The organism is Caballeronia sp. GAWG1-1 (genome assembly GCF_023631465.1).
GTDB lineage: Bacteria > Pseudomonadota > Gammaproteobacteria > Burkholderiales > Burkholderiaceae > Caballeronia.
In genome coordinates, this window is record NZ_JALQDB010000040.1 from 57,672 (window position 1) to 114,877 (window position 57,206).

The 57,206-nt window shown below is 61.9% G+C and carries 53 protein-coding genes (1 of these 53 only partly in view); 26 read left to right on the plus strand and 27 right to left on the minus strand.

Annotated features, from left to right (window positions below; translation table 11 throughout):
• The first annotated feature begins 215 nt into the window (after nt 1-215).
• From NCT03_RS28645 to NCT03_RS28655, 3 genes are all read left to right on the plus strand, one after another.
• Nucleotides 216-1,541, plus strand: coding sequence for an MFS transporter (locus NCT03_RS28645; RefSeq protein ID WP_502800436.1), 1,326 nt, complete (start codon nt 216-218; stop codon nt 1,539-1,541).
• A 46-nt stretch (nt 1,542-1,587) separates the two neighbouring features.
• On the plus strand, nt 1,588-2,484 hold the full coding sequence (locus NCT03_RS28650; protein ID WP_250494809.1) for an NAD(P)-dependent oxidoreductase: 897 nt from the start codon (nt 1,588-1,590) through the stop codon (nt 2,482-2,484).
• A gap of 294 nt (nt 2,485-2,778) precedes the next feature.
• Nucleotides 2,779-4,908 carry a TonB-dependent siderophore receptor gene (locus NCT03_RS28655; RefSeq protein WP_502800438.1) on the plus strand — a complete coding sequence of 710 codons (2,130 nt, stop codon included), beginning with the start codon at nt 2,779-2,781 and terminating at the stop codon, nt 4,906-4,908.
• 48 nt (nt 4,909-4,956) lie between these two features.
• On the opposite strand, the gene NCT03_RS28660 is transcribed toward NCT03_RS28655, so the two are convergent.
• Together NCT03_RS28660 and NCT03_RS28665 are read right to left on the minus strand one after the other, a co-directional pair.
• The gene (locus NCT03_RS28660) at nt 4,957-5,718 is read right to left on the minus strand and encodes an SDR family oxidoreductase (RefSeq protein WP_250494811.1); all 762 of its coding nucleotides are present in this window, start codon (nt 5,716-5,718) and stop codon (nt 4,957-4,959) included.
• A gap of 33 nt (nt 5,719-5,751) precedes the next feature.
• Nucleotides 5,752-6,546: an SDR family NAD(P)-dependent oxidoreductase gene (locus NCT03_RS28665; protein ID WP_250494812.1), complete on the minus strand. Its 795-nt coding sequence runs from the start codon at nt 6,544-6,546 to the stop codon at nt 5,752-5,754.
• A 133-nt stretch (nt 6,547-6,679) separates the two neighbouring features.
• Between NCT03_RS28665 and NCT03_RS28670 the strand changes: the two genes are divergently transcribed.
• Nucleotides 6,680-7,615: a GlxA family transcriptional regulator gene (locus tag NCT03_RS28670; RefSeq protein ID WP_250494813.1), complete on the plus strand. Its 936-nt coding sequence runs from the start codon at nt 6,680-6,682 to the stop codon at nt 7,613-7,615.
• A 19-nt stretch (nt 7,616-7,634) separates the two neighbouring features.
• On the opposite strand, the gene NCT03_RS28675 is transcribed toward NCT03_RS28670, so the two are convergent.
• Complete coding sequence (locus tag NCT03_RS28675) at nt 7,635-8,624, minus strand: molybdopterin-binding protein (protein WP_250494814.1); 990 nt, start codon at nt 8,622-8,624, stop codon at nt 7,635-7,637.
• Between the two features lie 285 nt (nt 8,625-8,909).
• On the opposite strand from NCT03_RS28675, the gene NCT03_RS28680 reads away from it, so the two are divergent.
• Complete coding sequence (locus NCT03_RS28680) at nt 8,910-10,331, plus strand: DHA2 family efflux MFS transporter permease subunit (RefSeq protein WP_250494815.1); 1,422 nt, start codon at nt 8,910-8,912, stop codon at nt 10,329-10,331.
• 227 nt (nt 10,332-10,558) lie between these two features.
• Here the strand turns inward: NCT03_RS28680 and NCT03_RS28685 are convergent, their stop codons facing one another.
• The 3 genes from NCT03_RS28685 to NCT03_RS28695 all read right to left on the minus strand — a co-directional run bounded on the left by NCT03_RS28685 (nt 10,559) and on the right by NCT03_RS28695 (nt 14,338).
• Nucleotides 10,559-12,370 (minus strand): glycoside hydrolase family 15 protein, encoded by a 1,812-nt coding sequence (locus tag NCT03_RS28685; protein ID WP_250494816.1) that lies wholly within the window; start codon nt 12,368-12,370, stop codon nt 10,559-10,561.
• Entirely contained in the window at nt 12,367-13,524 is a 1,158-nt protein-coding gene (locus NCT03_RS28690) for a Gfo/Idh/MocA family protein (protein ID WP_250494817.1), read from the minus strand. Before NCT03_RS28690 ends, NCT03_RS28685 begins: the two co-directional genes overlap by 4 nt.
• A gap of 127 nt (nt 13,525-13,651) precedes the next feature.
• Nucleotides 13,652-14,338: a TetR/AcrR family transcriptional regulator gene (locus NCT03_RS28695; RefSeq protein WP_250494818.1), complete on the minus strand. Its 687-nt coding sequence runs from the start codon at nt 14,336-14,338 to the stop codon at nt 13,652-13,654.
• A 143-nt stretch (nt 14,339-14,481) separates the two neighbouring features.
• Between NCT03_RS28695 and NCT03_RS28700 the strand changes: the two genes are divergently transcribed.
• The 11 genes from NCT03_RS28700 to NCT03_RS28750 all read left to right on the plus strand — a co-directional run bounded on the left by NCT03_RS28700 (nt 14,482) and on the right by NCT03_RS28750 (nt 24,377).
• Entirely contained in the window at nt 14,482-15,447 is a 966-nt protein-coding gene (locus NCT03_RS28700) for an NAD-dependent epimerase/dehydratase family protein (protein ID WP_250469575.1), read from the plus strand.
• 4 nt (nt 15,448-15,451) lie between these two features.
• Nucleotides 15,452-16,309, plus strand: coding sequence for a sugar phosphate isomerase/epimerase family protein (locus NCT03_RS28705; protein WP_250469576.1), 858 nt, complete (start codon nt 15,452-15,454; stop codon nt 16,307-16,309).
• 6 nt (nt 16,310-16,315) lie between these two features.
• The gene (locus tag NCT03_RS28710; protein ID WP_250494819.1) at nt 16,316-17,914 is read left to right on the plus strand and encodes a GMC family oxidoreductase; all 1,599 of its coding nucleotides are present in this window, start codon (nt 16,316-16,318) and stop codon (nt 17,912-17,914) included.
• Between the two features lie 264 nt (nt 17,915-18,178).
• On the plus strand, nt 18,179-18,502 hold the full coding sequence (locus tag NCT03_RS28715) for a hypothetical protein (protein ID WP_244831533.1): 324 nt from the start codon (nt 18,179-18,181) through the stop codon (nt 18,500-18,502).
• Nucleotides 18,503-18,720: 218 nt separating this feature from the next.
• Nucleotides 18,721-18,981, plus strand: coding sequence for a hypothetical protein (locus tag NCT03_RS28720; protein WP_244831535.1), 261 nt, complete (start codon nt 18,721-18,723; stop codon nt 18,979-18,981).
• Nucleotides 18,982-19,164: 183 nt separating this feature from the next.
• Complete coding sequence (locus NCT03_RS28725) at nt 19,165-20,184, plus strand: AAA family ATPase (protein ID WP_250494820.1); 1,020 nt, start codon at nt 19,165-19,167, stop codon at nt 20,182-20,184.
• Nucleotides 20,185-20,188: 4 nt separating this feature from the next.
• Nucleotides 20,189-21,052 (plus strand): DUF58 domain-containing protein, encoded by an 864-nt coding sequence (locus tag NCT03_RS28730; RefSeq protein ID WP_250494821.1) that lies wholly within the window; start codon nt 20,189-20,191, stop codon nt 21,050-21,052.
• Entirely contained in the window at nt 21,049-21,918 is an 870-nt protein-coding gene (locus NCT03_RS28735; protein WP_250494822.1) for a hypothetical protein, read from the plus strand. The genes NCT03_RS28730 and NCT03_RS28735 overlap by 4 nt, the downstream gene beginning before the upstream one ends.
• A gap of 4 nt (nt 21,919-21,922) precedes the next feature.
• Nucleotides 21,923-22,903 (plus strand): vWA domain-containing protein, encoded by a 981-nt coding sequence (locus tag NCT03_RS28740; protein ID WP_250494823.1) that lies wholly within the window; start codon nt 21,923-21,925, stop codon nt 22,901-22,903.
• Entirely contained in the window at nt 22,900-23,445 is a 546-nt protein-coding gene (locus NCT03_RS28745) for an MxaL protein (protein ID WP_250494824.1), read from the plus strand. The genes NCT03_RS28740 and NCT03_RS28745 overlap by 4 nt, the downstream gene beginning before the upstream one ends.
• On the plus strand, nt 23,442-24,377 hold the full coding sequence (locus NCT03_RS28750; protein WP_250494825.1) for a vWA domain-containing protein: 936 nt from the start codon (nt 23,442-23,444) through the stop codon (nt 24,375-24,377). The genes NCT03_RS28745 and NCT03_RS28750 overlap by 4 nt, the downstream gene beginning before the upstream one ends.
• Nucleotides 24,378-24,412: 35 nt before the next feature.
• Here NCT03_RS28750 and NCT03_RS28755 read toward each other — a convergent pair whose 3' ends face one another.
• From NCT03_RS28755 to NCT03_RS28770, 4 genes are all read right to left on the minus strand, one after another.
• On the minus strand, nt 24,413-25,612 hold the full coding sequence (locus NCT03_RS28755; RefSeq protein ID WP_250494826.1) for a mechanosensitive ion channel family protein: 1,200 nt from the start codon (nt 25,610-25,612) through the stop codon (nt 24,413-24,415).
• Between the two features lie 319 nt (nt 25,613-25,931).
• Nucleotides 25,932-26,660 (minus strand): TonB family protein, encoded by a 729-nt coding sequence (locus tag NCT03_RS28760; protein WP_250494827.1) that lies wholly within the window; start codon nt 26,658-26,660, stop codon nt 25,932-25,934.
• 180 nt (nt 26,661-26,840) lie between these two features.
• Nucleotides 26,841-29,234, minus strand: coding sequence for a two-partner secretion domain-containing protein (locus NCT03_RS28765; protein WP_250494828.1), 2,394 nt, complete (start codon nt 29,232-29,234; stop codon nt 26,841-26,843).
• A gap of 452 nt (nt 29,235-29,686) precedes the next feature.
• The gene (locus tag NCT03_RS28770) at nt 29,687-30,439 is read right to left on the minus strand and encodes an SDR family oxidoreductase (RefSeq protein ID WP_250494829.1); all 753 of its coding nucleotides are present in this window, start codon (nt 30,437-30,439) and stop codon (nt 29,687-29,689) included.
• Nucleotides 30,440-30,540: 101 nt separating this feature from the next.
• Between NCT03_RS28770 and NCT03_RS28775 the strand changes: the two genes are divergently transcribed.
• Entirely contained in the window at nt 30,541-31,452 is a 912-nt protein-coding gene (locus NCT03_RS28775) for an AraC family transcriptional regulator (RefSeq protein WP_250469587.1), read from the plus strand.
• Between the two features lie 842 nt (nt 31,453-32,294).
• On the plus strand, nt 32,295-32,582 hold the full coding sequence (locus NCT03_RS28780; RefSeq protein WP_250494830.1) for a response regulator: 288 nt from the start codon (nt 32,295-32,297) through the stop codon (nt 32,580-32,582).
• Nucleotides 32,583-32,670: 88 nt separating this feature from the next.
• Here NCT03_RS28780 and NCT03_RS28785 read toward each other — a convergent pair whose 3' ends face one another.
• Nucleotides 32,671-33,498 carry a class I SAM-dependent methyltransferase gene (locus tag NCT03_RS28785; protein WP_250494831.1) on the minus strand — a complete coding sequence of 276 codons (828 nt, stop codon included), beginning with the start codon at nt 33,496-33,498 and terminating at the stop codon, nt 32,671-32,673.
• Between the two features lie 549 nt (nt 33,499-34,047).
• On the opposite strand from NCT03_RS28785, the gene NCT03_RS28790 reads away from it, so the two are divergent.
• Nucleotides 34,048-34,512 (plus strand): cupin domain-containing protein, encoded by a 465-nt coding sequence (locus NCT03_RS28790; protein WP_244831561.1) that lies wholly within the window; start codon nt 34,048-34,050, stop codon nt 34,510-34,512.
• On the opposite strand, the gene uraD is transcribed toward NCT03_RS28790, so the two are convergent.
• Both uraD and NCT03_RS28800 read right to left on the minus strand, forming a co-directional pair.
• Nucleotides 34,492-35,019, minus strand: a complete 528-nt coding sequence (gene uraD / locus NCT03_RS28795) for a 2-oxo-4-hydroxy-4-carboxy-5-ureidoimidazoline decarboxylase (RefSeq protein WP_250494832.1) — start codon at nt 35,017-35,019, stop codon at nt 34,492-34,494. The genes NCT03_RS28790 and uraD overlap by 21 nt on opposite strands.
• 142 nt (nt 35,020-35,161) lie before the next feature.
• Nucleotides 35,162-36,106 (minus strand): LysR family transcriptional regulator, encoded by a 945-nt coding sequence (locus NCT03_RS28800; RefSeq protein ID WP_250494833.1) that lies wholly within the window; start codon nt 36,104-36,106, stop codon nt 35,162-35,164.
• A 360-nt stretch (nt 36,107-36,466) separates the two neighbouring features.
• Here NCT03_RS28800 and NCT03_RS28805 point away from each other — a divergent pair, with 360 nt between their 5' ends.
• The 4 genes from NCT03_RS28805 to NCT03_RS28820 all read left to right on the plus strand — a co-directional run bounded on the left by NCT03_RS28805 (nt 36,467) and on the right by NCT03_RS28820 (nt 40,027).
• A complete protein-coding gene (locus NCT03_RS28805; protein ID WP_250494884.1) occupies nt 36,467-37,846 on the plus strand; it encodes an MFS transporter in 1,380 nt (459 codons plus the stop codon).
• A 1-nt stretch (nt 37,847) separates the two neighbouring features.
• Nucleotides 37,848-38,372: a hydroxyisourate hydrolase gene (locus tag NCT03_RS28810; RefSeq protein WP_250494834.1), complete on the plus strand. Its 525-nt coding sequence runs from the start codon at nt 37,848-37,850 to the stop codon at nt 38,370-38,372.
• Between the two features lie 28 nt (nt 38,373-38,400).
• Nucleotides 38,401-38,739 carry a hydroxyisourate hydrolase gene (gene uraH, locus NCT03_RS28815; protein ID WP_250494835.1) on the plus strand — a complete coding sequence of 113 codons (339 nt, stop codon included), beginning with the start codon at nt 38,401-38,403 and terminating at the stop codon, nt 38,737-38,739.
• 112 nt (nt 38,740-38,851) lie between these two features.
• A complete protein-coding gene (locus NCT03_RS28820; protein ID WP_244831954.1) occupies nt 38,852-40,027 on the plus strand; it encodes a tyrosine-type recombinase/integrase in 1,176 nt (391 codons plus the stop codon).
• Between the two features lie 21 nt (nt 40,028-40,048).
• Here NCT03_RS28820 and NCT03_RS28825 read toward each other — a convergent pair whose 3' ends face one another.
• The 4 genes from NCT03_RS28825 to NCT03_RS28840 form a co-directional block, all read right to left on the minus strand.
• A complete protein-coding gene (locus NCT03_RS28825) occupies nt 40,049-40,777 on the minus strand; it encodes an SDR family oxidoreductase (protein ID WP_250494836.1) in 729 nt (242 codons plus the stop codon).
• 113 nt (nt 40,778-40,890) lie between these two features.
• Nucleotides 40,891-44,157, minus strand: a complete 3,267-nt coding sequence (locus NCT03_RS28830) for a bifunctional diguanylate cyclase/phosphodiesterase (RefSeq protein WP_250469592.1) — start codon at nt 44,155-44,157, stop codon at nt 40,891-40,893.
• Between the two features lie 13 nt (nt 44,158-44,170).
• Nucleotides 44,171-44,608: a type 2 periplasmic-binding domain-containing protein gene (locus NCT03_RS28835; protein WP_244831575.1), complete on the minus strand. Its 438-nt coding sequence runs from the start codon at nt 44,606-44,608 to the stop codon at nt 44,171-44,173.
• A gap of 10 nt (nt 44,609-44,618) precedes the next feature.
• A complete protein-coding gene (locus NCT03_RS28840) occupies nt 44,619-45,629 on the minus strand; it encodes a hypothetical protein (protein WP_244831576.1) in 1,011 nt (336 codons plus the stop codon).
• Nucleotides 45,630-46,019: 390 nt separating this feature from the next.
• Between NCT03_RS28840 and NCT03_RS28845 the strand changes: the two genes are divergently transcribed.
• Nucleotides 46,020-46,298 (plus strand): hypothetical protein, encoded by a 279-nt coding sequence (locus NCT03_RS28845; RefSeq protein ID WP_250494837.1) that lies wholly within the window; start codon nt 46,020-46,022, stop codon nt 46,296-46,298.
• A gap of 242 nt (nt 46,299-46,540) precedes the next feature.
• Here NCT03_RS28845 and NCT03_RS28850 read toward each other — a convergent pair whose 3' ends face one another.
• The 10 genes from NCT03_RS28850 to NCT03_RS28895 form a co-directional block, all read right to left on the minus strand.
• A complete protein-coding gene (locus NCT03_RS28850) occupies nt 46,541-46,882 on the minus strand; it encodes a hypothetical protein (protein WP_244831589.1) in 342 nt (113 codons plus the stop codon).
• A gap of 69 nt (nt 46,883-46,951) precedes the next feature.
• A complete protein-coding gene (locus tag NCT03_RS28855) occupies nt 46,952-47,830 on the minus strand; it encodes a substrate-binding periplasmic protein (RefSeq protein ID WP_250494838.1) in 879 nt (292 codons plus the stop codon).
• Nucleotides 47,823-48,578 (minus strand): ABC transporter permease, encoded by a 756-nt coding sequence (locus tag NCT03_RS28860; protein WP_250494885.1) that lies wholly within the window; start codon nt 48,576-48,578, stop codon nt 47,823-47,825. The genes NCT03_RS28855 and NCT03_RS28860 overlap by 8 nt, the downstream gene beginning before the upstream one ends.
• A gap of 109 nt (nt 48,579-48,687) precedes the next feature.
• Nucleotides 48,688-49,518 (minus strand): ABC transporter ATP-binding protein, encoded by an 831-nt coding sequence (locus NCT03_RS28865; RefSeq protein ID WP_250494839.1) that lies wholly within the window; start codon nt 49,516-49,518, stop codon nt 48,688-48,690.
• Complete coding sequence (locus NCT03_RS28870) at nt 49,515-50,597, minus strand: ABC transporter substrate-binding protein (RefSeq protein WP_370652284.1); 1,083 nt, start codon at nt 50,595-50,597, stop codon at nt 49,515-49,517. The genes NCT03_RS28865 and NCT03_RS28870 overlap by 4 nt, the downstream gene beginning before the upstream one ends.
• Nucleotides 50,598-50,731: 134 nt before the next feature.
• Nucleotides 50,732-50,992, minus strand: a complete 261-nt coding sequence (locus tag NCT03_RS28875; RefSeq protein ID WP_244831600.1) for a DUF3072 domain-containing protein — start codon at nt 50,990-50,992, stop codon at nt 50,732-50,734.
• A 57-nt stretch (nt 50,993-51,049) separates the two neighbouring features.
• A complete protein-coding gene (locus NCT03_RS28880) occupies nt 51,050-52,093 on the minus strand; it encodes a Gfo/Idh/MocA family protein (RefSeq protein WP_250494840.1) in 1,044 nt (347 codons plus the stop codon).
• Between the two features lie 20 nt (nt 52,094-52,113).
• Entirely contained in the window at nt 52,114-53,016 is a 903-nt protein-coding gene (locus NCT03_RS28885) for an alpha/beta fold hydrolase (protein ID WP_250494841.1), read from the minus strand.
• A gap of 3 nt (nt 53,017-53,019) precedes the next feature.
• Entirely contained in the window at nt 53,020-53,922 is a 903-nt protein-coding gene (locus tag NCT03_RS28890; protein WP_250494842.1) for a shikimate dehydrogenase family protein, read from the minus strand.
• On the minus strand, nt 53,919-55,349 hold the full coding sequence (locus NCT03_RS28895; protein ID WP_244831618.1) for an MFS transporter: 1,431 nt from the start codon (nt 55,347-55,349) through the stop codon (nt 53,919-53,921). Before NCT03_RS28895 ends, NCT03_RS28890 begins: the two co-directional genes overlap by 4 nt.
• A 215-nt stretch (nt 55,350-55,564) precedes the next feature.
• Between NCT03_RS28895 and NCT03_RS28900 the strand changes: the two genes are divergently transcribed.
• Nucleotides 55,565-56,164: a nuclear transport factor 2 family protein gene (locus NCT03_RS28900; RefSeq protein ID WP_250494843.1), complete on the plus strand. Its 600-nt coding sequence runs from the start codon at nt 55,565-55,567 to the stop codon at nt 56,162-56,164.
• Nucleotides 56,164-57,206, plus strand: partial view of a maleylacetate reductase gene (locus NCT03_RS28905; protein ID WP_250494844.1) — the 5' portion only. It continues 37 nt past the right edge of the window; the window shows 1,043 of its 1,080 coding nt (coding positions 1-1,043); its start codon is at nt 56,164-56,166; the stop codon falls past the right edge of the window. Before NCT03_RS28900 ends, NCT03_RS28905 begins: the two co-directional genes overlap by 1 nt.

Sequence of the window (57,206 nt, forward strand, 5' to 3'; positions counted from 1 at the left end):
TTCGCGCCCTACAGGATTACCCTGAGCGATGCACGCGCGTGGCCGCTCGCATCGGGCGTTCGAACAATTCGAAAGCCCGCTTCAAGGAATTCGCATATCGACGGCGCGCGGCACAGGCTAAATTTCTCATGTCCTGCTGCGTCCGCCGTTTGCCACGAATCCGGCGACACTGACAGGGCTTTAAAAAAATCAGTACATATATGACGGAGACAGACGTGGAAATCGATGCGACCAGCATGCCGGGCGGCGCTCTGCCGTCCGCACCCGCGCGCGACGCGGCCGCCGAGGACCGGATTTTCCGGCGCCTCGCGCTACAGATCCTGCCCATTCTGATGTTCGCGTACATCACCTCGTATATCGACCGGGTGAACGTGAGCTTCGCCAAGCTGCAGATGGCCCAGCAACTCGGCTTCTCCGATGCGGTCTTTGGTTTCGGCGCGGGCATCTTCTTTCTCGGCTATGTGGTCTTCGAAGTGCCGAGCAACATGATTTTGCAGCGCGTCGGCGCACGCCGCTGGATCACGCGGATCATTCTGTCGTGGGGCATCGTATCCGGGCTTACGGCGTTCGTCGCCACGCCGATGCAGTTCTATGCCATGCGCTGTTTGCTGGGCGTCGCCGAAGCGGGCTTCATTCCGGCGATCATCTTCTATATCAGCCAGTCGTTTCCGAGGCACTGGCGCGCTCGCATTCTCAGCATGTTCTACGCGGCGCTCGCGCTGGCGGGACTGATCGGCTCGCCGCTTACCGGCTTCATCATGGAATACTTCAACGGCCTGATGGGCTTGCCGGGCTGGAAGTGGATATTCATCATCGAGGCGCTGCCCGCGTTTCTCGCAGCGGTTTATACGTGGCGAGGTCTGGAAGACGATGTCACGCGAAGCAAACACTGGAGCGAACCCGAACGCGCTTTGTTGTCGCGCGTGCTCGCCGCTGACCGTGCGATCACCGCCGAAGCCAATCACAAGGGCCTTTTGTCGAGCTGGCTCGTGTGGGCGTTTTGCCTCATCTACTTTCTCGACGTGTTCGGCATCTACGGCTACACCTTCTGGGCGCCGACCATGATCAAGTCGATGGGCATCAAGAGCGACTTCGTGATCGGCCTGCTCGCGGCGCTGCCAAACGCGGTTGCGGTCGTCGTCATGGTGCTGTTCGGGCGCAGCGCCGACAAGCGCGGCGAACGGCGCTTGCATGTCGCGGCCTTGCTGTTGATGGGCGCGGCAGGATTGTCGCTCTCGGTGCTCTGGCATGACAACTTGTGGCTCGGCATGCTTGCGTTGTGCATGGCCAACGCGGGATTGCTGTCGTTGCCGCCGCTTTTCTGGAGCATGCCGACGGCGGTGCTGGGCACGAGCGCGGCTATCGGCATTGCATGGATCAGCGCCTTCGGCAATCTCGGCGGCTTCTTCGGTCCTTATGTGGTGGGGTATCTGAAACAGCTTTCCGGCGGCCTTACGCTGCCGATTTTCTCGATGGTCGGTTGCCTTCTGCTCGGCTTCGTACTGGCGGTGATGTTGCCCAAGAGGCTCGTCAACCGTTGATGCGGATGCAACCGGCTTTCCAAACGACAACTCGAAGAGATAGAGCATGAAGCAACGCATCGGCATGATCGGTATCGGTCTCATGGGACACGGTATTGCGCGCAACGTGATGAAGCACGGCTACCCGTTGAGCGTGGTCGAGCATCCCGGCAACCAGCCGCTCGACGAACTGCTGGCGGGGGGAGTCAAGACCTTCACCACGGGCGAGGCGCTCGCGCGCGAGTCCGAGATCGTCATTCTGTGCGTGACCGGATCGCCCGAAGTGGAAGCGGTTCTCAGTGCGCCCGATGGCGTGCTCGCGGGTTTGCAGCCAGGCACCATCGTGATCGATTGCTCGACGGCCGTGCCCGCATCCACGACGCGCGTGGCCGATCGCGTGACGCAGGCGGGCGGCCTCTTCATCGATGCGCCCATGACGCGCACCGCCAAGGAAGCGCACGAAGGACGTTTGAACTTGCTGGTGGGCGCGGACCCGGAATTGTTCGCGCGAGTGGAGCCGCTGCTGCGCACGTTCGCGGAGAACATCACGCTGGTCGGCGGCACTGGCGCGGGACACAGCATGAAGTTGCTGCACAACTTCGTGTCGCTCGGCACGATTGCGTTGATCTCCGAGGCGGCTGCCTGCGCGAAGCGTGCGGGCGTGGACCCGCAAACTTTCGTCGATGTGCTCGCGAAGGGCGGCGGAGGCGGCGCGGCGCTGGAGCGGCTGCGGCCATCGCTTATCGACGGCGATCCTTCGAGCATGCCTTTTCATATGTCGAACGCGCTGAAAGACCTCGGCTACTACGTGACGATGGCCGGCGACACCCATGCCGTCGATGCCATTGCCACCGCCGTGCAGTCGACTTACGCAGCGGCGGTCGAGCTTGGGGGAGCGCACAGGACGTTGCTGGAGTTGCCGGGGTTGTTGGGTGATGCGGCTGCGGATTCCGAGCGACGTTGACGGTATTGCTGGCCGCACATTGCGGCATGTAGCAGGCGGCGCGTGAAGCTCGTTTGATCGAACATTTCGCGCCGCCTCGAACGAATTAATCAGCGACGCCTACCCGCAAAAGGCCGCCAGCAGCCCTTCTCGGCGCCCCTAGATCAAACATCGAAGTTTACAAATTCCCAAACACCCGTCAGAATTGCGCCCGTTCTAATGCGAATAGTTCGCATTTACGGCCAATAACTCGACGACGGAAAATTAGGGATGAAATCAGCACCACGGGGCAGTACAACCATCGGCAAATGGGCGATGCGCCCGTCCACACTGGCGACGCTCCTGCTCTTCGCCACCAGTCAATCGGCCCTTGCGCAGCAAAGCGACACCGGCTCATCGACATCCGGCAACGCCACCGAAGCCACACTCCCCGCAGTCTCCGTCACCGCTTCATCCGACACCGATCAAGGCCAGCATCTGCGCCGCGACGTTAGCACCGGCGCGCTCGGCACCCGCACGCAACTCGACACGCCCTACTCGACCACTATCGTCACCGGCGAAGAACTCGCGGATCGTCAGGCGAAAAAGCTCGGCGATGTCTTCGCGCAGGACGCATCCGTGTCGGACAACAGCAATCCGTACAACGCGTGGGCGAGCTATATCACCGTGCGCGGCATGCAACTCGACTGGCAGAACGGTTACAGGATCGACGGCCAGCCGTTCAACGCCTACGGCATCACCATGCCCTACGAGCAACTCGAAAGCGTCGAACTGCTCAAGGGCTTGTCGGGCTTCATGTACGGCTTCGGCGCGCCCGGCGGCGTGGTCAACTATGTGACGAAGAAGCCGCCCGTCACGGATAAGCAGATCGCCAGCGTCGATGTCGGCTATGCGTCGACGGCCGTATGGTCCGAGCATGTCGACCTGGGTGGGCGTATCGGACCGAACAGCATGTTCGGCTACCGCTTCAACGCGACGCACGAGGAAGGCAAGACCTATAACGACGGCAACGTGCGCCGCGATTCGTTTTCCCTTTCCGCCGATGCACGCCTCACGAAAGACCTCATCGCCACCTTCGGCGCGCTGTATCAGGAACGCCATGCGTCGGGCATCACGACGGCCATCTCGACCGCGCAATACACGGGCGCCTCGTTGCCCGCGACGCTCAGTGGCGGCAGCAGCACGCTCGTCACGCCGGACCAGCATCTGAACACGAACTTGCAACTCTATACTGCCGGCTTGCGCTACAACCTGAATCAGGACTGGACGCTTTCGGCCTCATACAGCTTTAGCAAGAGCACGCGGTATCGGAACGAGAGCACGTACAATCTGCTCGATCCAGCGGGCAACTACGACGACTTTCGCTTCGAAGGCAAGGAAGGGCATCAGCTGAATGCGTGGCAGGTCATGGCCGAAGGTCTCGTAAAGACCGGGCCGCTGCAACATCAGCTCGTGTTCGGCGCCGCGTATCAGAAGCAAACCAACGACAACACCGCGAACAGTTTCTACGACCAGATCGGCACGGGCAACATCTATCAGCCGAACGTCAATCGCTACGACAGTTCGGGCTTTTACACCTATCGCAACGCGGACATCACGCAGAAAGCGCTGTTCGCAAGCGATACCATCGCGCTCACCGAACGCTGGTCGGTGCTCGGCGGCGTGCGCTATACGAATTACGAGCAGCACGGCTACGGTAACGACGGCACGACGACTTCGACTTACTCGCAAAACGGCGTGGTCACGCCGAGCGTCGCGCTGATGTTCAAGCTCACGCCGGGCACGACGCTCTATGCGAGCTACGTCGAATCGCTGGAAGCGGGCAATGTCGTCGGCGACTTCTACGCCAATGCCGGAGCGATCCTCAACCCGCTGCGCAGCAAGCAATACGAAGTCGGCGTGAAGAGTCAGAACGAGCGCTGGAGCGCGACGGCTGCGCTGTTCCGCATCGAACGCGGCGCGCAATACGCCAATGGCGATAACGTCTTCGTGGAAGATGGCGAGTCCATCTTCGAAGGCATGGAAGCGGGCGCGGATGTTCGCATCGGTCGGGACTGGACGGTCGGCGGCGATCTGATGTGGATTGCGACGCACTACAAGAAAGGCTCGACATTCGACGGCAATCGCGTCGCGGGTGCGCCCGGCTTCGTCGCGGCGGCGCACGTGAATTATGCGGTGCCCGTGGTTCCGGGCCTGACGCTCGGCGCCAATGCGAAGTTCACGGGCAACACGAACCTGCGTCCGTCCGGCGATCTGAACGTGCCGGGCTTCATGATCTACAGCCTTGGCGCGACTTACACGACACGCATCGCGGGACATAACGTCGGCGTGCGCGCGGCTATCGACAATCTGACGAATCGGCGTTATTGGGAATTCCAATATGCCGACTACATTCAGCCTGGCGAGCCGCGCACGGTTTCAGTCAATGCGCGTTTGGAGTTTTAAGGAGGATCGGGGGCGTTGCAACCTGGGCGCCCCTTCTCGCCTTCACGCTCAAGCGACCGGAATGGGATTGTCCGTCACGAACTGATTGAACTGCTCGACGAACGCATGTTCATTCGGTCCGGCGTTATCGCGCAGCGGCTTCGCGGCATCGACCACGACTTCCGTCGTCGCTTCCGGCAGCTTCTGCATGATTTCGGCGATGAACGCTTCCAGCTGCATCGCGCGCGGATCGCCGCTCTTGTGGACCAAGTCCGTGTCCACCCACGGCGGCGCGATCTCCAGCACGCGCACGCTCGAATCGCGCAGCACGAAGCGTTGCGACATCGAATACGAATGGATTGCCGCCTTGGTTGCCGAATACAGCGCGGTCGCGGCGAGCGGCACGAACGCGAGCACCGAACTGTTGTTGACGATATACGCCTGTTGCTGCGTCTTCAGATGTTCGACGAACGCCGCGCTCACGCGCACCGTGCCGAGCAGATTCGTGTCGATGAGGCGCACCGCGGATTCATCGTCGAGCGCGCCGCCTGCATCGTCGAACGGCATGATGCCCGCGTTGTTGATGACGACATTCAACGCCGGATACTTTGCGATCAATTGCGCGGCGACGCTGCGAATCTGCGCGGCGTCGGCGATATCGAGTTCAACCGTGTCGATGCCCGGATTCGCGCTTGCCACTTCATCCAGCAGCGCACGGCGCCGTCCCGCGACGATCACCTGATTGCCGCGCTGATGAAGCGCTTCCGCCAACGCGCGGCCAATGCCCGAAGTGCCGCCCGTGATGAAGATGGTATTGCCCGTGGTTTTCATGGTCAGTCCAAATGTGGAAAAGAGAACGATGGTTCAGGCCGCGTAGCGCGCGGCGGGTGCGTTGGTCGACAGTTCCGGCGCCATCGCCTGACGCGCGGCTTCGTACGCCTGGTACTTGGCGCCGTCGTGCAGCGAGGGAATCGTCACCAGTTCGCCGCGCTCGAAGCCGATTAGCGAGGCATCGACCATGTCGGCCGCCGACATCACGATTGCGGGGTCCAGATTGTCGATAGGGAGCCCGCCGCTTTCCCAGAAGTCCGTCGCCGTCGCGCCTGGCAACACGGCCTGCACGCGCACGCCTTTCGCCGCGAGTTCGTGATGCAGCGACTGGCTGAAGGCCAGCACGAACGCCTTGGTGCCGCCATAGACGCCGTTGAGCAACTCCGGCGCAATACTCACGATAGACGCGATATTGATCACCGCGCCCTTGCCGCGCGCGACGAAGCCCGGCACCGCCGCATAAGTCAGGCGGGTAAGCGCGGTCACGTTGAGTTCGATCATGCGGGTCATTGCATCGACGTCGCTGTCGAGCAAAGGCGTATGCGTACCGACGCCCGCGTTATTCACCAGCAGCGTGATGCTCGCGTCGTCCTTCAGCTTCGCTTCGACACGCGCGAGCGCCGTGCGGTCGTTGAGATCGGCATCGATGATCTCGACGCCCTTCTGCGTTTCATTACTGATACGTTCGGCTAGCGCGGCAAGCTTCTCGCGGTTGCGCGCCACGAGGATAAGGTCGTAGCCCGAACGCGCAAGACGCTCGGCATAGACCGCGCCGATGCCCGACGATGCGCCCGTGACGAGGGCCGTGCCGCGATGGTTCTGGGACATGATGTCACTCCGGTTCAAATGGTGGTGGTGAATCCGTGAGTAGATTCTGCGCGGAATTGACCGCGACCGAAATGACGTATATGGTCGTGTTTTCGGACAAACGACTTTTTTCGGACATCGAGGACGAGGAAACATGCACAGCATCGGCTATTTGTTGAGCGACGGCTTTCAGGTGATGGCAATCGCGTCGCAGTCGGTGTTCGAATACGCCAACCACGTAGCGGGCGAGCCCTTTTATCGGATGGCCAACTATTCGGCGCACGGCGGCGAGGTGTGTTCGTCGTTAGGCATGAGCGTCGGCACGCGCCGGGTCAGTGCGCGTGCCTCCGTGGACACATGGATCGCGGCGGGCGTGAACACGCCGCTCGACACGCCGCCGCCTCACGAAATACTGGCGTTCCTGCGGCGCACGGGTACGCGGGCGCGGCGTATCGCGGGCATTTGCACGGGCAGCTTCGTGCTCGCGGAAGCCGGGCTGCTGTCCAACCGGCGCGCGACCACGCACTGGTTCTACGCACGCGAGATGCAAAGCCGCTTTCCCGATGTGCGCATCGAGGACGATCGCATTTATATCGTCGATGGTCCTATCTGGACGTCTGCGGGCATGACTGCCGGTCTGGATCTCGCACTCGCGATGGTCGAAAAGGATCTCGGCGCGGACGTTGCGCGCTCGGTCGCGCATAAGCTCGTGATGCCGCAAAGGCGTTCGGGCGGCCAGTCGCAGCATTCGGAGATGCTCGATCTCGCGCCGAAATCAGACCGTATTCAGAACGCGCTCAACTATGCACGCAAGAATCTGGGCCGGCCGCTGACGGTCGAGGAACTCGCGGGCGAGGCGAATCTCAGTCCGCGTCAATTCAGCCGCGTGTTCACGGAGGAGACGGGGCAATCGCCTGCGAAGGCCATCGAAGCGTTGCGGCTGGAAGCAGCGCGCCTGATGATCGAAAAAAGCCGGCATCCGCTGGAAACCATCGCGAAGGAAACGGGGTTTCGGGATCGCCGGCATATGCGCGAGGCGTTCATGCGCGGGTTTGGCTTGCCGCCGCAAGAGGTCAGGCGGCGGGTTTAGCGTTGCATAGGCAGGCTAATCAGCGCGGCGCGGATACGACTTCGAGCGCCGCGAGGTTCGAAACATAGCGCCCGGCCTTGCCGTCGTTGGGGATCACGAGGCGCGCAAAACCGGTGGATGTCAGCGGGGCGCCATTCATCGCATAAGCGACGATGTCGGGCTGATTGCCAAAGTCCGGCGACAGTTCGGCAAGAGAAATCACGACGCGATAGCCATCGCTGCCGGTTGCGATCACGTAGAAGCCGAGCAAGTCGTTTTTAGTCGCAGTGTTGGTCTGGATGCCCGCTGCGTTGATCAGGTCCCACAGGCTCGCGCCCGTGTAGCTATTTCCGCCAGCCGTGCGCGTGACGGGAGGCAGCGCCTGCAATGCTGCCGTGTCGAAAGTCGCCGGGTGATTCAGCGCACCGAGAAGCTGGAACTGCGTCGTGAGACCGCCGCCGCCCGCCGTGACCGTGGACATCGCGGAATGGACTTCGAGCTTGACGAGGTTCGAGACGTATCGGCCGCCTTTGACGTCGCCGGGAGCAGTGACGCGCAGTGGACCGTCCGTGCTGTTGAGTGCCGCGCTCGCACCGTTGAGCGTCTCGGCATAGGCCACCAGATCGCCGCGATTGCCGAAGTCCGGACTCAGTTCGCCCATTGCAAACAGCGCGCGATAGTTGTCGCTGCCGGTCGTCACGACATACTTGCCCAGCACGTCGTTGTGAACCGCCGAATTGACGACGATGCCAGCCTGGTTCAACACGGACCACACCGTCGCGCCGGTGTAGACGTGGCTTTGCTGGCCCGTGCCGCTGCCGAAGGAAACGGTTTGCGTGGTGGCTGGAAGTGCCTGGATCTGCGCGAGCGTGAGATTGCCCGGCGTGGCGACTTCACCGGACACGGACAAGGTCGCCTTCGGTGCGGGTGGCGAGTCGTCGTTGCCGCCGCAGGCCGTGACCGCGAACGGGAGCAACGCGAGCAAAAGCAGCAGCGAGGCAAGACGCTTGAAGTCGTGTGCGAAGCTCATCGGTGAGGTCCTTTATTCCGGGATCGTTATCGTCGATATATCGGCTCGCTATATCTACGCTGATACAACGCATAACGCTTACAGAATCGAAGGGAAATGGCAATGGGTAGTAGCAACTAGGAACAACGATGGGCGTATTGGTCATACAGAGCGGCGCCGCCCGAATTCGAAAAGTGCCAGCCGCGCGAGCGTTCGCAACGGCGCGTTGAATCACGGCCGGGTTCGGGAACGCAGTAATACTGGTAGCATCCACCCTCAGCCCGCACCCCGCCTTCCGGCAAGACAATGACAGACTCAACCGACCGCACCGTCTCGCTCGGCCCGCTTCCCTATGTCGTGGCCGCGACGTTCTTCATGGAGTATCTCGACACCACGATCATCGCGACCGCGCTGCCGCAGATGGCGCATTCGTTCAGTACGAGCCCCAATGCGCTGAGTCTCGGCATGAGCGCCTACATGATCGCGCTCGCCATCTTCATTCCCGCAAGCGGCTGGGTGGCGGACCGCTTCGGCTCGCGCAGCGTGTTTTTCAGCGCGATCGTGACCTTCACGCTGGCGTCCTTGCTCTGCGGCATCTCGCAGAACGTGGAGCAGTTCACGGCGGCCCGGGTTCTGCAAGGCATCGGCGGCGCGTTGATGGTGCCGGTCGGCCGCTTGACCGTGGTGCGCAGCGTCGACAAGAAGCAGTTGATGCAGGCCATCTCCACCATCACGTGGCCGGGCATCGTCGCGCCGGTGGTCGGGCCGCCCATCGGCGGCTTCATCACCACGTATGCATCATGGCGCTGGATCTTCCTGCTGAATCTTCCGGTGTGCCTCGTCGTATTGCTGGCCGTGCTGAAGTGGGTGCCGAATCTGCGCAGCGGTGAACGCCGGCCGTTCGACGTAGCCGGGCTCATCCTGAGCGGCCTGTCGCTCACCGCCATCCTTTATGGCGCCGATATGGCAAGTCAGCCGGATACCAATCCGTGGGTCGGACTGGCCGTGATCGCGGTTGGTCTCGTCATCGGCGTGATCGCTTATCGGCATGCGCTCGTCGCGCGGCATCCGCTCATCGACGTGACGACGCTGCGTATCCCCACGTTCTCGGTGACCGTGGTGACAGGCACGTTTACGCGTATCGGCATCGGCGCCGTGCCTTATCTCATGCCGCTTCTGTTTCAGATCGGCTTCGGGCTGTCCGCGTTCAAGTCGGGCTTGTTACTGCTTGCAAGCGCTCTGGGCAATCTCGGCATGAAGGCGCTCACGACCGGCATCCTCAAGCGCCACGGCTTCAGGAACGTGGCGATCATCAACTGTGCGGTATGCGGCGCATTCACCATTGCATGCGGTCTGCTCACGCCGGCGTCACCGCTCGTACTCACGCTGCTCGTGATCTTCGTTTATGGCGTGACGCGCTCGATGCAGTTCACCTCGCTCGCCACGCTCGCCTACGCCGATGTACCGACGCAGCAAATGAGCGCCGCCAACACGATGTGGAACGCGGCGATGCAAATGAGCATCGGGCTCGGCATTGCATTCGGCGCGTTGGCGTTGCGCACGGCATCGGCTTATCACGGCAAGGACGGCGCGCACGCGCACACCTTCACACTCGACGACTTCCGCCTTGCGTTTCTCGCTGCGGGCGTGGTGACGCTCGTGTCGATCTACGGCTACGTGAAGCTCTCGCGGGATGCCGGGCACAAACTCAGCGGCGCATCACGATGAAGCCCGCCGCATGAGCAGCGATAAAAAAACGCCCGCGACGGACCTGTCGCGGGCGTGTTCCATGGCGGGTCATTGACGACTCTCTGCCTACCGGAGAAACACCGCGCGTCAGGAACGGGGTGTCTCTGACACGACCCTCGGTGATGTCCCACAGTATGGGTCTAATAAACGCAATGACATAGGTGAATGCCCGCGCTGACGGTCGAGACGGCATCGTTCACCACGAATTAGATGTCGTCCTCCATTCGCCCCGATGATTGCAACGCCGTAAGAGCCTGAATGATCGCGAGATGCGTCAACCCTTGCGGCAAGTTCCCGAGGTACTCGCCGGTTTGCGGGTCCGCCATCTCAGGGTAGATTCCGACGCCATGCGCGAGCGCTTCGATGACCGCATCGAAGGCCTTGGTCGCGCGGTCTTTCTGTCCCAGCAACGCGCGAGCTTCGATCTGCCAGAACGTGCACGCGAGAAAGCACCCTTCTTCTTCGGAAGCACGGCTGTATCGATAGTGATATGCGCCTTCGCCCAGTTCGCGTTGAATGGCGTCGAGCGTACGTTCGGCGCGTTCCTTGCCGTCATAGCGAAAGCGTGTGGCGAGCGCCATGGACGCGTCGAGCTTGTCGCTGCCCGGATACATCACATATGCGCCCTTCTCTTCGGACCAGCCATGTTCGTCGATCCATTGCTCGATGCGATCGCGCTCACGCGCCCATCTATCGCGGCATGTGGTCGGCAACTGCCCGCTATCGGCCAGTTCGACCGCACGCGCGAGCGCTTCCCACGCGCTGAGTTTGGACATCGTGTAATGCTGAGCTTCTTCGAGTTCCCAAATGCCCGAGTCCTTGAGACGCCAGCGGTCGGCGCATTGATCCGCGAGACGCGAGAGCGTCTGAGCGCTCTGTGAATCGAGGATATTCCCCGCGCGCACGAAAACCGCGGCCGTTCCGAAAATATCGCCGTAAATGCCGTGCTGATGCTGATTGGTCGCGGCATTGCCTGTGATGACCGGCGCAGAATTCATGTAACCGGGAAGGCCGGTCTCGTGCACATCCGCGACGACGTCGCCCGACAATGAAAACAACACGCGCGCGCCTTGCGTCTCGATTCGCTTCAGTAGCCACGTAAAGGCCGCCTTTGCTTCTTCCTGCGCATTCATGCGCAAAAACGCCTTGATGGTGTAGCCCGCGTCGCGTATCCAGGCGTAGCGATAGTCGAAGTTCTTCTTGCCGCCAATCCGCTCGGGCAACGATGTAGTCGCGGCCGCTGCAATCGCGCCGCTCGGCGAAAAAAGCAAGAGCTTGAGCGCAAGCGCGCTGCGAATCAGAAGCGGCCGATACGGCCCGTCATAGCGCAGCTTCGTGGTCCACTCGCGCCATTCGTTGTCGGACTTGTCGATGCGCCTGTCGATATCCTCGATTGGCGGCACGACGAGCGGCTCGTCTTCGCCCGCGACGATCGCCACGGTCTCGCGCTGTCCCTCACGCACGACCACATGCGCGACGACACCGGCATCCGCGCGTTCGTCGACGACCACACCTTCGCTATGCAGAAAGAGCCCCAACACGCGCCCCGCATGAAACACCGCGCGTTTGCCGATCATCGAACAATACGGATTGATCGTATCGTCCTGACGCCCGAAGACGATGCGCAAGTCGAATCGCATCTCGCCCTCGATGCCTTCAATGCGCCGTGCTAGCTCGGCCCAGGGGAGTCTGCCCGCGCCGCCGCTGTTGTGCGACTCGACCAGCTTCGCGCGGCCCGACGCGGTGGTGAAGACGGTCTCGAGCACGTTGCTGTCGTCGCGATAACGCCGCTCGACTTCGAAGGGTTCGGCGGGCGTAATGGCGAAAAAACCGCCTGTTTGCGGGTTCAGCAACCGGTCGAAAAGCGGCGGCGAGTCGATGCTCGGTACGCACCACCAGTCGATCGATCCATCCGCTCCACTCAACGCAACGGAGCGGCCATCGCCCAACGCGCCGTAGGCATCGAGCGGCAGAAAGCCATCGGCGTCACGTCGAGTCTTCTCTTTGCGCGAATTCAATTTTTAGGCACCTTGTCGATGCCTTCGGCCGGATTGCTCGTGTTCACGAGTTCCGGCGACTTCACGGCGCGCAGCGTCTGCAATTGCGTGGACGTGTCGATACGCCGTGTGCGCACGAACGGATCGAGCTTGACCGGTCCACCGGTTTCGAGCGCCTTGACGATGCCTTCGATCACGCGCACATCGGCGAAACCTTCTTCCGCGTCGGGCTCCGGATGCGTGTCGTTCAAGATGCACTCCGAGAAGTACTTCATCTCGCCGCCGAAGTGGTCCGTGTTCTTGAACGAATGATTCTCTTCGTCCTGGCCAATGGTCACGGCCTGTTCGAGCGGCTTGCCGTACGTATAGCACGGCTGCATTGCGATGCTTCCCTTCGTGCCGACAGCAAAGAACGACTCCAGTGCGTTGGCCGCATATGACACGACGAACTGCGCGAGCCGGTCGCCGGGAAACTTCAGCGTGACGGCGACGGTGTCGTCGAAATCGCCGAGACCGGCTTCCGGATGCCGCACGCCGACAGCCGAAACGACCTCGGTCGGCTCGTCCTCGAACACGTAGCGCGCGGCGTTGAGCGGATACGGTCCCATGTCGAAGATCGGGCCCGCCGTGATGCCGCTCGTCGCGCGATGGTTTGCCGGGTCCACCTTCTGCACGAACGTGGACGTGAAAAGAATGATGTCGCCGAGCTCTCCCGAACGAATGCGTTCGATGGTCGACAACGTGCCGGGTTCGAAATGCAAACGGTAAGCGACCATCAGTTTCGCCGTCGATGCCTTCGCGGCTTCGATGATCGCCTGACATTGCTGCGTGGATACTTCCAGCGGCTTTTCGACGAGCACATGCACGCCCGCTTTCAGCGCCGGAATGACGAACTCCGCATGGCGCCAGTTCGGCGTGGCAAGGTAGATGGCATCGATGTTGCCGGAGGCGAGCATCTCATCGAATTGCTCATAGCCATAGGTGTGCGCTACATCGTATTGCTCGCTCAATTTGCGCGCCTTCTCGGGATCACTCGTAACGAGCGCGGTGATCTCCGAGTTATCCGTGTGACTCACGCCGGGCATCATCGCTTCCTGCGAGATGTCGCCCAAACCTACGATCGCATAGCGGACTTTCTTGCTCGAACCCAAACCTACTGCGGACAAAATACTCATCGTTGCGCCTCTTTTGGAGAGTGACGGTGACGGACAGGCATGCGCCCGAACGCCGGCCGTGAGACTCAGGGAAGGCGCAACTTTTGTTCCAAGGGGTTAATTTCGTGCGACGGTTACGAAGGGCCAGTCAATCCGCGGCCGGCTTCATGAGCAACGTCAACACCGACTCGACCGCGAGCATCCGCTGCTTCTTGCGTGTCGACTTTTTGGCGAAGTCGACATCGAACAGTGTGCCGAACGTATGCCGGTTCGACACGCGATAGATGCACAGCGCGCTGATCAGATAGTGCAAATCCACCGCGCCGATGTCGCGTCGGAACGTGCCCGCCGCAATGCCGCGATGGAGAATGCTCGTCAGCGTTTCGAGCACCGGACGATTCGTCGCCTTGATGGTCGGCGACTTCTTCAGGAACGCGGCGTTGTGTATGTTCTCGATGCTGATGATGCGGCTGAACACCTGATTATTCTCGTGAAACTCGAACGTGTTCTCGATATAGTGCGACAGCAACTGCTCGGCCGGACTTTCATAATCGAGGCGCGTGGCTTCCTCGGCATCGCGGATCAACGAATAAACGTGCTCCAGCACCGCGAGATAGAGCCCATCCTTGTTCGTGAAGTAGTAGTAGATCATCGCTTTCGATACGCGCATGCGCTCGGCGATCGCGTCCACACGCGCGCCCGTGTAGCCGTGCAGCGCGAACTCTTCCGTGGCGATTTGCAGAATCTCGGCGCGCGTGCGCACAGCGGCCAGATCGCGCTGATTCGTCCGCTTCGGCTCGGGCGCGGGAACGGGTTCGTAGGTATCGGATGGCATCGGATCGTTCAAGTGGATGGCTGGCGACTGGGGTTATCCCCAAGTGTCCATGTTGCTCCATCGATTAATCTACCACCACCGATTTAACGAACCTACTAGTTAGTCAGTGAAATCGAGGAACGAACGAGACATCGGAGGCGGCAATGAAAGTCTGCGTGACGGGCGGCAATGGCTTTATCGGTGCGTGGCTGGTCAGACGCCTGCTCGCCGAAGGACAAACGGTGCGTGTGTTCGACCTGAATCCGCCGGGCAAGCTGATTCGTGTGCTGCTAGGTGCATCGCTTGAACGCGTGGAATGGTTGCAAGGCGATATCGGCGATACCCGCGCGGTCGATCACGCGCTCGCGGCTTGCGATGCCGTCGCGCATTTCGCCGGCGTGCTCACGCCCTTCTGCCAGAACGATCCGGTGCGCGGCGCGACCATCAACGTGATCGGCACGCTGAACGTCTTCGAGGCCGCGAAGAAGCACGGCATCGCGCGCGTGGTCTACACGAGTTCGGCGGGCGTCTACGGACCGAAGCACGCGGCGTATCCCGAACCGACCACGCACTACGGCGCATTCAAGCTCGCCACGGAAGGCTGCGCGCGTAGCTATTGGTACAACGCCGGTCCGGACGGACGCGCGGTGGCCAGCGTGGGCTTTCGTCCATTCGTGGTCTACGGTCCGGGGCGCGAAGACGGCGCAAGCGCGGGCGTGAGTCTCGCGTGCCAGGCGGCGGCGCGCGGCGAGCTCTACACGATTCCCTTCACCGGCCGCACCGGCATGATCCATGTCGATGATGTCGTCGAAGCCTTTTGGGCGGCCCTCACGCGCGTGGTCGAAGGCGCGCATGTCTTCAATCTATGCGGCGATGTGCAGAGCACCGATGCGCTCATCGAAGAGATCGGCAGGCAAGTGCCCGGCGCGCGTCTTTCCGCCAGCGGCGCGCCGTTGCCGATTGTCGCGGACCTTCCGCCCGACGACTTGAACCGCGTGCTTCCCGGCTTGCCCGTGACCTTGCTCGCAGATGGCGTCGCGCGCTCGCTCGCGTTCTTCGCCAAGCATGACACGCTCGAAGACGGCGCTGAAAGCGCCCAGGACATTCAACCCATCAGCCTGAACGCCTGACGCCATGACGCATTTGCTCTCCCTTGCGCACCTGACCCTGATCGAACTCACGCCGCCGGAAATGATCGAGGCCGCCAGCGCGGCGGGCTTTCGTTCGGTGAATCTGCGGCTTGCGCCCGTGGCGCCCGGCGAGCATCAGCATCCGATGATCGGCGCCACGCTCACGCCGATGATGCGCGAGACCCTCGCCCGCATGTGCGATCTGAACGTAGCCGTGCACGATGTCGAAATCGTGCGCCTGCTGCCCGATACCGACATCGACGCGCACGAGCCCTTGCTTGCGGCGGCCGCCGAACTCGGCGCGCGTCACATGCTGGTTGCGGGCGACAGTCCGGACGAAGCGGCCATCGCGGATCGCTATGCGCGACTCTTCGAACTCGGCGCACGTCATGGCATTGGAATGGGGCTCGAATTCATGCCGTGGACAGGCATCAAGAACATGGCGTCCGCGCGTCGCGTGCTGACGCTTGCGGGCACCGGCTCGATCATCGTCGATTCCATGCATGTCGATCGTTCGGGCGGCAGCGCGGAGGAAATCGCCGCATTGCCCGCGAACCAGCTCGCGTATTTTCAGTTATGCGATGCGCCGCGCGAACGCCCGACGACCGACGCCGAACTCATTTTCCAGGCGCGGCAGGCGCGCTTGCCACCGGGCGATGGCGGTATCGATCTGCGCTCGATGGTCCGCGCGCTGCCGCCCGACACCGTGATATCCGTCGAGATTCCGATGCACGGCTTGCCGAATCTCGCGCCGCCCGTGGAGCGTGCGCGTGCGTTGCGCCGTGCAAGCGAAGCGCTCATCGCCGAAGCCGCCGCTGCGGGTCCGCTTGCCGGCAGGCGCGCAAATGTAACGAGTTACTGAGGCCACATGTCGACGCAATGGGATCGAGAAGCGGACTTCGTGATCGTCGGTGGCGGCAGCGCGGGTTGCGTTTTGGCGAACCGGTTATCGGCGAGCGGCGCGCATCGCGTGCTTCTCATCGAAGCCGGCCCGCGCGACCGTCATCCGATGATCCATATTCCTGCTGGCTTTCTTTCGCTGATCGAGCATCCGGTTCTGAGCTGGCGTTATCGGTCGGCGCCGCAGCCGCACATGGATTCGCGCGTGATCGCTTATCCGCAGGGGCGCATGCTCGGCGGCACCGGGTCGATGAACGGCATGCTCTATGTGCGTTCGGCCAGAGCGGAACATGCGCGTTGGGTCGATGAAGGTTGCGCGGGCTGGTCCTTCGACGACATCCTGCCCATCTACGAACAGATGGAGAATGCGGGCGGTGCGAGCCCGGCGAACGTCTTGCCGGTGAATGATTTCATGGAGACGCATCCGCTCAGTCAGGCGTTTCTCGATGCGTGCGGCCAGACTGGAATGACGGTCCGTGCAAGTCATAACGGCGTCGAGCGCGAAGGCGCGGCGCCGTTTCAACAGAATCGCGCGGGACGGTTTCGCGCGGGGCCGGCGCAGACGTATCTTCGAGGTATCGGCAAACGGGCGAATTTCGGGTCGATGACCGACACGCTTGCAGAACGCATTCTCTTCGATGGCACGCGTGCGGTTGGCGTGCAGGTGTCGCAAGCGGGACGCACGATCAAGGTTCGCGCGCGTGTCGAGGTGATCGTGGCGTGCGGAGCGATCCGCTCGCCGCATCTATTGCAGTTGTCGGGCATCGGGCCGGGCTCGCTGATGCAGAAGCTCGGCGTGAACGTCGTGCACGAGAACGACAACGTCGGCGAGAATCTGCGCGATCACTATTCCGTGCGTGTCACTCAACGCGTGCGCGGCCAGTCGACCTTCAACGAACGCACGCATGGCGTCGCGCTCTTCAAGGAACTGTCGCGCTATGTGGCGGGAAAGGGCCTGCTTACGTGCGGCGCAAGCACGTGCGCCGCGTTTGCCCGCAGCAGCGCTGAAGCCAACGCGCCCGATCTGCAACTGAGCTTCGCGCCCGCGAGCTTCGAGCCGGGCACGTATGCGCTCGAACGAGAGCCGGGCATGACACTCGCCATCTATCAGTCGTACCCGCATAGCAAGGGGAGCGTGCACGCCGCTTCGACCGATGCTCACGCGGCGCCCGTCATCTCTCCACGCTATCTCACGGATGCGCGCGATCAAGCGGCCGTCGTCGCGGGCCTCAAACTTGGCCGCAAGATTTTTTCGATGACCGCGCTTGCGCGATACATCGAGCACGAGACGCTGCCGGGCGATAACGTCATCGCCGACGATGCGCTCCTCGACTATGCGTTGGCTCGTGGTGTGTCGGGGTATCACTTGGTCGGCACGTGTCGAATGGGCGGCGGCGAAGATTCCGTGGTCGATCCCCGGCTTCGCGTGCGCGGCGTGCAAGGCTTGCGCGTGATCGATGCATCCGTTCTGCCCGGTTGCACGTCCGGCAATTCGAATGCGCCGACGATCATGGTGGCGGAGAAAGGCGCGCGGATGTTGATGGAGGATGTGGGCGAATCGAGATGACGACACTGACTATCGTCGATCTGTGACGTCATCGGCGAAATGGGCCACGGCATGCCTGAAGCTGGCTAACGATCGAACATCGATGCATGAGATAGGCGTCGCATGGGGGCTGGCTTTGCGGCTTCTCATGCCGAAAATGCTCCTCACTTGATGCCGGCCTGCTCTATGCGAATTGAAAGCCTGCGGCACGCTGTTTGCTGCCTCAAAAGCAAGCAGGCGGCATTCGTCTGTTTCCATATTCCAATCCCTTAAAGGAGACGGATCATGAGCAAAGCAATCAGCACTTTAGTCGCGGCCGTCGCCGCACTCACCCTGTCGGCCGGCGCTTTCGCACAGTCGGCAGGCGGCTCGAACGGTGGCGCAGGTTCTTCCGGGAGCACAGCCAGCCCGGCGAATCAGGTGAACCGCGCAACGGGCGGCTACGGCACGCCGGGCGTGACGAACTCGGACAGCGGCATGGGCGCTCGTGCGCCGAATTCGGGGCTTCCTAGCGGCACGAACGGCACTTCGACGTCGGCCACGAGCGCACCGAAGACCAATAACACGCTGGCTACCCCGAGCGTGGTTTCGCCGGCAGCGGGTCAATAACCTGGCGTGAAGATAGCGGCGAGACAGCATTGTGCGCCGCGTGAAAAGGCCGCTTTCCTCAGGGAATGCGGCCTTTTTCGTTTGATCACGCGAAAAGCGATTTCCAGTAATCGGCAAAACATTTCAGCGACCGTGTAAAAATTTTAGGGCCGGTCATTTGGCTGGCGACAGGCTACCAAAGCACTCAGGAAATTTGTGTTCCTTGCCGATATACAGGCATGAAACCCAACGACCCATTTCCCACCGGATCATACGAACTGCGCTTGACGGACGCCGACCTGGCGCACTTGCGCATCGTCATTCCGGACGAAGTGCGCGATCGAAACCGCGTGCTGCCGCTTGCATACTGGCGGCGGCGTGTCATGCAGATTCTAGAAACGAGGCATCTGGTGCCCGCGCAACTGGCCGTTGCGTCAGCCTTGCTCGCGCAGATCGATTCAGCTGTCGAGACTGAAACGCCGCTTGCGAAGGCGAGTTGAACGCTCACACGCCTCACACGCTTCACACCGAAACGCTGCCACACAGTGTTGTCGATGGATGACACTATGCTCCGCTCTACTCTCCCCTTTTCCGCTTGAAAGCCAAGCCCGGACTACATCGGCATATCTTATGCATTCGCTTCGGTAATCCTGAACAGACCGCACTGCCTCATAACAACGACCATGGCATCGGAAACCGAACTGGAAGACTGGCGCCGCGCCGCACAAAAGCTGGAACTGGCCGTGGCGAGCGCCGTGGTGGGACAGCATGAAACCATCCATCTAATCAAGATTGCGCTCTTCGCTCGCGGGCACGTGTTGCTCGAAGGCGGCGTCGGCGTTGGCAAGACGACCTTGCTACGCGCCTTCGCTCGCGCGACCGGCGGCGACTTCGAACGGATCGAAGGCACCATCGACCTGATGCCGGGCGATCTCATCTATCACACCTTCGTCGATGCCGACGGCAAACCGCGCATCGATCCCGGTCCGCTCTTGCGGCACGGCGAAGGTCTGACCACGTTCTTTTTCAACGAGATCAACCGGTCGCGCCCGCAGGTTCAATCGCTCCTGCTTCGGGCGATGGCCGAGCGTTCCGTCTCCGCCTTCGGCCGCGAATATCGCTTTCCGCATATGACGGTGTTCGCGGACCGCAACAAGGTGGAGAAGGACGAGACCTTCGAACTGGCTTCCGCCGCGCGCGACCGGTTCCTGTTCGAACTGAACATGCCGACGCCTTCGGACACCGATGTGCGTCGCGCGCTCGTTTTCGATCCTGCGTTCCATGACGCCGATGCGCTCATCGAAAGCGTCCCGTCCGCCGTGATCGATTCGACGCGTCTTAACGATATCGGCGCGGCGATCCAGCGTAGCGTGACGCTCAGTCCGAGCATGGAAAGCTACATCCTGAAGATCTGGGAGGCGACGGAAACGCCTCAGCGCTTCGACATTCAACTGGACGGCGTCGACATGGAGCGGCTGATCCTTGCCGGCGCAAGTCCGCGTGGCATGAGCGCGCTGGTGCGCGCCGTGCGCGTGAACGCCTGGCTCGACGGCCGTCTGCACGCCATTCCCGAAGACGTTCATACGGTGCTGCTGCCCGCGCTCGGTCATCGCGTGTTCTTTACGCCCGTCTATGAGATGCGTCGGCAGGAACTCGCCGAGGCATTGACCGCGACGATCATGCGGAAAATCGCGGTGCCGTGATGCCATGAAGAACCCAGTCGAATTCCACTATCGGCTGCCGGGGCGCGCCAGCGGATTCCGGCCCGGCTCGCATCCCGGCACGAGTTTCGGCGCGGGGCAGGAATTTGCGATGCACGCGCGTCTCTTCGATCATCCCGACCCGCGACGCCTCGACTTGCGCGCAAGCCAGCGCTCCGTGCCGCCGCAGTGGCTCGTGCGTCTGCATTTGCAGCGGGTCGCGGTGCCGGTGCAAGTCGTGGTGGACGTATCGGCATCAATGCTCTTCGGCGCAAAGCGTTCGAAGCTCGATCTGGCCGCCGATTTCGTCGAAGCACTCGGCTATAGCGCGTTTCGCGCGGGCGATCAGGTCGGCATGCTCGCGTTCGACGAGCAGGAACGCGAAGACCTCTTCATGCCTGCGCGACACGGACGCGGCATCGGCGACGACATGGCGGCGCTGCTGCGCGGTTTCGAAGGGGCATCGCACGCCACGCCAGAAAACGCCGGGCTGGAGCGCGCACTCGAACGTCTTGCCGGGCGTCGCGGTCTCGTCTTTCTGGTCTCGGATTTTCATTGGCCGCTCGACCGTATCGACACGGCGCTGGATCGTCTCGTCAGCGCGCAAGTCGTGCCGATGGTCATCTGGGATGCGGCCGAAATCGAGCCGCCCGCGCAAGGCCGATTTCTCTCGGTCCGCGATCTGGAGACCGGCAGAAACCGCACGCTTTGGCTGCGTGCTCGCGTGGTTCGGCAATGGCGCGATAACGTCGCCAAGCGGCGCCACGATTTGAAGACGGCCTTCGGCAGACGCGGCGCGTATCCCTTCTTTGTCGAAGGCGCCTTCAATGCCGAAGCCCTCTCGCGCCACTTCCTGGAAACGTCCGCATGATGCGCGGCAACCGGGCGATGATCCTCGCGTTCATGCTGATCGTCTTCGGTCTGATCGGCATAAAACCGGCGCGAGCCGAACAGACGGTCAACGCGACGGTCGAGCAGCCGCGCGCCTTCGGCCACGTTCTCGGCGATGTCTTGACGCAGCGCGTCCTCTTGAGCACCGACGGCCACGATGTCGCCTTGCCATCGGCCGGGCGCGTGGGCGTGTGGTTCGAGCGCCGTGCGTCGCGAATCGTCAAGGACACGCAGGGCCGCTCGTGGCTGGTGCTCGAATATCAGATAACCAACGCGGCTCAGGCTCTCACGAACATCGAACTGCCCGCGCTCGAATTGAGGCCGGCTGCGGGCGCGGTGCTGCGCGTGCCTGCATGGCCGATCAGCGTCGGGCCGTTGACGCCGCGCGCCTCGTTTCGCGCGGGCGATCTGCAAGCGCTCAGGCCCGATCGGCTCGACATTCCCGTGGATGATCCGGCGGTTCATCGGCGCATGATCGTCATGCTTGCGTTACTGCTCGTCACGCTCGCAAGCTGGGCCGCGTGGTGGTGGTGGTCGAGCCGCCGCGATGCAAGGCAACGTCCGTTCGCTCGCGCATGGCGGCATATACGCACCGACGCCGATGCGAACGACGATGCCTGGGTTCACGTGCATCGCGCGCTCGACGAAACGGCCGGGCAAGTCGTGCATGCGGCATCGCTACCGACGTTGTTCATGCGCGCGCCGTATCTTCAATCGATGAAGCCGCGACTCGAAGAGTTCTACACGCGCTCGCAGGAACGCTTCTTTGTCCGCGATGCCGCTCCCGCGCCGTTCGACTTGCGTGACTTCGCGCGTGCGCTGTATCGGGCCGAGCGAGGGCAATGACGTCATGCCCGTCGACTTTCTCCGGCCCTGGCTGCTGCTCATGCTGCCACTCGCGCTCTTGCCGCTATTGCCGAGACCGAGCGAGGCGTTCGCTTTCTCGTCGGTGAACTGGCTGCCAGCGGATACTGTCGGCGCGACCGTCGAACACCTGCGGCGTGCGTGCGCGGTGCTCGCGATGCTGGCCATCATCATCGGTCTCGCGGGACCGGGACGTTCACATCTGCACGTCTTGCGCACGAGCACGGCGGCGGACATTCTCATTTTGATGGACCGTAGCGCGAGCATGGACTCGGTGATGTCGAAGACGCCTGTCTCCGAACCGAGCGGCCAGTCCAAGAACGCGGTGGCTCGCCACTCGCTCGAACGCTTCGTCGCCGAGCGACCCGACGACCGTTTTGCGTTTCTCATGTTCGGCATCAGCCCGGTTCTTGCCGTACCGTTCACGTCGAATCACGAGATCATCACGGAAGCGATCTCAGGCACGGGAATAGGCCGCGGTATGCCGGATACGAAGCTCGATCGCGGGCTCATCGCGGCGATCAAACAGTTCGATGGCAGGCTATACGCGGGCCGTCGCGCCATCGTGCTGGTGTCCGATGGCGGCGCGCATCTCGATGCCGCTGCACGCGCGGCGATCAGCGAGGGCCTTGCGCGCAATCAGATCGCGCTTTACTTCGTGTATCTGCGCAGCGGCGTCTACAGCCCCGATCTGACGAAGATGGCGCCCGCCGACGACGCCTCGGCCGAAGCTGAACTGCATCGCTATTTTCAGACGCTGGGCTCGCCGTATCGGCTGTATCAGGCGGAGGACGCGGGCGCAATGGCCGCCGCCATGTCGGAGATCAACAAGCAGCACAACGCGGTCGTATCTTTCGACGAGCGCTTGCCGCGGCAAGACGAAAGCGCGTTGTGCTATGCCGCCGCATTGCTCGGTTGCGCGGCGTTGCTTGCGCTGCGCGCGGTTCAGGTACGGAGCTGGTCATGAAGCGATTGGCCGTTCATCTTGCCTTCGGCGGCGCAACGCTCGTGTTTGCAGCAGTCGCGCTCTTCGACTTGGCGACATTGCAGCATGCGCATGCTGTCGCGCGCGCGGTGTCGGCGGTAAGCGCCAAAGGCGCGCAGCCGCAGTCACTGGACGATGCCGCCCAAGTTCGGCTGGCGCGTGCGGTCGTATCGTCGAAGGCAGGCGACTATGCGGGCGCGCAGAAGCTTTACGACTCCGTGCTCGTGCAGGACAACGATGCCGCGTTGCAGACGGCCGCGCTATTCGATCTTGCCAACATGTCGTTGCGTCAGACGGCCGGTCCCGATGCGGGCGGTCCGGTTCGCTCGCTTCCGTTGCTCGAACAAGCCAAGGAACGCTATCGTTCGGCGCTGCGGCTCACGCCCGACGACTGGGACGCGCGTTATAACCTCGAACGCGCGTTGTGGCTCGCGCCCGAGGGCCAGACGAGCGACGAAGAGCGCGACTACAAGCATCAGGCCACGGTGAAGGCGCGTGGCGCGCAAAGCGAGGATCTGCCATGAAGGCAGTCGCGGCGACACTTGCGTTCCTTCGGCGGCGACACTGGACCACGGTAGCCGCCGTGCCGTTGCTGCTTGCCGCCGTCTGGATGCCCGGCGCGATGTTCCAACGCGACGTGTTCAGCTATATCGTCACTTTCGATATCACGCAGAGCATGAGCGTCGAGGACGTGGGTGTCGTCGGCGGCGCGCCGATCAGCAGACTGGACTTCGCGCGGGCCGCGATGCGCGAAAGCATCGAGCATTTGCCGTGCGGCTCGAAGATAGGCTGGAGCATCTTCACAGGCCAGAGCACCTTGCTTCTGGTGCCGCCCGTCGAGGTGTGCGCCAACTTCGATGCGTTGCTTGCCTCGCTTGCCGGTATCGATGGCACGATGCGCTGGACCAACTGGAGCCGAGTGGCCGAAGGCGGTATCTTCGCGGCTGTGCGTACGGCGCGCAGTATCGGGCATGACGCCAGTGTTCTCATGATCACGGACGGCCAGGAAGCACCGCCCATTCTTCCCGGCGATCAGCGCGTGCGCGACATTCCACGCTCGCAACTCAAGGGTTGGCTTATCGGCATAGGCGGCGATCAGCCCGCGCCCATCCCGCGAACGGATAAAGACGGCAATCGTATCGGCTACTGGCGCGCCGATGAAGTCATTCAAGTGCCGACACAACCTGGCGCGAGCGTGCAAGTCGAGAGTCACGAGGAGTTGTCGGAATTGCGCGGACGATATCTGGCGTCGATTGCGAAAGAAATCGGCTTCGATTATCGACGTTTGCGGTTGCCACAGGACTTGCTGATGGCCATGACGGATGCGCGCTTTGCGCATTCGGAACGCGTGCCGACCAAGCTGAATTGGATTCCGGCAGCGCTTGGCTTGCTGTTGCTCGTGTGGCGGTTTTGGCCGGAGCGTTGGGTGAAAGGCATGCGGCGCGCGCGACGCTGACTGTAGACGCACGCCGCCTGATTGCAACGCCGTCTTCAAACCGCGGAACCCTTCCGCTCCTCTTGCCAGCACCGCAAACCGAATAACGGCAGGACGCCATACGCGTGATCGAGCATATCCGAGAGCATTGCCTCGTACGGCTCCCAGCGTATCTCGTCGAGATAGAGACAGATTTCCAGCGCGACCACCGGCGCCGCTGTCTGGACATGACGAATCACGAGCGGCATGTCGCGCCGCACCGCCGGATGATTGCGAAGATAAGCGCTCAGATAGCGACGATACAACCCAAGGTTCGTGCGACGCTCGCCTTCGAAAGCGCCCACCGGCAAGCGGATGGCGTCGTGCATTTGCGCGAGCATTGCGTCGTCGGGGAAGCGCACGGTATCGACATCGAAATGAATCGCGTGTTTCAAGCGCCGTCCGCCCGACTCGCTCATGCCGCGCCAGTTCTTCACACTGTTCGTGAGCAAGAGCTGACTTGGCAGCATCACGATGGTGTTGTCGAAGTTGCGTATCTTGATGGTATTCAACGCGATATCGATGACCGTGCCATCCGCGACGAATCCCGGCACTTCGATCCAGTCGCCCACGCGCAGCATGTCGTAGGCTGCCAACTGGATGCTGGCCACGAAGCCGAGCAACGAGTCACGAAAGATGATGATGAGCAACGCCGTCACCGCGCTGAGGCCGGTAAGCAGATAGACCGGCGAACGCTCGATCAAGAGCGAGACCACGGAGATGAGCGCGACGAGATACACCACGATGGTGGCAATCTGCAGAAAGCTCTTGATTGGCCGCTCGCTCGCAGTTGGAAAGTGACTATAGCGTTCGTCGATGCTGTCGCGCAGTGCCAGCGCGGCGCGCAGCAGCGTGTAGACCATGTAGCAAGCGGCGAGAATGCCCAATGGCCGTCCGAGCACCGCGATAAACGGTATTGTGAGACCCGAGAGCGTCGGCGCCGATGCATAGACGATCGCAGCGGGCACGAGCGGCGCAAGCCGGTGAAACACGCGATGACGCTCGGCGGCGATCAACCACTTGCGCCCTTCGTTGCGCGTGAGCCGGCTGACGATCATGAGCATGATCCAGCGCGTGAGGTAGTAGCAGATCGCGCTTGCCAGCAGGATGGCGAGCAGCAAGGCGGCCACGAGCATGACCGCGACCAGCCAGCTATCCGTGTAGACGTGGAACTGCCAGTCTGGTCCCCTTTCGACACGCAGCATATTCTCGAACATGCACTCTCCGGAACAGGCGAACCGATGTTGGGCAAGAGGCCTTTCGCACGGTGGCTATTTTAGTGGCGGCAACAGCACGGACTTAGCGCGCCAGGCCGCATGAGAAGCGCATGCCCCTATCGTCGAAAGAATGTAGAGGCTAAGAAACCGCCGACGCCTGTCGCACGATAACCCGATCTGCGCAAGACCTGCTTTTCTTCGATGCCTTGGAAACCTGCGGAGCAGACATGCGCGACGATAGTCACGCGGTAGCGCACAAGCGCTCAGAGACGCTCGATGCGGGAACATCGCGCCAGGGTTGCTGATTGAAAAATTCGCGTCAATTGCCCGATGAGCGCACGGTGACGGCGAATGCGGCGGGTGTCTCGCCGTTCGTATCGTCAGGCATCGGGTCGAGGCGTTGAACGGCGCGCAATGCCGTTTCGTCCCATTGCGCGTTGCCGCTCGAATGTACGATGGACGCGGACAGCAACGCGCCATTAGGCGCACAGCGCGCGCCGATCACCGTTTCGAGTCCAGCCACGCCATTGGTCCACGCGATATTCGTCCGCACGCGCCGTCCGACGCGCTCGGCGTAGCCAACCGTTGCGACGGGTTCATCCGCCTTTGCCGCGACGCGGGCAACCTGCTCGCCAGAAGAAGCCGCAGCGACGCTCGGCTTGTGCGTCGCCGGTTCACTGACCAACCACTGTATCGACACGACGACGCCAACGGCCAGAAGCCACGCCCAGCCGCGCAGCTTCCCGCGCTTGATAGTCGCATTCGATTCACCGATCGACGAACGCGAACCGACCTCGCCCCAAGCAGCCGATTCCGGGAGCTGTTGCGCAATCGTCACGTCGTAACCGCGCCGCGATTCGGCATCGCTCAGGACGGCGTAGGCGTCGTTGAGCATCTTCATGATTCTTGTCGCGTCCGGACTCGTGTTCCTGTCGGGGTGATAGCGCTGACTCAACGCCTTGTACGCCGCGCGAATGACTTCGGGCGGCGCGTTGTGCGTCACTTTGAGATTGTCGTAATGCGTGTGCGTCGAAGCCATCGCTGACATGCCGTTTTCCTGAGCCTGTCTGGATAACGGCAAGCGCCTGGGGAAACCTTAGCGATGACGGTGTGCGAAAGCGGCGCGCGCGCCAGGACGACTTAGCGCGACGGCACGACGCTTATGCGCGCCCACGTCGATCTCGATATCGACGCGGGCGGAACGATGTCCGCCCGCGTCCGTTCTACGTTACAGCCCGGCCGTCCAGCGCAGGACCGGCTCTTCCGCGCCATCCGGAAGCGACCACGTTCCCTTGGAGCTGAAGTCCCACGTAGGACCGAAGCTCGCCGGCGTGGCCATTTGCGCGCTCGTCAGACCGCTCGAAGCGGACATGGCCTTGCCGCTGCCGACACCCGCTGTCGCGACAGACGTTTCCTTGTCCCAGAAGACGTCTTTGGCAATCGTGCCGCTATTCGTGCCCGCAATGGCGCCCGGCTTATGCGACCCCGTGCCCGGCGAAAGCGATGCCGTGCTGTACGACTGGCGAATGGTGCCGGTGTTGTTGCCCACCAAGCCGCCGATATATGCGCCGCCATTCACGAAGCTCTGCGAATACGACTGCTCGATGGTGCCGCTGTTCACGCCCGCGAGCCCGCCGATCGTCGCTGTTGCGGCAGCCGTCATGAAGTTGACGGTGTACGACTGGCCGATGTAACCATCGTTTTCGCCGACTAGACCGCCGATTTCGCCATCGCCATTGACTTGCGCGCCGCTCCACGAACGCTCGATACGTCCGCGGTTAATGCCGACCAGTCCCCCCGCTGCCGTGGCCGCACCCGTGGGTTTGTTGACGATGCCCGTGCTCGCGACATTCACCAGGTAGCCGTAGTTCGTGCCCGCAAGCACACCGACCGGACCGCCCGACGACGACGCGGTGGCGCTATCCACCAGTACGTTGCGCACGATGCCGGTCGGGCCGACCACGCCGAACAAGCCCGTATTCGCTCCGCTCGGAATGTTCAGATCGCTCAGCAGATGCCCCATGCCGTCGAACTGACCGGTGAACGGTTGCGCCGCGCTGCCGATGCCCGAGAGGCCCGTTGCGCCATCCAGCTCCAGCGACGAGCCGAGTGCGTAAGTGCCGCCGAGATTGTTCTTCACGGCGTGCAGATCGGCAATCGAATTGACGAGCTGATAAGCCGTGACCTGCGTGAGCAGACCGCTGAACGGCGCCGCGCTCCAACTCGCGTTGCCATGCACGGTTCCGGGCGTGTAGCTGCCGGTCATGTCGTACAGCGCCGAGACGATACCCGTGCTGTGCGACCAGTCGAGCGTGCCGCGATTGGTCACGCTGCCGCCGTTGTCGACCGCGCTGGCGTCCGCACGCAAGGTGAGACTACCCGCGCCCGTGTTGGCGATGGTCGCGCCCGGCGCGATGGTCACTGAATGCCCGGCGTCGAGCGTCAGCGACGAGGACCCGTTCCACCGAATATTCGATGTCACGTTGATGTCACCCGCGCCCTTGGTGGCATCCGCGCCATTCGCATGGACCGTGATCGATGTTCCGCTGCTCAGGTTCGCGGCCAGCGTGCGGGCGGGCGCTGCGTCGGCGGTAAAGGTCGGGGCCGTGATGTTCCACTGTCCCGCGCCTACTTTCGCCTCGCTCAGCTTGATGGCGTTGCCGGTCATGTCGACGGTGCCGCCGCTGCCATCCGCGTTGCGCGCGGAAATGGTGGCGCCGCGTGCGTCCACCGTACCGCCTTGCGCCACGAGCCACACGTGGCCATCGCGCGTTTCGGTGCCGGTGGCGCGCAGTGCGCCCGACTTGCCCGCAAGCGCGAAAATGTTGCCGTCGGCCGCTTGCAGGCTGATCAGCGCCGCCTGGATCGTGCCCGAGTTGGTTACGTCGCCGCCCGTGCCCGTCGTCTGCACGCCAACTTGCTGGCCGTATGCGCTGTCCGCAAGCACGACTTCGCGCGCCGTGACGAGTTCGGCCGTGCCCTTCGGCGCGCTGATCGATCCCGCATTCATGACGCTCTTCGCCGAAATGAGGAAGACGTCGCCGCCCGACGAACTGATTTTCCCGAGATTGATCACGCTGGCATTCGAACTGCCGCCGAGCGTGAAGTAATCCGGGCTGTTCATGAACGAGTCGTTATCGGTGTCGAGTGTCGATGCAACGAAGCGTCCGCCGGTCGCCACCACGCCCGTCGGCCCGATGAGCACGCCATGCGGATTGATGAGGTAGACGCTGCCGGTGCTCTTGAGCGTGCCGTAGATAGCCGACATGTCGTTGCCGGTGACGCGGTTGAGGGTTGCGCCGGTTCCGTTGTTGATGGAAACCGTATTGCCCGCGCCGATGGAAAAACTCGTCCAATTGATAATGCCGTTCGTGCCCGACTGCTTGATATTCAGGGTTCCGCCGCTTTGTGCGATGGTTCCCGAGCCCGCGACATATTTACCGCCTTGAGGAAGAGGCGGTGCAGCTTCGGCTCCCGGCGCGTGAAGGAAACTGCCAGCAGATGCAAGTGCGATGAGAAGTGGAAGAGCCCGAACTGTAAAGCCCGGTGCGCGAAACGTAGAGACGCAGGCCGCATCGCCGAGCGTCGAGACGCCCGCGAGACGGTAAACAAAAAGACGCATACCGCCCCCAACAGAGTGTTTCCCCGATTTAATCGCTAAGTAGACAGCTTTTTTTAGTTGGTAGTGCAGTGTAACAGAGCGTAATGTCCATATCGAAAGACGAAAGATGATCGTTTTCAGGGCTTGCTCAACGGGCTGTAATTATGCTTACGAGTTCTTTAGCGATAAGCGTGAAATGCAAACAACGGGGAGTGGGGATAATCGGTAATTTCAACGTGTTAATGACGTCCTTCAGTGCGGACGCCGGCACCATGATCGCGCGCTGGATGTATTCGTGCCCCGACATCGTGCGGTACTGAAGCACGATGTCAGGCCCGGCTTCGATCGCGAACGATCACGTCTTGGTGAAATCGTTTGATTTTCCCAACGCGCGGACCGCCCGCGTCAAACGAGGCAACACTACCCTCCCCGCGCATTTCGAGCCTGTCGATTCGTTGGGATTATTTTTCGCTTCATCTTTGGCGCGCTTCGGCGGCCCATGCCTCGGCATCGACGCCAGCGGGAATACGCATCGGCGCCGAGGGGTCGGTGGCCGCGCGCCATACCGCTTCGGCAACGTCCTCCGCGCGCGTGGTCGGCGACGCGGTGTCCTGGAACTGCTCGAAGACGCGCTTGACGAGATCGGCATAGGCCGCGTGATCCAGGCCATGCATATGCGCGCGCGCGTTGTCGCCGAAGCGCGTGTCCGGCGCGCGGCCCGGCAAAACGAGGCGCGCGCGCACGCCGAACGGTTCGAGTTCAAGCGCCATCGACTCGGTGAAGGCGTTCACCGCCGCCTTGCTCGCGTGATATGCGCCGATCAGCGGCAAGGGCTTGGTCACGCTCGACGTCACGTTGACGATAACGCCCGCCCCGCGCTCGCGAAACTGCGGCAGCACGGCTTGCGTCATTGCAATGGTGCCGATGGTGTTGGTCTCGAAGATGTCGCGCACCGTGGCAATGGGCACGAGTTCGGCGGGCGACGCCGCGCCGACGCCCGCGTTGTTGACGAGGGCATCGATCGGTCCTGCGGCTTCGATTGCCGCGCGAATGCTTTCGGCGTTCGTGACATCGAGCGGCAAGATGCGCAGGCGTTCGGACGGCGGCAGCACATCGGTGCGCGGCGTGCGCATCGTCGCGATGACTTGCCAGCCGCGACTCAGAAAGTGACGGGCGATTTCGAGCCCAAATCCGGACGAACAACCGGTGATCAACACGGTTTGCATGACGACTCCTTTGAAGTGGTTTGCGTGTGCCACCACAATAGATCGCCGCTCTCGTACTCGCTACAATCGATAATCCAGATTTCATTTGCAGGAGTCCGGCAATGATCGATCCGTTGGCCGAAGTCGTGACGCTGCTTCAACCGGCTGCCAATTTCTCCAAGCTCGTCCATGGTGCAAGTCCGTGGCACATCAGCCGCTCGGACGCAGGCCAGCCGTTTTATTGCGTGATTCTGGAAGGCGGATGCCGTATCTCAATCGACGGCTACGAGCCGATCGAACTGTTGTCCGGCGACTTCATGCTGATTCCCGCCGCTTACGGCGTTGCGGTGTCCAGTCTCGAAGCGCCGCCGCCCGGTTCCGAAACGCAATCGCCCGTTGCGCTCGGCAATGGCGAGTTCAGGATCGGCCCGCCGGATAGCCCGATCGACGCGCGCATGATGGCGGGTCACTGCAGCTTCGGTTCACCCGACGCGGCTCTGCTCGTTTCGCTGTTGCCGCGCTTCGTGCATGTTCGCGGGGAACGGCGGCTCGCCACGCTCGTGCAACTGGTTCGCGAGGAATCGCGCGAACAGCGGCCCGCGCGCGAAGTCGTGCTTTCTCGATTGCTCGAAGTGCTGCTGATCGAGGCGCTGCGCTCGACGGCCGGAACGGACGCGTCACCGGGTCTCGTGCGCGGGCTGTCGGACCTTCGTTTAGCGGCTGCCTTACGCGGAATGCACGAACGCTCCGCGCACGCGTGGACGGTGGCCGAGTTGGCGAAAGAGGCCGCGCTTTCGCGTTCGACTTTTTTCGAGCGCTTCAGCCGCGCGGTGGGCGTGGCGCCGATGGAATATCTGCTCCGGTGGCGCATGGCGCTCGCGAAGGATCTGTTGCGGCGAAGTCAAGGGCGTATCGCGGAGATCGCGCAGCGTGTCGGCTATAGCTCCGCCAGCACATTCAGCGTCGCGTTCACCCGGCATGTCGGCCGCTCGCCGTCGCAATACGCGCGCGACGGACAAGCGGCAGAAGACTAATTACTTCGATATGCAGATCGATTGCTCATTGCCTGGCTCAATAACGCTCGTTCGACGCGCACGATTCGCGCGCAACCTCTTCAATCAACTGACGTTATTTATTTAAGAATTTCCACACATCCAAATTTTTTGCAACACATGAATCGTTTTGCTTCATTGAGAAGAAGAATCTGAAACTGGCGAGACCACGTGCTAACCTTTCCTCAGAACGTTGTATGCGCTGCACTTCGGAGGCCTAATGCTCACGTGCCACTGTCAGTCTTGCGGGAAATTGTTTTCGTCGCAATTGTCGGAAGAGGCACTTCGTTGTGAAGAATGCGAGTCACCTGAGGTGGAAGTGCTCGCGGGCTCCGACACGTTGGACAACGACAACAGGAATGATCTAGGCAATTCCGAACTCATCTGATATCTATGAATATCAATGAAGAAGCTTTTGGCTCTACGGCCCGCACTTAGAGCGCGTAACCTAGCACGCTGAAATTCGTTCCGAGTGCTGCAAGCACTTACAACAGCAATGCGCGAGATGCACGTCATTACCGGTTCGCGGTTTAGATCAGGTCAGAATAGCGCCACTGTGTGACAAGGTCTGTTGCCACGCGGCGCCCGCATCGGCAAAGACCCGCAATTAATGATTAGTCGATCAACGCAGGTCAGAGGAGCACATCGTGACAGGGCGCTTACCGTTGGACGACGAGCAGGAGTTCGCGCTGTGGCGGCCCGACAGCAAGGTTGTCGTGACCAGCAAAAGGCGAATCGTAATCGGGCATAAGGACAGGCCAATAGGCAAGTCACTTGCGCTTCTTCTGTCCACGAGAGGATTCGAAGCAATACACGCAAGCGAAATGGGCGACGCCCGCCGTTTCCTGCAGCACTGGAAAGCTCATGCGCTGCTGCTCGACACGAGAATGGACACGCCACCCGACTTTGAGACTGTCCGGCAGTTGCGTCGAACGGAACACACGGCGGGTTTATTGATCATTGCAATGAGCAACATTCAACCGCTCGATTCGCTGCCATCGATGAAAGAAGCCGGCTTCGACGGTCACGTCCGTCGCCCATGTTCGCTCTGGCGACTCACCGATCTCATCGAAAGTCATTTCGGTATCGTGCCGATGCGCAATCGCCGCTAACGCGAACGATCGCCACGTTCCTTAGGGACTGGACGGCGAGATGATCGACGACGCAGAAATCAATCGATTGCAACGCAGAAGTGAACCGCTAGACCTTTCGCGCGACGAAATGCAGCCAGTTCTCGCCGCTAACGTCGGCCAGTTCCGATACTTGAGCGCCGCTATTACTTCCGAAAACGGCCTCGGTAAGCAGGCCGGCCTCGGCACATTGTTGGCGCTGCGTCTGGATATTCGTGTAAAGGATCAGAATGCCGAACCTGTGAGCGGCGCAGACGCGTAGCGCATAGCCGTCGTATTCGCGGTTGAGAGGCGAATAACGCAGATAATTGAACGCCGCCATTGGAAGGTTATATAAAGCTCGCGCGCAGTTGATGCCGAATTCGACGACATTCTCCGCTTGCGAAACATGCGAAGCTTGCGCAAACGTTTCCCTGTAGCCCGGCCCGGCGAGATTGTGGGTAGAAAACAATGCGAGACCGCCTGGCTTGAGCACGCGTGCAAACTCGCTTAGCACTTTGCGTCTGCCTTCACTGTCGATGGAATCGATGCCATTGAAGCTGAACATCACGAGCGCGAAGCTGTTGTCCTCGAATTCGGCCAGGTTGCGCGCATCCATGACACGCACCTGGACGCTCGGATAATTTCTCTGGCATATCGCGACCAGCTCGGGCGTGTAATCGACACCCGTGTAGTCCGGGCTCACGCGCGACAGCAGCGGCACCGTGCGTCCGCCGCCTACACCGACATCGAGCAAAGGTTGATCGCGTACTTCCGCGCGCACATAAGCGATAGCCGCGGCCTCGCCAGGATCGGTCCAATCGCTCAGCTTGTCGTACCATCGGAGCGCGCTACGGGTGCGCCATGCGGACCGGTTGACGCGGTCTTGCACGGTAAAGCGTTGCTGGGAAAATCCCATACGGCACCCACGCTGAGCGATAACCAGAGAAACCGGAGCGGGGGGCGTCAAGAGTCGGCCGCCACCGCACTTGAATGACAAATGAAGTGTAGCAGTCGTTTAATTTTGCCGCCGGGTTATTCAAAATAGCGCTCGGCATGATAAACGTGCGCGTCAGCCCTGATCAAAAACGGAACTCAGCGGGCATATAAGCGTCTGACCGTTCCTGAGGCGATGCACGTCATCACGCAAAGCCTTGGCACCAAGAAGAAATTTCAGTAGGTTGTCGAATGGCCAGCCAGTTGTCGACGCTTTGCCGGGCGTCGCAACATGACTTTGGTTTGTTCATACGAAGCGCATGCCGACCAACCTATCACGATATGCTCAAAGACTTAAACCCTTTGCGGATAACGCTCACGCGGACCAATGCATATCCGTCGATGGTCTTGACCGAGCACGCCGACATCGACCGAACCCATGTTCCCGCAATTCATGGCGATGAATTCGCCGGGTAGGCGCTTTTTTTGCTGCCCTATTTAATCGATCGCCAGTACCGGCAAAGGAACTCTCATGGCCACTCCCGTTTTCGAGTCAGTTCGTCTGGATGACGTTCTGCTCAAGCCCGACCCGATCGACCCGGCGTGGATACTCGAGGGCAATCCCGTCGCGCGCAGCGGTCAGTGGTCGCAGAGTCCCGACACGACCACGACTTCCTGGGTCTGGGATTGCACCGCCGGGCGCTTCAACTGGTACTTCAATGCCGATGAGACCATCTACGTCATCGAAGGCGAAGTCATCATCACGGCCGAAGGTCAGGAACCGCGCACGCTGCGCGAAGGCCATGCCGCGCTGTTCTATGCCGGAACCCATTCTGAATGGTACGTTCCGAAATACGTGCGCAAGCATGCCATCTTGCGTCCGCATATCACCAAGCCTGCGCTGCTCGCGCTCAAGGTGAGCCGCAAGTTCAGCCGCAAACTCAACGGCTCCTTTCCCCGCTCGTCGTTCCGATCGTCAGGAGACGAGAGCGCTTAAGCGCTTATAAAGCCGCGCCCGAGTGATTGCCTCGATCTGCGCGAGCGCCTCGTCCATCTCCTGCGGCGTGTCACGCCCGATACGGCGTTCGAACGCCGCGAAAATCCCCTCCCGCGTGTAATGCCGCACGCAGATAATGAACGGAAAGCCATGCCGCGCGAGATAGTCCGCGTTCATCCGGTCGAGCGCGGCCTCCTGCGCGGGCGTCAGGGCGTCCAGTCCGGCGCCCTTTTGTTCGGCATTCGAATCGCGCGTCATCGTGCCTGCACGAATGTTCGAACCCGACAATAGCGGATGCAAGTTCAGAAAGTCGCATTGGCCTCGCTCGTTCAGCGCGCGGATGACGCCAATCATCGCTCGATGCAGTTCCGGCGCGGAGCCGAACGGCCGCCGTTCCCACGCGCCGCTCGCTGCCTGTGGAAAGTGCTCGAAGACGCTCCCGAAGGCGCGCAGGAAGGTTGCATGATCGAGCGCATTGATCGGCGCGAGATCGATCGACTGAGACATGTAGTGCTCCCGTAAAGCCCGCTTGATCGAGGCCAGGCGTGGATGACGATTACGGGCCGAGTATAGGAAGCGCAAGCGCGGCGGGCGAGAACCGCGGCCTTATAGACCGCATAGCAGAACCCGATAACGAGCGCCGGCTACCCTAACGCTTCATGTCGCGCAGTTCGCGCAGCGCTTGCGACGCCGCCGTCAACGTGCCGCGCAGCCACACATGCGATGCCGAGCGATGCCGCGACGGATGCCACAGCTGATAGAACCGCATGAGCGGGAACTCGATCGGCGGTTCGAGCACGGCAACCGGCAGCGATTGCGCGTGATAGTTGGCGAAGTGGCGGCCCGTGGTCAGGATCAGGTCCGTGCCTGGAATGAGGCTAGGCGCGAGATTGAAGTACGGACAGCTCACGCGATTGTCCCGATGCACGCGCATCGTGCTGAGTCCGGTATCCACGACGCCACGTTGATCGCGCGAATATGGCGTTGGCACGATATGCGCCGCGTCTAGATAAGTCTGCGCGGTGAACTCGCCGGGTTGCGCATGCACGCTGTCCTCGGCCACGACGCACACCACCTCGTCCTCAAGCAGCACGGACAAATGCAGATGCTCCGGTGGATTCGGCCAATTGCCGATGACGATATCCGGCGAGCCTTCCGACAACGCCTGCTCGTAGTTGAAGGTCGCGGACAGCGGCATCGCGACGAGACGCGCCCTCGGCGCCGTGCGGCGGAACTCGCGCACCACATGCGCGAAGAACGGCGGCGCCAGATAGTCGGGCATGCCGACCGTGAAGGTCTGCTCGGTGGTGGCGGGATCGAACCGGTCGTCCGCTACCAGCAGGTTATCCAGCGCGCCGAGCGCGGCTTGCGCGTTCTCGGCGAGTTGTAGCGCCCGCTCGGTCGGGACCATCACGTTCTTCTCGCGCGTGAGAAGCGGGTCGTTGAAGATCGTACGCAGCCGTTTGAGCGCGCTGCTGATGGCCGGCTGCGACTGATTCATGCGAATGGCCGTGCGAGACACGCTGCGCTCGGCGATCAACGTGCAAAGCACGCGCAACAGATAGGTATCGAATGGATCGTCTGCGCGATTCATGTTTTGAGGTCCGTGGCCCGTGAACAGCGCAGCGTCGGGGCAGCGCTTGCCTGTTTGACGTTGTAACGTGTAGAAGCATCGAGGGCAACGTGCCGAATTAATTCGATGCGTTCGGCCGATTCCTGCACGAAGGCGGTGCAACAACGCCTGAACGCGCGCCCCAAGGGTAATCCATAACGGCGAACGCACCTCTGTCTAACCCCGCAAACCCTTGCGCCGCAAGGCTTTGCGGCGCATATCGAAGTTGCTATCGGGCTTATTCAAACGCCCGCCGTTCCCAAGCTTTTTTTGATTTTCAATACTGGCTCCATCGAACGCACCGCCGCGGCGGCTTACTTCATCGCGCTTGGAGGACTCATCATGTCGATCATCAAGGAAGTCATGCCGGCGTACGCCGATGGGCCGAACGGCGCAACGGTCAGCGCAACGGCTGACGTCATCGCGAACGCGGAGGCCAGCGCTTATCGCAAAGTCTCGTGGCGCCTGCTGCCGTTTCTAGGCGTGCTGTGGGTGCTGGCATGGCTCGACCGCGTGAACATCGGCTTCGCCAAACTGCAAATGCTGGACTCGCTGCATTTCTCCGAAGCGGTGTACGGGCTTGGCGCCGGTATCTTTTTTCTCGGCTACTTCTTCTTCGAAGTGCCCTCGAACATGCTTTTGCAGAAGATCGGCGCGAAGAAGACCATCATGCGCATCACGATCTGCTGGGGCGTCATCTGCATGCTACAGACGACCGTCTCCACGCCGACACAGTTCTATCTCCTGCGCTTTCTGCTAGGCGCCTTCGAGGCGGGCTTCTATCCGGGCGTGATCCTCTATCTCACCTACTGGTATCCCACGCAGCGCCGTGCGCGCGCCTTCGGCACGTTCATGTCGGCATCCGCGATTGCGGGCGTGCTCGGCGGTCCCATCGCCGGCTGGATCATGACTTCGATGGGCGGCTTTCACGGCATGCACGGCTGGCAGTGGCTCTTCATCATCGAAGGCATTCCTTCCGTGCTGGCCGGCATCTTCGCGTACTTCTACATGACCGACAAGCCCGATGAAGCGCGCTGGCTCACGGCAGATGAAAAGCGCGTCGTGCTCGATGCCCTGCAGCGCGACAACGCCTCGATGGGCGAGCGCGGACACGACTGGCGCTCGCTCGTGACCAACCGCAAGGTGTGGCTGCTCATTGCGATCTTCTTCTGCCTGCTGTGCGCGAACTCCACGCTGACGTTCTGGATTCCGACCATCATCAAGGACGTGGGCTTTATCTCGCCGATTGCCGTGGGCTGGATTGCAGCGGTGGCCTATCTGTGCGGCGCGGCGGGCATGATCTTCAACGGCGCGCGCTCCGACCGGCGCAACGAGGTGCGCTGGCACTTCAGCGGCCCGGCGATAGCAGGCGGCGTGTCGATGGCCGCGCTCGCGCTGTTCATGGGCGTGCCGGGACTGCCCGCCATCGTCTCGCTCATTGCGATGACTCTGGCGCTTGCCGGCACCATGAGCGCCATTCCCGTGTTTTGGCAGTTGCCGAACCGCTATCTGGCGGGCAGCGCGGCCGCTGTCGGCGTGGCGCTGATCAACTCGGTCTCGAATCTCGCGGGCTTCGGCGCGCCGTATGTAATGGGACTCATCAAAAACGCCACCGGCAAGGTCACGACCGGGCTGTATCTCGTGGCCATCATCGAAATTCTCGCCGCGGTGCTGGTCATCGCGGGTATCCGCAAGCTTGGCGGCACACAACAAGAGGCATGACATGAGCGACGACACCACCCTTCCCGCCTTCGATGCCCGCCGCCGGCGCTTCGCGCTGCGGTCCATGGCGCTCGGCAGCAGCGTGCTCTTCGCCGGAACCGCGCACGCTGCTGGCATGGAGGCCGCGCCCGCGCCGAATCAGAACACCGGTCCCGTGCAGCAGGACGGCCTGAGTCCGCGCCTGACCATGCATGGACTGGATACCTGGCACGGCACGCCGGCCGCGGGCATGCGCGTGGACCTGTTCAGCATTGAAAATGGCCAGCCGAAACTCATGCAGACGATCACGCTCGCCCCAAGCGGCCGCAGCGAACCGCCGCTTCTGATCGACGAAACCTACCGCGTCGGCACTTACGAACTACTGCTGCACGTCGACGACTACTTCGCCGAGCGCAAGACCGAACTGCCGACGCCGCTGTTCCTCTCGAAGATACCGCTGCGCTTTCGCATCACCGATGCCTCGCAGCGCATCCATCTGCCCGTGCTCTTCGGGCCGTGGAGCTACAACTATTATCGCGGCAGCTAATTCCGTAATTTCGAACAGGAGCATCACGATGGCCGCAGGCATCACCACACACGTCCTCGATGTATCCACCGGCAAGCCCGCTGCCGGCATGCAGATCGAGCTATTCGATACGACCACGCAGCCGCCGACGCTCATCGCGCGGACGCGGACGAATCGCGATGGCCGCACCGACGCGCCGATTTTGCCCACCGCTCAAGCGCGCGCCGGGAGCTTCGAGTTGCGCTTCTGGGTCGCCGACTACTTTCGCACGCCGGATGTCTTCGCCGATGTCGTTCCCGTGCGCTTCACCGTCTCGGACGCGACACAGCATTACCATGTGCCGCTGCTCTGTTCGCCATGGAGCTTCGGGACTTATCGCGGGAGCTGAACATGGATCGGGGCAAGCACATCCACCTATAATGTCGTTCAGTTCGACCCACCGACGACGCCCCACCTTGAACCAAACTCTGCGAGCATCGTCCCGCGTTGCGCTTCAGCCGATGCCGCTTGAAGCGCTCGTAATTCCAGCGGAAATAGATGGCCGCGACGGCACGAACCGCGAGCTTCGCAAGCACGCGCAAATCGAGGCGGACAGCGACCTCGACGCCATCCGCGCTTGGCTGTCGCGCTTCCACGCAACGAAGACCACCTTCGAGAACTATCGCAAGGAAGCCGAACGCCTTCTGCTCTGGTCTATCGTGACGCTCGGCAAGCCGCTGTCGTCGCTCTCGCACGAGGATTGTCTGCGCTATCAGCACTTTCTCGCCGACCCGCAACCGGCGGCGACATGGGTCGCGGGCGGCGGGCGCAAGCATGCGCGCAGCGACGCGCGCTGGCGGCCGTTTTACGGACCGCTATCGCCCGCGAGTCAGCGTCAGGCGGTCGTCATCCTGAACGCGCTGTTTTCGTGGCTGGTACAAGCCGGCTATCTCGCGGGCAATCCGCTCGCGCTGTCTCGTCAACGCGCAAAGCATGCCGCGCCGCGCATCACGCGTTATCTGGAACCGGCACTTTGGCAGGAAGTGAAGGACACCATCGCTGCCATGCCGCGCGAAACTGACCGCGCTCGCGCCCATGCGTCGCGCGCGCGTTGGCTCTTCACGCTGCTCTACCTTGGGGGCTTGCGTATAGCGGAAGTCGGCGGCAATCACATGGGGCAGTTTTTCGTGCGACGCGATGCGGACGGCACGATGCGCTGGTGGCTCACCATCCTCGGCAAAGGCGGCAAGGAGCGCCTCGTGCCCGCCACGCGCGAGATGATGACGGAGCTCTCGCGCTATCGTCAGCATCTGGGCTTGAGCGCAATGCCCTCGCCCAGCGAAGACACGCCGCTCGTGCTGCCCGTCGGCGCAACGGCCGCGAACGACGGCACGAAGACTTGCGCGCCGCTCACGCGTGCCGCGCTGCATTCCATCGTGAAGGATATTTTTGCGAGCGCAGCGGCCCGGCTCCGCGAACGCGACGGCGCATCCGCGAACGCGGACTTGCTGGAGAAGGCGTCGGCGCACTGGCTGCGTCACAGCGCCGGTTCGCATATGGCGGATCAAAAAGTCGATCTGCGGCTCGTGCGCGACAACCTTGGGCACGCATCGCTTGCCACGACGAGTCTTTATCTGCATATGGACGACGACCGGCGGCACCGCGAGACGGACGAGAAGCATCGCATCGACTGGTAGCGAACGCGTCCGTCTCGCGCGTCATAAGTCGAAGTTCGTCGGCATCAGGATAACGTCGCGAATGGTCACGCCGCGCGGTCGTGTCAGCATGAAGAGAATGGCGTTTGCGACTTCGCTCGCGTCGAGCAAACTGCCCGACTCCTTCGCTTCCTTGAGCTTCTCTTCCGGCCAATCGGCCAGCAATGCGCTGATCACCGGCCCTGGCGAAACCGAGCCGACGCGAATGCCATGTTTGAACACCTGACGCCGCACGGTCTGGACGAAGCAGTTGATGGCCCATTTCGACGACGCATAAACCGGCTCCCACGGTGTCGGAAAATGAGCCGCGAGCGAACTCGTCACGACAATGTCGCCGGTGTGCCTGCCGATCATATGCGGCAGCACGTCGTGCACGTTCTTCATCACGACGTTGACATTGAGATTGAGCATGCGGTCGATGGCGCTCGTGTCGGCATCGACGAGATCGCCGCCCACGTAAGTGCCCGCGTTCGCATGCAGGATGTCGATTTGCCCCGCCATCTCGATGACACGCGGCGCGAGCGTCGCGCAGGCCTTGGGGTCGAGAAGGTCGATGACGAGCGCGAGCGCCGCATCGCCGCGTTCGGCGCAGAGCTTCGTCAGTGCCGCTTCGTCGCGGTCCACCAGCACGACGCGCGCCCCTGCCGCCAGCATTGCATCGGTGCTGGCAAGCCCGATGCCCGAGGCCGCGCCCGTCACCACGGCTACTTTGCCTTCCAGTTCTCTTGCCATATTCGTCGTCCTTGCGTTGACCGTCGTCGCGCGCCGATGAAACGCCGCGCATCAACGAACGATGATTGTGTAGGCCGGGAACACTGTCAAGACTAAAGTCGTTCGCGCCGCACTCAAGCCGCTTCGGCGGGCCACTCGAATGGCTGCAACAAGAGCGTCTTCAAGGCATCGGGCGTGAGCGGACGGCTGTATCGATACCCTTGAATCTCCGAACACGCGTTTTCCTGCAGGAACTTCAGCTGTTGCTCGCTCTCCACGCCTTCGGCGATCACGTTCAGATCGAGCTGGCGTCCGAGCGAAATCACGGCCATGACGATGGCGCGATCGTCGTCGCCGCCCGGCAACTCGCGCACGAACGACTGATCGATCTTCAGACGCGCTATCGGAAAATGCTTCAGCGCCGAGAGACTCGAATACCCGGTGCCGAAGTCGTCGATGGAAAGCTTCACGCCCATTTCCTGCAACCGGCACATGGTTGCGATGGCGCCATCGAGATCCTGCATGATGACGCTTTCGGTAATCTCGAGTTCGAGATACTGCGGATCGAGCCCGCTTTCATCGAGCGCATGCCGCACGCGTTCCACGAGTTCCTTTTGCAGAAACTGCCGCGCCGATACGTTCACCGCCACCGTCACCGGCGGCAGACCTTCGTCCTGCCACGCCTGATTTTGTCGGCAGGCCGCGTGTAACACCCAGTCGCCAATCGGCAGAATCAAACCCGTTTCTTCCGCAATCGGGATGAAGGTCGCGGGCGAGATCAGGCCTTCGGTCGGATGCTCCCAGCGCAGCAGCGTCTCCACACCGAATACGCGATGCGTCTCCAAATCCACCTGCGGCTGATACACGAGCCGGAACTCGTCGTTGGCAAGCGCGTGGCGCAACTGCTCCTGATAGCGCAGGCGTTCATGCACCTTCTGATTCATGTCCGCCGTGTAGGCCTGGTAATTGTTGCGGCCCATTTCCTTCGCGTGATACATCGCGGCGTCGGCGTTCATGAGGAGCGTGTCGGCGTCGCGGCCATCGTTCGGATAGCTCGCAAGCCCCATGCTGCAGCTCACCTGATAATGCTGTCCCTGCAATTCCGCAGGCTGCAAAATGGTCTGGCGCAAGCGCTCGACCATGGCCGTGACGCCCGCGCCGCTCTGATCGTCTTCGAGCAACACGATCACGAATTCGTCGCCGCCCAGACGAACGACCGTGTCCGTGCTGCGCACCGATTGCACCATGCGCGAAGCGACCGTGCGCAGGAGATCGTCACCCGCGCGGTGGCCAAGGCTATCGTTGATGAGCTTGAAGTTATCGAGGTCGATGAAAATCACCGTCACGCCGCGCCCATAACGCTCCGCCTGCAACAGCACCTGCTTGAGACGGTCGCTTAGAAGCGTGCGGTTGGGCAAACCGGTGAGCGCGTCGTGGTTCGCCATATGGCGAATGCGCTCCTCGGCCTCGCTGCGCTGAATCGCGATACCCGCAATGCGCGTCGACAGCGCAACCGCCTGCGATTCCGGCTCGCTCGGATAGTGCTTCTCCTGCATATACAGCGTGATGACGCCGAGCGCGGAACCGTCGTGCGAGAGCACGGGAAAGGCCCAGCACGACATGACGTCGGCGAGGCCGCAGCGCGCGAGTTCGCGGCTCAGGGCCTCGTCGCGCGCCACGTCGATCACGCATACCGTCTGACGCGTATGAATGGCCTTGCCGCTCAACAACGCATCTTCGTCGATACGCGACTGGCCGACCACTTCGCGGTATCGCTCCGACATGCTCGGCGCCGCGCCGACGCGCAGCCAGTTGCTCGTGCCGTCGCGCAGCAGCACCGCGCAGCGCGACCCGGGAATCTGCGTTTCGAGCACGCTCACCACGCGCACGAGCACTTCTTCGAGCGGCACGCTCTTCGCGATCATTTCGAGGATTCGGCTCTGCTCCTGCCTGCGCGCTTCCGACCGCTTGCGCGCGCTCAGATCGCGCACGATGGCAACGACGCCGTCTTCCACCGGCACCACTTGCCGATGCAGCCACAGCGTCTCGCCATCCGCGCGCCGATACTGCCATTCGTGCTCGCGCACCTGCAGCGTCTCGGCCACCTCGACGAACTCGTCGAAGACGCCGCCGTCGCGCGCGTCGACGAACGCTTCGTCGAGCGTGCTGCCGATCAACCGTTCGCGCGCCACGCCGAGAATCTCGACGCCGCGCCGGTTGGTGCCGGTCAAAATGAACTTCTCGATCTCGCCTGCCGGACCGCGCTCGTCGCGAAACACGAGGAACGCGTCGATGCTCGATTCGGATGCCGCGTAGTAAGTCTGTTGCGCGCGCCGTTCGCGTCGGCGGCTGACAGCGAGTTGCCAGCTCGAACGACTGAGAATGAACGCGATCACGATGACGCCGAGACTCAGCACGCTCGTCCAGATGAAGTCGGCGCGCCGGCGGCTGCGAAAATCGGCGAGTTGTTCGTCCTGGTCGAGACCGACGAGCGCAATCAGCGCGTAGCCGTTCAGTTCGCGCACGCTGGTATAGCGGTGTGCGTCGTTGTCCCACTCATGCACGACCGCGTTGCTGACCGGCGTATCGCGCACCGCGCGCAATGCCGCGTCGGGATAGCGTTGGCCCCACGAGACCGTATCGCCAATCTGCTGCGCACGCACGACGCCGTCCGCGCCCAACACCGCGAGCAGACCATGCTTGCCCATGCGCGCCGTGTCGTAGTTGCTCGTCAGATAACCGGGGTCGAGCGAGAGCATGACCGCGCCGCCGAAGTGACCCGATGCATCGCGCAGACGGCGACTGAAGATGATCTCCGGCATGTCCGCGTGTTCAAAAGGCGCGACGAGACTCATGTACGGCGCGCGCGCGTCGTCCTGGCGCTGACGTTGCGCGATGAACCACGGCTCGTCGGCCACGCTGAGCGGCATGCCCGAGCGGTTCGACGCGGCGAGCTGACCGTTTGCATCGGCGATAGCGACTCGAAACACGATCGCGGACGGCAGAAGCCCCTGATCGTTGAGGCGCTTGAAGCTTGCGGCGCCGTTCGTCTCGTACGCGAACTGCACGGTCTTGAGCGTCTGGTCGATGGTCGCGAGATTGCGCACCAGTTGCGCTTCGTAGGTATCCGCGAGTTCACGGCCGAGTTCGCTCGCGGCGATTTCGGCGGCCATGCGTTGCGTGTGAACGAGTTGCAGCACGATCACCCAGATGATCGCCAGCAGAAAGACCGCGAATACCGGAATCATCACGTGCGCTTCGAGCGCGCGGCGCATGGCCCGGCGCAGCGAAGGCGGCAAGCGCGCTTCCTGGCTGTCGCCTTGCACGTGCGAAGGCCCGCGCGCCGCGTCCGGTTCGATCAGCCGCTTGATCGCGCGCATCTTGTCGATGTTGAAGATCATGAACGGGCGCGCTTCACGGACGCAGGCTGAGGACGACCTTCACGCTCGCGTCCACATCCTTGCGGTCGATGTAGGCGATGGCGGACGGACGCGCTTGCAGATAACGCTTGACCGCGGCTGCGTCGGCCATCTCGCGCGGCGGTTGCGCGCGGCCAGTGAAGATGAGCTTCGACCAATACGCGCGCAATTGCGACGCCGACTTTCCTGTGCAATCGCGATAGAAATCGGCGCGCAAGGGTGAGTCGTCAGGCAAGTCGAGCGGCACGGCTTCGTCGCCCGAGGGGAATGCGCCCACGCGACCGAGGAAGATATCCGCGATCTGACTTTCGTTGAGCGACGTGAGCGGACTTTTTGCCGATACGACGACCACGACATCCGCCATCGCCGATGACGTGCACATACAAAGGGCCGCGAAGAGCGACGCTGTTCCGATGAGTTTGAGGAGTGGCATGTCGAGCTCCTCAGAAGACGAAGTCGAGCGCGGCGCTGAAGACATTGCTTCCGCTTCCCAACTGATAGCCGGGCTGCTGATTGAGGAACGTGCCCGTCGAATTGGACGGCACCCAGACATGATCGAACTGCACCTTGAGGTCGATATTCTTGACGACATCCCAGCGCGCACCGATGGAAACATCGCGCTGGCCGTTGTTGTAGTTGGGAATGGCGGTGGGCCGGTTGAGCCCGTGCGACTGCGCGTAGGTCGCGAAAAACGTGGCCTTCGCGTAGCGCACGCCGCCCGTCACGTAGCCGCTGATATAGCCAGGCGTCACCTGCTCGACCGTCACGCGTGCAAGTTCGGCCTGCACGAACCACGCGCCTGGATCGTAGGCGGCGGCGATGCTGTAGACGTTCACGGGTTGGTCAGCGAGGAATGGGAGCTTGACCGACGCGTGCTGATAACCGACGTGACCCGTGAAGTTGCCGATCTCCACGGTATCGTCGAAGGCGAGAATGTTTTTGCCCTCGGTGCGGAATGCGCCGGGGTTCACGTGAAAGACCGAGTAGCCGTAGACGAAGCGCACCGTGTTGGAGATGCCGCGCGCCGCGATGCGATAGGCAACGTCGGCGCCGTCGCTATTGGTGAGCGGTTGCGTGTTGTACATCTCGACCGGCAAACGCACCCACGGAAACGCGTAACCGACGTTGCGATATTCCGAGTTCAGAAAGGTGGGCAACTCGATACGGCCCACGCGCACGCTGAAGTCGGGCGTGAACGCGTACTTGACGTTCGCCCATTCGAGGCGCGGCTTGAAGGTGTTGTCGTATTCGTGCTGCGAGATCACCTGCACGACGGCCGAGAGCTTGTCCGTGAGGCGCGCGCTCAGTTGCAAGCCGATCTTCGAATCGTTCTCGAAGTCGTACTTGCGTGATGCACCCGCGCCGTTCGGTTCGAGCGGACTGCTCACATAGTCGGCGGTATCGAGAGACGAATGCGTCATGCCGAGCGTGCCGAAGCCGCTGAGCGTGAACATTTTGGGAGCATCGTCGGCGCGCGCGGTCATCGAGGCGAAAACGCCTCCGAGAAGAACCGCGACGCGTGCGATGCGAGCCAGCCGGTGTTCGAAAAAGATCATGTGACGAGCGACGAAGGCTTCTGATGGATGGACTCAGTTAAGCCTCCTTTAACGGCACGGATGGGTGCGGCTTTATCGTTTTCGAGCGTCGATTTCGCTTGGGAATGGGGGATTTTCAGGGATTCGGCGGATGTCGAATTTTCGTTCAGCATCTCCCGCAGGCCAGTCGGTAAGGCTTGCTGGAGAAGCGGTTCAACGGTTTGCTTACACCACTGCGTTCGCTTGGCATGAGTGCATCCGCACGATGCTAACCTTGCCCCATGCAACTCATCCGCGAAGGGAACGACGATGAACCGCACCGACTACGAACAAGCCCTCGCCCAACTGGTTGGCGCCGCCGAACTCGTCGTCTCTGGAATGCCTGAAGACCAGAAGATGAGCGCGTTCCAGTCGCTCGCGTTCTTTCGTTTGCGGCAGCATCGACTGATAGAAACGACTACACCGCTGATCTCGAACGACGAGCTTTTCAAAGACTCCGCGATGGCCGCGCTGACGATGGCAGGCCGCAAGGAATTTCTCGCGGCCGCCGCGCTTCTGGAGCAGGCGCGCTCGTTGATGTCGAACTAGGGCAACGCAGACGCATCGGCACGCCGAGCGCGCAACTTCGTACCCGGCCTGACGGCGCTAAAAAAACAAAAAGCGCCGTGCGCGAGGAGAAGCGCACGGCGCGGAAATCGCTCGTCCCGGGGGTGGAAGAGCGTGGCAACAGAATGAATTCTAGCTACGTCCAGGAAATTCGAAGTCCCGATAAACGGACGAATTTCCCCGTAATTCCCGGAATCGGCACGGCAGCGGCATTTTTTGCCTGGTCAGGGGCACGGGCCTTCGCTCTCCTTTCCCGGCATCGGGCGGTTGGCTGCGGGCTGATCGCGGAAATGATCCGGGAATGCCTTGCCTATCAGCGCGTCGTAGTCGGCGGGGTCCGAGGAAACAATGGCATGGAGCATCTTGATGAACGCGTTGCCATCGGCGAGATTTTCGACGATGACACGCGCCGTACGTAGTGAAATGGCTTCCTCAAGTGGCTTTTCGTTGCCGTCTTCCAGCAGAAAGCGGAAGCGGTGGATCTCGGCGGCGGAGCCATGCGGCTCCTCGTGCGAAACAATCGTGGCTTTCATAATCGATGACAGGTAGATCCAGGCATCGAGCACTCAGCAAAAACCGCTCCTTACAAGGCTGGGCGGGCGCGACGAGGCGACCGCCGCCTGTTTGTCGACTCTTCAATGGCAATACAAATCGTTCTGTGCGTTGAACATTTCGAACGCAAGGCGAGTGGCCTGATCCTGCCGCACGGTGGTGAACCAGCGCTCGCGCCGCCACCCGTTCACCGTCCGCTCGATGAACGCCGCGCTCGCGATATCGCCGCCGCGCGACGCGATGAACGCCGGCGCGGGCGCAACCGCGCCCGGCAGCGTCCGGTAGTACGACCAGTCGGCTTGCTTGAGGAGCGCGCGCACGACGAGTTCGTCGTCCACGAGCGCGGCGCACTCTCCCGCCTGAAACGCGAGCAATGCGTCAAGCGGCCTGTCGAAGCTCTGCAATGCCGCCCGATACCGATGCGCGGCGCGCGCCGCAAACGGACTCTCGCGCGACGCGCAGATCGAGCGGCCCTCGAGATCGCGCCAGTCCTGAATGTCGCCGTGCCGAAGAACGAGCGCAACGCCTCGCCCGGAAGCGTAGTTGCCGGGCGCAAAGGCAACGGACGCATCCGGCGAAAACGCCAGCCCGGCGATGGCGACATCCGCGCGACCGTCTTGCACGGCGTGGCGCGCATCGGCTTGTTCGGCTAACACGAGTTCGACGGGCAGTCCGGCGCGGCGCCCGAGTGCCTCGGCGAGCGCGGCGGAGTATGCCTCGGGTGCGCGCACGGAACGGTCGACGTGGCCGACGGTCAGGATAGGCGCGGGTTGGGACGGCACGGCGACGATCAGCTTGCCGCGCGCATAGGCGGCGGCGAACGGCCGGTCATCGGCGAGTGAATTGCGCCAGCTTGCGCTCAAGGGCGACAACAGGAACGCGGCAAATAACGCGACTGCCGCAAGCGGCATCCACAGCCGCCAGCCGCTTTCATGCGACGCCGCTTGTCCGGCTCTAGCCATTCTGTGCCAGGCCCACACGCCAGCGCAGCAAACGCCGTTCGAGCAATGAGAGGCTCTTGTTGATCAGAAGGCCGAACAGCGCGAGCAGCACGATGCCCGCATACATGTCGGGAATCTGGAACGTCTCCTGAGAGTTGAGCGTGTAGAAACCGAGACCCGAGCGCGCGCCGATCATCTCTGCCGCAACGAGCGCCGTAATGCTGTAGGCGCCCGCGAGCCGGACACCTGTCAGTATCTCGGGCAACGCGGCGGGCAACACGACCTTGGTGAAGATGAAGCCTTGCCCCGCACCCATGGAACGCGCGCAATCGATGAACACGCGTTCGACTTGCTTCACACCAGAGATGGTGTTGAGCAGCACGGGCCAGAACGCCGCCCATACGATGATCGCGATCTTCGACGATTCACCGATCCCGAGAAAGAGCATGAACACCGGAAAGAGCGCGAACGCGGAAACTTGCCGCAGCAGTTGATAAAGCGGATCGACGATGCGCTCTGCGCGCCGGAACCACCCGAGCGCGAATCCACACACCACGCCGCCGACAACGGCCAGCAAGAGCCCGCTAAGCGAGCGCAGCGCGCTTGCGCCGAGGTGCTTCCACACTTCGCCGCTATCGACGAGATGCGCGATGGCAACCGCCACTTGCGAAGGCGGACTCAGATACGCCGTGCTCACGACACCGAGCCGCGGCAACAACTCCCACAGCAGCACGAAGACGATAAGCGCGATGGATCGTTCGAAGGCCATGGAAAGCCGAATGCTCCGCCGGGGCGCGGCCGTGCGAACCCTGGGCGATTGTGCCGTTTGCGGCGTCTGCGGCGCGATCAGGCCCGGCAGCTTGCGGATGGTGTTTTGCTCAGGCACGGAATGCCCCCGTGTTCAGTTCATCGTGCTGCTCGCGCGCCGGAACAAGCGCTTCGCCGAGTTCCAGACTCAGGCTTGCCCATGCACGCTGCCGTAACGCCATGAAAGCGGCGGAATGGCGCAAAGAGGCATCGCGCGGACGCGGCAAGTCGATATCGATAATTTCCTTCACGCGGCCCGGCGCGCGTCCCATGATGGCCACGCGATCCGCGAGAAAAATCGCCTCGTCGATGCTGTGCGTGACGAACACGACCGTCTTTGCACTTTGCTCCCAGATGGCGAGCAACTCCTGCTGCAACGACTCGCGGGTTTGCGCATCGAGCGCGCCGAAGGGTTCGTCCATCAACAGTATCTCGGGACCATAAGCCAACACGCGCGCAATGGCCACACGCTGGCGCATGCCGCCCGATAGCTGATGCGGATAGTGATCGGCGAAGTCGAGCAGCCCGACGAGACGCAAGAAACGTTCGGCTTCGCTGCGTCGTTGCACGGCTTTCACGCCGCGAATCTCGAGCCCTGTCTCAACGTTCTTGCGCACCGTGCGCCACGGAAAGAGCGCGTAGCCCTGAAACACGACGCCAAGCTTTTGCCGCGCGGCGCTGACAGGTTCGCCATCCACGGTAATCTCGCCCGCTGTCTGCGGCACGAGGCCGGCAAGAATGCTCAGGAACGTCGACTTGCCGCAACCGCTCGGTCCGAGCACGGCGAGAAACTCTCCCTCGCGCACGCTCAGATCGAAGTTATCGAGCACCGTGAGGCTCGAACCTGTCGCCTCGTTTTCATATGTGAGGCCGAGGCCACGCGCGACGATCTTCTCGCTCATGACGGATTGCCCTGCGCATGCGTGCTGGCGCTCGCTTGCGACGACTTGCCAGCGTACGGGTTGTAGTCGTTCGTGTAGACATCCTTGACTGCAACCTTGCCCTTCGGGATCTTGCCGGCCTGTTCGAGAATGTCGATGTAGTACTGAATCGGCGGCTCGGTTACGACGAGGTCCTTCACATAGGCATAACGCTCGACCAGCTTCACGTCGATACCCAACCGCTCCGCCGTAAGCTGACGCGCTTCGTCAGGGTGCGCGTTGACCCAGTTCCCCGCCTTCGCAATAGCCGTGACGAAGTCCTTCACCGCTTGCGGATGCGCCCGCGCAAACGCGCCATTCACGCTATACGGCGCCATTCCGCCGAGGCCACCGTCTTCGTCCCAATCGCTCCATAACTTGTGCAATTGCGGATCGGCTTCCGCCGCGCCGGAAAACGGCGGGTGAATGATGGCGATATCCACGTTCTTCGTTACGAGCGCCTGCTGCGACTGATTGTCGGGCACGACGAGCCAATTCACCTTCGAGACATCCACGCCATGCTGCGACAAGTACTTCTTCGTCACGAACTCCGCGCATGCGCCGAAGCTGTTGAACGCCACCGTCTTGCCTTCGAAGTCCTTTGGTCCGCGAATACCCGAATCGGCGCGCGAAAAATACTTCATGTGCGGTGCATCGGGCAGCGTCTCGCCGCCAGCCGAGACCACCTTGATGTCCGCGCCGCTCGCAATGGCCGAGATGACGAGCGGCACCATGCGCGTGCCGAAGTCGATCTCGCCCGTGCCGACGAGCGGAATGATCTGCGGTGCGGAGATTTTGCCGACGTACTTGGGCCGTGTGCTCGTGTTCTCGAAGTAGCCGAGCTTGTCGGCGAGATAGACGAGGTCGAACGCGGGGTTGTCGGGATACTTGAAGTAGGTGATTTCCTGCTTCGCCGACTTGTCTACCGATACCGACGAGCTCTGTACTTTCTCGGTGTCCGGCTTGCAGCCGCTTTGCAGAACGAGTACGGCAGCCGCGCAAGCCGCGACGAGAATCTTTCCGGCGCGACGGGGCCGGCGGTGCAAAAGGGACGCCATCATGATTTCCGCTGGGAGAGCACGGTTAGAGGCGGCGCTGGATTCAAACCAGCACCGTACTCCGCGATTCTCACTCAGCAGTCACAACGCGCAAACCAACAAAACATGCTTTGTTTAGATGGCAGCGTTCGAATACTTCAAGACTTTTGGCCGCGCCCCGTCTTCGCTTGCAATTCTTCGATCTTGAGCGAGGCGTCCGCTTTCGTCAGCGACGGGTCGAACTCTTCTTTCGCTTCCTCGGAAAGCGTCTTCAGATAGGAAGCCTGCGCGCCCGTCATCTTTTCGTCCCCCGTGACCCAATCGCTCGGGTCTTTTTCGGCATTCGATGTCGGGTGCGATTTCGGGTCGTCGGACGGGCCGGCTTGTGCATTGGTATCGTCGATGGTTTTATCGTTCATGGCGCAATCCTCTTGGCGTGGTGACATATAGAGGTCTGGCGCAAGGAGCGTGCCGCATCAGGTCACGTTCAGTTCGATCAGGCGCCCCAGCCGCGCCGATTCCTCCACGGCGAGCGTTGCCGCAAGCGTGCGTGCGGCGTCGTGTCCGTCTATGACGGGACGCACCGAACCTCTCACGACATCGACGAAATGTTCGAGCTGGTTTGCATACGTGTTCTCCTCGGGCACGGCAAGGCGCAGATCGTGAATAGGCTGGTCGCGTCCCTTCGCGCCTTGATACGACCACATCGTCAGGTCCGGCATGGTGACCGCGCCGTTCGTGCCCGCGAAAAAATGCGTGGGCACGGGACGATAAGCGAAGAGTTCACGGTCCTCGCCCGCTGCCGTGTCCCAGCCCCAAGGCGTCGCGGTCGTGTCGGAGAGACTGATGTTGGCAAGCGCGCCATTCGCGAGTCGCAGCGTGCAGGCCGCCGAGTCTTCCACGTCGAAACCGCGCACCTTGTTCGACGATACCGCCTGCACCGACACGATCTCGCCGCAGATGAACCGCAGCAAGTCGATCTCGTGAATCAGGTTGATGAGAATAGGACCGCCGCCTGGCTGTCTGCGCCACGGCACGTTGAAGTAGTCATCGGGCTTGTACAACAGGCACATGATGTTCGCCATGACGAGCGTGCCGATCTTTCCGCTTGCCACGGCTTCCTTCGCTGCACGCACCACCGGATTGTGCCGCCGATGATGCCCGACGAGCATGGCAACGCCCGCTTCCTTGGATGCATCCGCAAGCGCGTTTGCAGATTCGAGATCGTCTGCAACGGGCTTTTCCATCAGCACGGGAATTTTTCGTTCGATAAACGCGAGTCCCACTTCGAGATGGGTGTGATTGGGCGTGCACACGATAGCCGCGTCGATACGTTCGTGCTTCAGCAACTCGCGGTAATCGGCATAAAGCGGCACGGACAACGACGCCGCATAACTCGCCGACCCGGGCGATGGATCGGCGATAGCCACGAGCCTGCACGACTCGTTACGCGCGATCTCCTGAACGTGACGCCGGCCAATCACGCCCGCGCCGATAACGGCTATTCCAATCTTCTCCATGTATCCAACCTTTTGATCTATCACGATGAGGTGTGTTGCCGAAGGAACGGCACGAGGTCATGCAAGACTTCCTCGTGCGATTCTTCCGGTTGCAAATGGCCGCCGCCGATGCCGCGTCCGCTGACTTCATCGGCCCATGCGCGCCAGATTTCGATTGGCGTATGAGGCTGCCCTTTACGTTCTTCCAGGCTCCAGAGAACCATGACGGGACACACGAGCTTGCGGCCCGCCGCGCGATCCGCGCTGTCGTGCGTCGAGTCTTCATCGGCTGCCGCGCGATAGTCCTCGCACATTGCATGGCGCACGTCCGGGTTGCGAAAGGCGCGGCGATAGGCATCGAGTGCGTCGCTATCCATGCGTTCGAGGCCGCCTGCCATCTTGCCGAGCGCGCGTTCAATGAAGGCGTCGGGATCGGCGGCGAGCATGCGTTCAGGCAAGTCAGCCGGCTGCGCGAGAAAGAACCAGTGCCAAGCGTTGACGGCGAAGGCTTTATTCACGGATGCGAACGCGTCGATGGTCGGCACGACCGTCAACGAGGCATACGCCGCCACACGCTCGGGATGATCCAGCGCCAGCCGATAACCCGCGCGCGCGCCGCGATCGTGTCCGACGACAGCGAAGCGCTCATGACCGAGTGCGCTCATGAGTTCGACGAGAGCGTGCGCCACGCGCCGCTTGGTCCAGCGTTGTTCGTGCGCGAGCGTGACACTTGCGCCATAGCCGGGCAAGTCGGGCGCAATCACCGTGTAGAAGCGCGCAAGCACAGGCGCGATATAACGCCAGACGAAATGCGTCTGCGGATAGCCGTGCAACAACAACACAGGTGGGCCAGAGCCGCCAATCATGCCGTTGAAGTGCACATCGCCCGCCGTGACATCCAGCTTCGAAAATCCTTCGAACCATTCATTCGCAGCTTGATTCATGGCTCATCCTTGCAGTGACTTGCCGTTCCAGTCGAACGATGCAGGCAAGCCAAAGAAGGACGCGGAAATGGGCATAGCGTAGTTCATCATGTTGCGTCCGTGATGAACCTTCAGCCCGCGCGCCTGAGCCGCCTTTAACAGAGCCGTCATGCGCGGTTCCATGATTACATCGGCGACGACTGCGTGCGGTGCAAGTTCATCCAGCGCGAAGGGCAATGGGTCATGCGCATGCAAGCCAACGGGCGTTGCATTAATGGCGAGATCGATACCGCGCATATCCGGCGTGCCGGCTTCGATGCGCGCATCGCTGACCGAGGCGATGGCATCGGCCAATTCGCGCGCACGCTCGGTGTCGATGTCGAAGATAGTCAGGCTCGCGATTTTCTCCAGCCCGACCGACCAGCCGATACTGCGCCCCACTCCACCGCAGCCATGCATATAGACGTGCGCGCCTTCCAGACGCACGCCATCCGCCTGCAGGCCCGCGACGAAGCCCGCGCCATCCACGTTGTCGCCTTCCCATCCGCCATCCGCGCAGCGCCGCAGCAGATTGATCGAGCCGATGCGCTCGGCGCGCTCCGTGAGCGTATCGGCATGACGCATGGCGGCCACTTTATGCGGCATGGTGAAAATGACGCCGTCCACGTTCGCAATGGCCTTGGTGCCGGCGAGCGCGGCATCGAAGTGCGCGCTATCGACATCGGCGGGCAGCATCAGCGCGTTGATGCCGTAGCGCTTCATCAACGTGCTCCACACGACAGGGGCGCGCACATGCGCAATCGGCGAGCCGAAGATATGGAAGAGGCGCGTGAGCGCGTCGGCGGGTGCATCGAGCCTCAGTCTTTCCTCGGTCAAACCGGATGATGTCGTCGTCATTGCCTTCTCTTGTGTGTCGAACGCCGTCATGCGCCGCGCTCCTGTCCGCTTAGCGGCTTCGCCGTATTGGCGCGCTCTTGCGTCGCTTCTTCGCGCAGGCGTTCGTATTCGTGTTTGGGGACCGGCACCGCATCGCGCCGGCCAAGATCGTTCATATGGATGCGATACGTCTCGCGCGCCGAGTATGTCGCCAACGCGGACAACACCGTGATGCCGAACGTGATACCGCCAACGATCAGCCAGATGTTTTGCGAGCCGGGCGGCGCGACCGTCGTGAACAGCGCCGGCAGCAGCGCCGAAATGGCGACGCCCACGTTCTGCGAAATGGCCATCGACGTCACGCGCATGCGCGTTGGAAAGAGCTCGGGATAGAAGCTCGGATACACCGCGTTTTGCCCCTGATACACGAGGCCCCACATCAGTATCGACAGAACGATGGCGAGCGTCACGCTATGAATGCTGATGGCATAGAGATACGCAAACGAAAGCAGCCCGGAACCGACCGACCCGACGATGATCGGCAGCCTTCTGCCCACTCTGTCCGACAGACGTCCCCAGTAAGGAATGACGATCATGGCAGCGACATTGCCGAGCACCGGAATCCACAGATAAAGGCTCTTGCTGAAGCCGATGCCATAGGCCTGCTGCACCGCATACGCGCCGCCGAAGATGGTCGTGACCACGGGAATGACGTTCATGATCGACATGCACATCACGCGCAGCATGTCGTCCCAGCAATGCCTGAACGCGAGCTTGACGGGCGCATGCGGCACCGCGCCACGCTCGCCTTCCTGCGCGAACGCGGGCGTCTCGCGCACCTTGCGTCGAATGAAGTAACCGGCGACCAACACGAGCGCGCTCATTAAGAACGGCACGCGCCAGCCCCATGAATTGAAGGCGTCCTCGCGCATGAAGTGACTCAGCGGCAGGAACACTGCGGCCGCGAGCAATTGCCCGGCGGTGACGCCTTGCATGCCGAAGCTGCCGTAATAACCGCGCCGCCCGAACGGTGCGTGTTCGAGAATCATGGAACTCGCGCCTGAGATTTCTCCCGCCACCGCAAAGCCTTGAACGAGCCGCAGCACGACGAGCAACGCGGGCGCCCACAAGCCGACCTGATCGTAAGTGGGCAGGAACGCGACGGCCATCGTCGAGAAGCCCATCAGGAACATGCAGACGAGCAGGACCGACTTACGACCGTGCGTATCGCCCCAATGCCCGAGCACGACCGCGCCGATAGGACGCGCAACGTAGCCGATGCCGTAAGTCGCGAGCGACGCGGCAATCGCCACCTTGGGATCGCCCTTCGGAAAGAAGATCTGCGGAAAGATCAGCGCCGCGGCCTGCGCGTAAATGAAGAAGTCGTAGTACTCGAGCGCCGAACCGATCCAGCCGCTCGCGGCCGCCAGTTTCGACTGATGCCGTCCGTGCGGCTCATGGTCTGCTGCGTTGGACATCGATGTCTCCATTTGTGATGTTAGTGTGTTCTCATCCGTATTTTCGTTCCATCTTAGAAACTTGCATCGAAAACTGTCAACGCGTTTTCACGCACAATTCCCGTATGAGAACAAACTAGGGATAGTCCCTACAAAGCTCAGATAACGCTTGACGGCACGGCCTGCGCTCACTCACCATGGAAACCACTTTCCATATGAGAACACGAGGTCACACAATGAACGAGACACTGCTGGAACGGCTGGCAATACGCGAGGCAATCGAGAATTGGGCCGTGTGGCGCGACGCGGGCGACTGGGAACGCTTCGCCACGCTCTGGCATCCCGAGGGCGTGATGATGGCCACGTGGTTTCAAGGCACGGGGCCGGAATTCATCCGCGTGACACAAGAAGGCTGGGCGCGCGGCGTCAGTATTCTTCACTTCCTCGGCGGCACGGCTATCGATCTCGAGGGCACACGTGCCATTGCGCAGACGAAGATGACCATCTCGCAGCGCGGCGAGGTCGAAGGTCATCGTTGCGATGTCGTCTGCACCGGGCGCTTCTATGACTTCTACGAGAAAGTGGACGGCAAGTGGCTCTTGCGCCTGCGTCAGCCTATCTACGAGAAAGACCGTCTGGACCCCGTCGAAACGGGTGTGCGGCTCGAACTCGATCCCGAGATACTCGGGCTCTTTCCCGAGGGTTACCGGCATCTCGCGTACATTCAGACGAAGATCGGCTACAAGGTCAAGCGCGACATGCCGGGACTAACCGGTCCCGTGGTCGAAGCGCTTTATGCGCGTGGCCGTGCGTGGCTCGATACAGGCACGCTGTGATGAACGCCGTGGCAACAGAGTTCGTTTATAACGCGTTGCCCGCCCGCGTGATCTTCGGTGCGGGCCGGCGCTCGGAGACGGCCGCCGAAGCCGCACGGCTCGACTGTACGCGTCCACTCATCGTGACGACGCGCGAACAGGCCGCATTGGGCGATGCCATCGCGCAGCAGTTCGATCCGGAATCGACACACCGTTTCGCCGATGCCACCATGCACACGCCCTGGGACGTCACGGCGCGCGCCTTGCAAGCCGTAGACCGCGCGCACGCCGACTGTGTGATCGCAATTGGCGGCGGCTCGGCGGTCGGTCTGTCCAAGGCCATTGCATTGCAGACGGACCTGCCGCAGATCGTGCTGCCTACCACGTATGCGGGCTCCGAAGTCACGCCGATCATCGGCGAGACGCGTGACGGCGAGAAACGCACACAGCGCACGCTCAAGGTGCTGCCCGAAATCGTCATCTACGATGTCGAGCTGACCTTGAGTCTTCCCGTTGCTATGAGCGCGGCAAGCGGGCTCAATGCCGTCGCGCATGCGGTCGAGGCGCTCTATGCCATGGACGGCAATCCGATCACATCGCTGATGGCGGAGGAAGGTATCGCGTCGCTGGCGGCGGCGTTACCCGACGTGGCGCGCGCGCCCGAATCGATCGACGCAAGACGCGCCGCGCAATATGGCGCGTGGTTGTGCGGCACGTGTCTGGCTTCGGTCGGCATGGGTCTGCATCACAAGATCTGCCATGTGCTTGGCGGCGCATTCGATCTGCCGCACGCGCAGACCCATGCCATCATGATCGCGCATGTCGCCGCTTTCAACGCCGATGCCGCCGCGCCCGCAATGAAGCGCATTGCCCGCGCATTGAACGCGGAGCATGCGTGGACCGGTCTCCACGATCTCGCGGCATCGCTTGGCGTGCCGCGTTCGCTCGAAGCGATCGGCATGCCTGAAGCGGGCATCGATCACGCAATCGACCTCGTCACGCGCAACGCCTATGCAAATCCGCGCGCGCCCGAAAGCCGACCGCTTCGCGCCATGCTCGAACG

Coding starts and splice junctions, on each gene's coding strand:
- NCT03_RS28650 (WP_250494809.1), top strand. CDS start 1,588: ATGAAGCAACGCATCGGCATGATCGGTATCGGTCTCATGGGACACGGT.
- NCT03_RS28655 (WP_502800438.1), top strand. CDS start 2,779: ATGCGCCCGTCCACACTGGCGACGCTCCTGCTCTTCGCCACCAGTCAA.
- NCT03_RS28660 (WP_250494811.1), bottom strand. CDS start 5,718: ATGAAAACCACGGGCAATACCATCTTCATCACGGGCGGCACTTCGGGC.
- NCT03_RS28665 (WP_250494812.1), bottom strand. CDS start 6,546: ATGTCCCAGAACCATCGCGGCACGGCCCTCGTCACGGGCGCATCGTCG.
- NCT03_RS28670 (WP_250494813.1), top strand. CDS start 6,680: ATGCACAGCATCGGCTATTTGTTGAGCGACGGCTTTCAGGTGATGGCA.
- NCT03_RS28675 (WP_250494814.1), bottom strand. CDS start 8,624: ATGAGCTTCGCACACGACTTCAAGCGTCTTGCCTCGCTGCTGCTTTTG.
- NCT03_RS28680 (WP_250494815.1), top strand. CDS start 8,910: ATGACAGACTCAACCGACCGCACCGTCTCGCTCGGCCCGCTTCCCTAT.
- NCT03_RS28690 (WP_250494817.1), bottom strand. CDS start 13,524: ATGAGTATTTTGTCCGCAGTAGGTTTGGGTTCGAGCAAGAAAGTCCGC.
- NCT03_RS28695 (WP_250494818.1), bottom strand. CDS start 14,338: ATGCCATCCGATACCTACGAACCCGTTCCCGCGCCCGAGCCGAAGCGG.
- NCT03_RS28700 (WP_250469575.1), top strand. CDS start 14,482: ATGAAAGTCTGCGTGACGGGCGGCAATGGCTTTATCGGTGCGTGGCTG.
- NCT03_RS28705 (WP_250469576.1), top strand. CDS start 15,452: ATGACGCATTTGCTCTCCCTTGCGCACCTGACCCTGATCGAACTCACG.
- NCT03_RS28710 (WP_250494819.1), top strand. CDS start 16,316: ATGTCGACGCAATGGGATCGAGAAGCGGACTTCGTGATCGTCGGTGGC.
- NCT03_RS28715 (WP_244831533.1), top strand. CDS start 18,179: ATGAGCAAAGCAATCAGCACTTTAGTCGCGGCCGTCGCCGCACTCACC.
- NCT03_RS28720 (WP_244831535.1), top strand. CDS start 18,721: ATGAAACCCAACGACCCATTTCCCACCGGATCATACGAACTGCGCTTG.
- NCT03_RS28725 (WP_250494820.1), top strand. CDS start 19,165: ATGGCATCGGAAACCGAACTGGAAGACTGGCGCCGCGCCGCACAAAAG.
- NCT03_RS28730 (WP_250494821.1), top strand. CDS start 20,189: ATGAAGAACCCAGTCGAATTCCACTATCGGCTGCCGGGGCGCGCCAGC.
- NCT03_RS28735 (WP_250494822.1), top strand. CDS start 21,049: ATGATGCGCGGCAACCGGGCGATGATCCTCGCGTTCATGCTGATCGTC.
- NCT03_RS28740 (WP_250494823.1), top strand. CDS start 21,923: ATGCCCGTCGACTTTCTCCGGCCCTGGCTGCTGCTCATGCTGCCACTC.
- NCT03_RS28745 (WP_250494824.1), top strand. CDS start 22,900: ATGAAGCGATTGGCCGTTCATCTTGCCTTCGGCGGCGCAACGCTCGTG.
- NCT03_RS28750 (WP_250494825.1), top strand. CDS start 23,442: ATGAAGGCAGTCGCGGCGACACTTGCGTTCCTTCGGCGGCGACACTGG.
- NCT03_RS28755 (WP_250494826.1), bottom strand. CDS start 25,612: ATGTTCGAGAATATGCTGCGTGTCGAAAGGGGACCAGACTGGCAGTTC.
- NCT03_RS28760 (WP_250494827.1), bottom strand. CDS start 26,660: ATGTCAGCGATGGCTTCGACGCACACGCATTACGACAATCTCAAAGTG.
- NCT03_RS28765 (WP_250494828.1), bottom strand. CDS start 29,234: ATGCGTCTTTTTGTTTACCGTCTCGCGGGCGTCTCGACGCTCGGCGAT.
- NCT03_RS28770 (WP_250494829.1), bottom strand. CDS start 30,439: ATGCAAACCGTGTTGATCACCGGTTGTTCGTCCGGATTTGGGCTCGAA.
- NCT03_RS28775 (WP_250469587.1), top strand. CDS start 30,541: ATGATCGATCCGTTGGCCGAAGTCGTGACGCTGCTTCAACCGGCTGCC.
- NCT03_RS28780 (WP_250494830.1), top strand. CDS start 32,295: ATGGGCGACGCCCGCCGTTTCCTGCAGCACTGGAAAGCTCATGCGCTG.
- NCT03_RS28785 (WP_250494831.1), bottom strand. CDS start 33,498: ATGGGATTTTCCCAGCAACGCTTTACCGTGCAAGACCGCGTCAACCGG.
- NCT03_RS28790 (WP_244831561.1), top strand. CDS start 34,048: ATGGCCACTCCCGTTTTCGAGTCAGTTCGTCTGGATGACGTTCTGCTC.
- uraD (WP_250494832.1), bottom strand. CDS start 35,019: ATGTCTCAGTCGATCGATCTCGCGCCGATCAATGCGCTCGATCATGCA.
- NCT03_RS28800 (WP_250494833.1), bottom strand. CDS start 36,106: ATGAATCGCGCAGACGATCCATTCGATACCTATCTGTTGCGCGTGCTT.
- NCT03_RS28805 (WP_250494884.1), top strand. CDS start 36,467: ATGTCGATCATCAAGGAAGTCATGCCGGCGTACGCCGATGGGCCGAAC.
- NCT03_RS28810 (WP_250494834.1), top strand. CDS start 37,848: ATGAGCGACGACACCACCCTTCCCGCCTTCGATGCCCGCCGCCGGCGC.
- uraH (WP_250494835.1), top strand. CDS start 38,401: ATGGCCGCAGGCATCACCACACACGTCCTCGATGTATCCACCGGCAAG.
- NCT03_RS28820 (WP_244831954.1), top strand. CDS start 38,852: ATGCCGCTTGAAGCGCTCGTAATTCCAGCGGAAATAGATGGCCGCGAC.
- NCT03_RS28825 (WP_250494836.1), bottom strand. CDS start 40,777: ATGGCAAGAGAACTGGAAGGCAAAGTAGCCGTGGTGACGGGCGCGGCC.
- NCT03_RS28830 (WP_250469592.1), bottom strand. CDS start 44,157: ATGATCTTCAACATCGACAAGATGCGCGCGATCAAGCGGCTGATCGAA.
- NCT03_RS28835 (WP_244831575.1), bottom strand. CDS start 44,608: ATGCCACTCCTCAAACTCATCGGAACAGCGTCGCTCTTCGCGGCCCTT.
- NCT03_RS28840 (WP_244831576.1), bottom strand. CDS start 45,629: ATGTTCACGCTCAGCGGCTTCGGCACGCTCGGCATGACGCATTCGTCT.
- NCT03_RS28845 (WP_250494837.1), top strand. CDS start 46,020: ATGAACCGCACCGACTACGAACAAGCCCTCGCCCAACTGGTTGGCGCC.
- NCT03_RS28855 (WP_250494838.1), bottom strand. CDS start 47,830: ATGGCTAGAGCCGGACAAGCGGCGTCGCATGAAAGCGGCTGGCGGCTG.
- NCT03_RS28860 (WP_250494885.1), bottom strand. CDS start 48,578: ATGGCCTTCGAACGATCCATCGCGCTTATCGTCTTCGTGCTGCTGTGG.
- NCT03_RS28865 (WP_250494839.1), bottom strand. CDS start 49,518: ATGAGCGAGAAGATCGTCGCGCGTGGCCTCGGCCTCACATATGAAAAC.
- NCT03_RS28870 (WP_370652284.1), bottom strand. CDS start 50,597: ATGATGGCGTCCCTTTTGCACCGCCGGCCCCGTCGCGCCGGAAAGATT.
- NCT03_RS28875 (WP_244831600.1), bottom strand. CDS start 50,992: ATGAACGATAAAACCATCGACGATACCAATGCACAAGCCGGCCCGTCC.
- NCT03_RS28880 (WP_250494840.1), bottom strand. CDS start 52,093: ATGGAGAAGATTGGAATAGCCGTTATCGGCGCGGGCGTGATTGGCCGG.
- NCT03_RS28885 (WP_250494841.1), bottom strand. CDS start 53,016: ATGAATCAAGCTGCGAATGAATGGTTCGAAGGATTTTCGAAGCTGGAT.
- NCT03_RS28890 (WP_250494842.1), bottom strand. CDS start 53,922: ATGACGGCGTTCGACACACAAGAGAAGGCAATGACGACGACATCATCC.
- NCT03_RS28895 (WP_244831618.1), bottom strand. CDS start 55,349: ATGTCCAACGCAGCAGACCATGAGCCGCACGGACGGCATCAGTCGAAA.
- NCT03_RS28900 (WP_250494843.1), top strand. CDS start 55,565: ATGAACGAGACACTGCTGGAACGGCTGGCAATACGCGAGGCAATCGAG.